This window comes from Plantibacter sp., assembly GCF_059073635.1.
Genome location: NZ_JCACOF010000008.1, coordinates 509384 through 559166 on the forward strand (window position 1 = coordinate 509384; position 49783 = coordinate 559166).

The 49783-nt window shown below is 71.0% G+C and carries 43 protein-coding genes and 8 pseudogenes (1 of these 51 only partly in view); 24 read left to right on the top strand and 27 right to left on the bottom strand.

Annotated features, from left to right (window positions below; genetic code table 11):
- The 4 genes from AC5JOC_RS09720 to AC5JOC_RS09735 all read right to left on the bottom strand — a co-directional run.
- On the bottom strand, nt 1-206 hold the 5' portion of the coding sequence (locus tag AC5JOC_RS09720; RefSeq protein ID WP_494246320.1) for a hypothetical protein. The gene continues 19 nt to the left of window position 1, outside the view; the window shows 206 of its 225 coding nt (coding positions 1-206); it begins with the start codon at nt 204-206; its stop codon lies off the left edge, out of view.
- A gap of 46 nt (nt 207-252) precedes the next feature.
- Nucleotides 253-1917: a hypothetical protein gene (locus AC5JOC_RS09725; RefSeq protein ID WP_494246321.1), complete on the bottom strand. Its 1665-nt coding sequence runs from the start codon at nt 1915-1917 to the stop codon at nt 253-255.
- A 29-nt stretch (nt 1918-1946) separates the two neighbouring features.
- Complete coding sequence (locus tag AC5JOC_RS09730) at nt 1947-2975, bottom strand: hydroxyacid dehydrogenase (RefSeq protein ID WP_494246322.1); 1029 nt, start codon at nt 2973-2975, stop codon at nt 1947-1949.
- Between the two features lie 103 nt (nt 2976-3078).
- Complete coding sequence (locus tag AC5JOC_RS09735) at nt 3079-4170, bottom strand: substrate-binding domain-containing protein (RefSeq protein WP_124768321.1); 1092 nt, start codon at nt 4168-4170, stop codon at nt 3079-3081.
- A 141-nt stretch (nt 4171-4311) separates the two neighbouring features.
- Between AC5JOC_RS09735 and AC5JOC_RS09740 the strand changes: the two genes are divergently transcribed.
- The 4 genes and pseudogenes from AC5JOC_RS09740 to AC5JOC_RS09755 all read left to right on the top strand — a co-directional run bounded on the left by AC5JOC_RS09740 (nt 4312) and on the right by AC5JOC_RS09755 (nt 7935).
- Nucleotides 4312-5307 carry an ABC transporter permease gene (locus tag AC5JOC_RS09740; RefSeq protein WP_338000138.1) on the top strand — a complete coding sequence of 332 codons (996 nt, stop codon included), beginning with the start codon at nt 4312-4314 and terminating at the stop codon, nt 5305-5307.
- A gap of 222 nt (nt 5308-5529) precedes the next feature.
- Nucleotides 5530-6192: a carbohydrate ABC transporter permease gene (locus AC5JOC_RS09745; RefSeq protein WP_494246323.1), complete on the top strand. Its 663-nt coding sequence runs from the start codon at nt 5530-5532 to the stop codon at nt 6190-6192.
- A gap of 83 nt (nt 6193-6275) precedes the next feature.
- Nucleotides 6276-7430 (top strand): annotated as a pseudogene (locus tag AC5JOC_RS09750) (extracellular solute-binding protein); the annotation flags it as partial.
- A 379-nt stretch (nt 7431-7809) separates the two neighbouring features.
- Nucleotides 7810-7935, top strand: coding sequence for a hypothetical protein (locus AC5JOC_RS09755; protein WP_494246324.1), 126 nt, complete (start codon nt 7810-7812; stop codon nt 7933-7935).
- A gap of 185 nt (nt 7936-8120) precedes the next feature.
- On the opposite strand, the gene AC5JOC_RS09760 is transcribed toward AC5JOC_RS09755, so the two are convergent.
- From AC5JOC_RS09760 to AC5JOC_RS09795, 8 genes are read right to left on the bottom strand one after another with little or no spacing between them, the layout of a single operon-like run.
- Nucleotides 8121-9137, bottom strand: a complete 1017-nt coding sequence (locus AC5JOC_RS09760) for a LacI family DNA-binding transcriptional regulator (protein WP_494246325.1) — start codon at nt 9135-9137, stop codon at nt 8121-8123.
- A gap of 35 nt (nt 9138-9172) precedes the next feature.
- Nucleotides 9173-10006 carry an aldose epimerase family protein gene (locus AC5JOC_RS09765; protein WP_494246326.1) on the bottom strand — a complete coding sequence of 278 codons (834 nt, stop codon included), beginning with the start codon at nt 10004-10006 and terminating at the stop codon, nt 9173-9175.
- Entirely contained in the window at nt 10003-11304 is a 1302-nt protein-coding gene (locus AC5JOC_RS09770; protein ID WP_064295930.1) for an apiosidase-like domain-containing protein, read from the bottom strand. Before AC5JOC_RS09770 ends, AC5JOC_RS09765 begins: the two co-directional genes overlap by 4 nt.
- 57 nt (nt 11305-11361) lie before the next feature.
- Nucleotides 11362-12624 carry an enolase C-terminal domain-like protein gene (locus tag AC5JOC_RS09775; RefSeq protein WP_494246327.1) on the bottom strand — a complete coding sequence of 421 codons (1263 nt, stop codon included), beginning with the start codon at nt 12622-12624 and terminating at the stop codon, nt 11362-11364.
- Entirely contained in the window at nt 12621-13511 is an 891-nt protein-coding gene (locus tag AC5JOC_RS09780) for an NAD-dependent epimerase/dehydratase family protein (protein WP_494246328.1), read from the bottom strand. Before AC5JOC_RS09780 ends, AC5JOC_RS09775 begins: the two co-directional genes overlap by 4 nt.
- Nucleotides 13508-14446, bottom strand: coding sequence for a carbohydrate ABC transporter permease (locus AC5JOC_RS09785; RefSeq protein WP_494246329.1), 939 nt, complete (start codon nt 14444-14446; stop codon nt 13508-13510). Before AC5JOC_RS09785 ends, AC5JOC_RS09780 begins: the two co-directional genes overlap by 4 nt.
- On the bottom strand, nt 14443-15387 hold the full coding sequence (locus tag AC5JOC_RS09790) for a carbohydrate ABC transporter permease (RefSeq protein ID WP_494246330.1): 945 nt from the start codon (nt 15385-15387) through the stop codon (nt 14443-14445). Before AC5JOC_RS09790 ends, AC5JOC_RS09785 begins: the two co-directional genes overlap by 4 nt.
- Nucleotides 15388-15436: 49 nt before the next feature.
- Complete coding sequence (locus tag AC5JOC_RS09795; protein ID WP_494246331.1) at nt 15437-16795, bottom strand: extracellular solute-binding protein; 1359 nt, start codon at nt 16793-16795, stop codon at nt 15437-15439.
- 217 nt (nt 16796-17012) lie between these two features.
- On the opposite strand from AC5JOC_RS09795, the gene AC5JOC_RS09800 reads away from it, so the two are divergent.
- Nucleotides 17013-20483 carry a sugar-binding protein gene (locus AC5JOC_RS09800; RefSeq protein WP_494246332.1) on the top strand — a complete coding sequence of 1157 codons (3471 nt, stop codon included), beginning with the start codon at nt 17013-17015 and terminating at the stop codon, nt 20481-20483.
- Nucleotides 20484-20729: 246 nt separating this feature from the next.
- Complete coding sequence (locus AC5JOC_RS09805) at nt 20730-23285, top strand: alpha-L-rhamnosidase (RefSeq protein WP_494246333.1); 2556 nt, start codon at nt 20730-20732, stop codon at nt 23283-23285.
- 268 nt (nt 23286-23553) lie between these two features.
- Here AC5JOC_RS09805 and AC5JOC_RS09810 read toward each other — a convergent pair whose 3' ends face one another.
- The 3 genes from AC5JOC_RS09810 to AC5JOC_RS09820 form a co-directional block, all read right to left on the bottom strand.
- A complete protein-coding gene (locus AC5JOC_RS09810; RefSeq protein ID WP_494246334.1) occupies nt 23554-23952 on the bottom strand; it encodes a hypothetical protein in 399 nt (132 codons plus the stop codon).
- A 574-nt stretch (nt 23953-24526) separates the two neighbouring features.
- Nucleotides 24527-25120: a hypothetical protein gene (locus AC5JOC_RS09815; protein ID WP_494246335.1), complete on the bottom strand. Its 594-nt coding sequence runs from the start codon at nt 25118-25120 to the stop codon at nt 24527-24529.
- Nucleotides 25113-25793 (bottom strand): hypothetical protein, encoded by a 681-nt coding sequence (locus AC5JOC_RS09820; RefSeq protein ID WP_494246336.1) that lies wholly within the window; start codon nt 25791-25793, stop codon nt 25113-25115. The genes AC5JOC_RS09815 and AC5JOC_RS09820 overlap by 8 nt, the downstream gene beginning before the upstream one ends.
- A gap of 1001 nt (nt 25794-26794) precedes the next feature.
- On the opposite strand from AC5JOC_RS09820, the pseudogene AC5JOC_RS09825 reads away from it, so the two are divergent.
- From AC5JOC_RS09825 to AC5JOC_RS09835, 3 genes and pseudogenes are all read left to right on the top strand, one after another.
- Nucleotides 26795-27112, top strand: a pseudogene (locus AC5JOC_RS09825) (histidinol dehydrogenase); the annotation flags it as partial.
- Between the two features lie 31 nt (nt 27113-27143).
- Nucleotides 27144-27992, top strand: coding sequence for a histidinol dehydrogenase (hisD, locus tag AC5JOC_RS09830; protein ID WP_494246337.1), 849 nt, complete (start codon nt 27144-27146; stop codon nt 27990-27992).
- Between the two features lie 798 nt (nt 27993-28790).
- Nucleotides 28791-29117, top strand: coding sequence for an NIPSNAP family protein (locus tag AC5JOC_RS09835; RefSeq protein ID WP_192004255.1), 327 nt, complete (start codon nt 28791-28793; stop codon nt 29115-29117).
- 3 nt (nt 29118-29120) lie between these two features.
- Here AC5JOC_RS09835 and AC5JOC_RS09840 read toward each other — a convergent pair whose 3' ends face one another.
- From AC5JOC_RS09840 to AC5JOC_RS09850, 3 genes and pseudogenes are all read right to left on the bottom strand, one after another.
- Entirely contained in the window at nt 29121-30050 is a 930-nt protein-coding gene (locus AC5JOC_RS09840) for a sensor histidine kinase (RefSeq protein ID WP_494246338.1), read from the bottom strand.
- Nucleotides 30051-30330: 280 nt separating this feature from the next.
- Nucleotides 30331-30414: pseudogene (locus AC5JOC_RS09845) on the bottom strand (LuxR C-terminal-related transcriptional regulator); the annotation flags it as partial.
- A 199-nt stretch (nt 30415-30613) separates the two neighbouring features.
- A pseudogene (locus tag AC5JOC_RS09850) lies at nt 30614-30886 on the bottom strand (response regulator); the annotation flags it as partial.
- 231 nt (nt 30887-31117) lie between these two features.
- Between AC5JOC_RS09850 and AC5JOC_RS09855 the strand changes: the two are divergent.
- Genes AC5JOC_RS09855 through AC5JOC_RS09865 form a run of 3 tightly spaced genes read left to right on the top strand, consistent with a single transcriptional unit; the run spans nt 31118 to nt 33716 of the window.
- Entirely contained in the window at nt 31118-31270 is a 153-nt protein-coding gene (locus tag AC5JOC_RS09855; protein ID WP_192004258.1) for a hypothetical protein, read from the top strand.
- Nucleotides 31270-32493 carry a dTDP-4-amino-4,6-dideoxygalactose transaminase gene (rffA, locus tag AC5JOC_RS09860; protein WP_494246339.1) on the top strand — a complete coding sequence of 408 codons (1224 nt, stop codon included), beginning with the start codon at nt 31270-31272 and terminating at the stop codon, nt 32491-32493. Before AC5JOC_RS09855 ends, rffA begins: the two co-directional genes overlap by 1 nt.
- Nucleotides 32490-33716: a rhamnosyltransferase WsaF family glycosyltransferase gene (locus AC5JOC_RS09865; protein ID WP_494246340.1), complete on the top strand. Its 1227-nt coding sequence runs from the start codon at nt 32490-32492 to the stop codon at nt 33714-33716. The genes rffA and AC5JOC_RS09865 overlap by 4 nt, the downstream gene beginning before the upstream one ends.
- A 33-nt stretch (nt 33717-33749) precedes the next feature.
- Here AC5JOC_RS09865 and AC5JOC_RS09870 read toward each other — a convergent pair whose 3' ends face one another.
- The 5 genes from AC5JOC_RS09870 to AC5JOC_RS09890 form a co-directional block, all read right to left on the bottom strand.
- Nucleotides 33750-34256 carry a hypothetical protein gene (locus AC5JOC_RS09870; protein ID WP_229939262.1) on the bottom strand — a complete coding sequence of 169 codons (507 nt, stop codon included), beginning with the start codon at nt 34254-34256 and terminating at the stop codon, nt 33750-33752.
- A gap of 127 nt (nt 34257-34383) precedes the next feature.
- The gene (locus AC5JOC_RS09875; RefSeq protein ID WP_494246341.1) at nt 34384-35358 is read right to left on the bottom strand and encodes an MFS transporter; all 975 of its coding nucleotides are present in this window, start codon (nt 35356-35358) and stop codon (nt 34384-34386) included.
- Nucleotides 35303-35713 (bottom strand): hypothetical protein, encoded by a 411-nt coding sequence (locus AC5JOC_RS09880; RefSeq protein ID WP_494246342.1) that lies wholly within the window; start codon nt 35711-35713, stop codon nt 35303-35305. The genes AC5JOC_RS09875 and AC5JOC_RS09880 overlap by 56 nt, the downstream gene beginning before the upstream one ends.
- Complete coding sequence (locus tag AC5JOC_RS09885) at nt 35713-36729, bottom strand: alpha/beta hydrolase (RefSeq protein ID WP_494246343.1); 1017 nt, start codon at nt 36727-36729, stop codon at nt 35713-35715. The genes AC5JOC_RS09880 and AC5JOC_RS09885 overlap by 1 nt, the downstream gene beginning before the upstream one ends.
- Complete coding sequence (locus AC5JOC_RS09890; protein ID WP_494246344.1) at nt 36726-37772, bottom strand: alpha/beta hydrolase; 1047 nt, start codon at nt 37770-37772, stop codon at nt 36726-36728. Before AC5JOC_RS09890 ends, AC5JOC_RS09885 begins: the two co-directional genes overlap by 4 nt.
- Nucleotides 37773-37882: 110 nt before the next feature.
- Between AC5JOC_RS09890 and AC5JOC_RS09895 the strand changes: the two are divergent.
- Nucleotides 37883-37978 (top strand): annotated as a pseudogene (locus AC5JOC_RS09895) (LacI family DNA-binding transcriptional regulator); the annotation flags it as partial.
- Nucleotides 37979-38106: 128 nt separating this feature from the next.
- Here AC5JOC_RS09895 and AC5JOC_RS09900 read toward each other — a convergent pair.
- The gene (locus AC5JOC_RS09900; protein ID WP_494246345.1) at nt 38107-38397 is read right to left on the bottom strand and encodes a hypothetical protein; all 291 of its coding nucleotides are present in this window, start codon (nt 38395-38397) and stop codon (nt 38107-38109) included.
- Here AC5JOC_RS09900 and AC5JOC_RS09905 point away from each other — a divergent pair.
- The 10 genes and pseudogenes from AC5JOC_RS09905 (at nt 38388) to AC5JOC_RS09950 (ending at nt 47206) form a co-directional block, all read left to right on the top strand.
- On the top strand, nt 38388-38891 hold the full coding sequence (locus tag AC5JOC_RS09905) for a substrate-binding domain-containing protein (RefSeq protein WP_494246346.1): 504 nt from the start codon (nt 38388-38390) through the stop codon (nt 38889-38891). The two genes, AC5JOC_RS09900 and AC5JOC_RS09905, sit on opposite strands and share 10 nt — an antisense overlap.
- A 77-nt stretch (nt 38892-38968) precedes the next feature.
- Nucleotides 38969-41290, top strand: coding sequence for a carbon starvation CstA family protein (locus tag AC5JOC_RS09910; RefSeq protein ID WP_494246347.1), 2322 nt, complete (start codon nt 38969-38971; stop codon nt 41288-41290).
- 103 nt (nt 41291-41393) lie between these two features.
- Nucleotides 41394-41483: a CstA-like transporter-associated (seleno)protein gene (locus tag AC5JOC_RS09915; RefSeq protein ID WP_494246369.1), complete on the top strand. Its 90-nt coding sequence runs from the start codon at nt 41394-41396 to the stop codon at nt 41481-41483.
- Between the two features lie 145 nt (nt 41484-41628).
- Nucleotides 41629-42660, top strand: coding sequence for a LacI family DNA-binding transcriptional regulator (locus AC5JOC_RS09920; RefSeq protein ID WP_494246348.1), 1032 nt, complete (start codon nt 41629-41631; stop codon nt 42658-42660).
- Between the two features lie 156 nt (nt 42661-42816).
- Nucleotides 42817-44151: an ABC transporter substrate-binding protein gene (locus AC5JOC_RS09925; RefSeq protein ID WP_494246349.1), complete on the top strand. Its 1335-nt coding sequence runs from the start codon at nt 42817-42819 to the stop codon at nt 44149-44151.
- A gap of 209 nt (nt 44152-44360) precedes the next feature.
- On the top strand, nt 44361-45218 hold the full coding sequence (locus tag AC5JOC_RS09930) for a carbohydrate ABC transporter permease (protein WP_494246370.1): 858 nt from the start codon (nt 44361-44363) through the stop codon (nt 45216-45218).
- Nucleotides 45215-46073: pseudogene (locus tag AC5JOC_RS09935) on the top strand (carbohydrate ABC transporter permease). Before AC5JOC_RS09930 ends, AC5JOC_RS09935 begins: the two are co-directional and overlap by 4 nt.
- Before the next feature lie 23 nt (nt 46074-46096).
- Nucleotides 46097-46294 (top strand): hypothetical protein, encoded by a 198-nt coding sequence (locus AC5JOC_RS09940; RefSeq protein WP_494246350.1) that lies wholly within the window; start codon nt 46097-46099, stop codon nt 46292-46294.
- Nucleotides 46291-46536: pseudogene (locus AC5JOC_RS09945) on the top strand (hypothetical protein); the annotation flags it as partial. The gene AC5JOC_RS09940 and the pseudogene AC5JOC_RS09945, both read left to right, overlap by 4 nt.
- A gap of 64 nt (nt 46537-46600) precedes the next feature.
- Nucleotides 46601-47206 (top strand): annotated as a pseudogene (locus tag AC5JOC_RS09950) (glycoside hydrolase family 172 protein).
- Between the two features lie 17 nt (nt 47207-47223).
- Here the strand turns inward: AC5JOC_RS09950 and AC5JOC_RS09955 are convergent.
- Nucleotides 47224-48147, bottom strand: coding sequence for a PfkB family carbohydrate kinase (locus AC5JOC_RS09955; protein ID WP_494246351.1), 924 nt, complete (start codon nt 48145-48147; stop codon nt 47224-47226).
- A gap of 108 nt (nt 48148-48255) precedes the next feature.
- Between AC5JOC_RS09955 and AC5JOC_RS09960 the strand changes: the two genes are divergently transcribed.
- Nucleotides 48256-48882 carry a TetR/AcrR family transcriptional regulator gene (locus tag AC5JOC_RS09960; protein ID WP_494246352.1) on the top strand — a complete coding sequence of 209 codons (627 nt, stop codon included), beginning with the start codon at nt 48256-48258 and terminating at the stop codon, nt 48880-48882.
- Between the two features lie 70 nt (nt 48883-48952).
- Here the strand turns inward: AC5JOC_RS09960 and AC5JOC_RS09965 are convergent, their stop codons facing one another.
- Both AC5JOC_RS09965 and AC5JOC_RS09970 read right to left on the bottom strand, forming a co-directional pair.
- Nucleotides 48953-49393: a hypothetical protein gene (locus AC5JOC_RS09965; protein WP_494246353.1), complete on the bottom strand. Its 441-nt coding sequence runs from the start codon at nt 49391-49393 to the stop codon at nt 48953-48955.
- A 10-nt stretch (nt 49394-49403) separates the two neighbouring features.
- Complete coding sequence (locus AC5JOC_RS09970) at nt 49404-49700, bottom strand: hypothetical protein (protein ID WP_285041356.1); 297 nt, start codon at nt 49698-49700, stop codon at nt 49404-49406.
- Nucleotides 49701-49783: the final 83 nt, after the last annotated feature.

The following is a 49783-nucleotide window of genomic DNA, read 5'->3' on the forward strand; positions in this document are numbered from 1 at the left end:
GGTGCTCCCGGTTCCGGGTACTGTTCCGCGCGGCGCACCCGCAGCGTGTGTGACCCGCTCGTCGCGGCGGCGCGCTGCACGAGCCGGATGCGGAAGACGGCCGACCCCCAGACCTCGTGGAGCTTCGGGTCGTCGATGTCGATCCGGTCCACCGCCACCTCGAACGCGGGGTCGGTGTCCAGGCGGGCGTCGCCGACCAGGATCACCGTCGCCCGTCGACGATCGGCTCGGCGGCGGTCAGGAAGGTCAGCGTCATCCGCAACGGTTCGGCGAACGCCCAGTGGTCTTCGATCGAGGACGGTGCCGGCGGCAGCGGTCGAGCGTCACCGTGCGGTCCAGCGCCGTGAGCCGGGCCTCGGGCGGATACGCACCCAGGAGGGACGTGGCGAGGACGGAGCGGTCGCCCTCGTCGGAGAACCGTGTCCCGCTCGCCGTGAAGGCCCGACCATACGGTTGCTCGACCCCGGCAGGGAGCGGGACGTTGTGGAAGGCGCTCCGCATGGTCCAGATGCCGTAGCGGGTGTCCGGCATGAAGGTGTCGCGGTGGTACACGCCGACACCCACGTCGATGAGGACGGGCTCACCGTCGAGCGAGACGATGACCCCGCCGACGTCGTTGTGGTTGTGGCTGACGTCGTTGTGACCGCCCTTCGCGGCGACCGCCCAGCCGTCCACGCGACCGGCGTGCTCGCGGAACACCGCCACCTCCGTTCCCGGTGCGTACCAGGAGGAGGGCATCCCCGGCGTGGCGTCGCCGGCCGTGGTCCACGCCGGGTCGAGCAGCTCCGCGAGCGTCCGGCGGAACAACGGAGCCAACTGCCCCGAGAAGCCGAGCGGATGCGAGCGCCCCATCCAGCGGGCGTGGGCAGCCACCTCGTCGTCGCCCACGCGCTCGCCGAAGCGGGCGAGCAGGTTCCACGTCGCGTTCGCCGGCAGGCTCGCGGACCCGTCCGAGAAGTTGACCTGTGACGTGGCCGACAGCTGCATGACCATCGGGAACCGGGCCATCGCCGCGACCGGCGGGACCGCGAAGCCGTCGAAGGCGCCGCCCGTCAGGTCGCCGAGCAGGTCGAGGGCCTCGAACAGGGTCGCGCCCGCCCACCACCAGTACGTCGCACCCTCGTCGCAGCTCCCGTCCTCGGCGTACCCGGCACGGAAACGGTCGAGGACGGCGACCGCGCGGTCCACCGACGCCGCCAGCTCGGACCGATCGGTCTCGACCACGGCGGAGCACACGAGCACGTTCGAGACGATCCACGGGGCCCAGTTGTTCGGCGGTCCGTCGAGCCCGTGCCAGAAGTCCACCTCGTCGCGCCACGGGTCCAGGACCCGACGACGGATCTCGGCGTGCACCCGTGCGCGCAGTCCCGGGAAGGTCCGCTCCAGGCGGTCCCCGGCGATCGTGTCGATCGCGGCGAGCATCCCGCCGATGTAGGCGTCCGAGAGGTCGAGCACGTCACGACCGGGGATCGGGAGGAAGGGGCGCTCGCCGGACTCGGGCAGCGCGTAGTGGGAGGGCAGACACCAGGCGGTCAGTTCGCAGAGCCGCCAGACGCGGTCACCGAGCTCGCCGACCCAGGCGTCGTCCCCGGTGGCGCCGAGCGCGAGTGCCGAGGCGGCGACCGAACCGAGGAGGGCCTGCTGCGCCGTCTCGTACGGGGTCCGGTCGCCCTCCGCGCTGTACCGGGCCCAGAGCGACAGCGTCGGCGGGTTGCGGTCCGCCTCCGCGCACCAGCGGTGGGCCGCGTCGACGAGGGCCACCCGGTCGCGCTCGGCGACGCGGCCCCAGGCCTCGCGGTCGTCGACCGACGGTGCGGCGCTCCAGTCCCCGACCCGCAGTGAGCGGCGGGCCCGGTCGTCGAACCGTCCGGCGAAGCTCGTGGTCGTCGGCGCGGTGCGGTCTGTCTCGAGGGTCATGGTCTGGCCTCTGGTGTTCGGTGGTCGGTTCACGCCTGCAGCGCGAGGGCGGCGAGGGTGATCGGTCGATGGAAGGTGCCGAACCGGACGAAGTGCAGGGCCTCGTCGACCGTGTTGGCTGCGAGACGTGCGAGCTCGTTCCCGGCCGAGCCGGCGATGTGCGGCGTGATGACCGTGTTGGGGGTCGACCACAGCCGGGAGGAGGGCGGCAGGATCTCCGGCGAGGTGACGTCGAGGATCGCGACCAGGTCGCCGCGGTCGAGTCGGTCGGCGAGCGCGTCGTGGTCGATGAGGTCGCCTCGGGCGGTGTTGATGACCGTGGTCCCGGGCCGCATCAGCTGGAGGAGGGACCGGTCGACGAGGTGCCTGGTGGAGGGGAGCGCCGGGGCGTGGAGCGTGACGATGTCGCTGTGCGCGGCCAGCTCGTCGAGCGTGACGCAGGGTACCCCGAGGGCCGCCTGCTCCTCGTGGTCGAGGGTCGGATCGGCGACGACGACCCGCACGTCCAGGGAGGCGAGGCGCTCGACGACGAGGCGGCCGATCCGGGAGGCGCCGACGACGCCCACCGTGATCCCGTGGCTGCCGACCGTCGGCCACGCCCGCTCCGCATCGACGGGGGCTCGAGAGGCCCGCAGCGTCTCGGCGGCCCAGAACGTGCGCTTCGCGGCGAGGATCACCATCGCCATCGTGAACTCGGCGACCGGGACCGCGTTGGCCGTCGCACTGGAGGTGAGGGCGACCCGGCGTTCGAGGAGGGCGTCGGTGACGATGCCGCGCACGCTGCCGGCCGAGTGCGCCACGGCCCGGAGTGACGGCAGGGATCGCAGGAGCGTCTCGTCGAGCACGGGGGAGCCCCAGCCCGTCACGAGCACCTCGACCGCGGCCAGCCGGGCGCGGTCCTCCGCGCGCTCGAGCCGGAGCGGGCGGTCCGACGGCAGTCTGGCGTACGGCTCCGACCGCAGGCGGGCGAGGTCCGGCTCGGAGAACACCCGGTCGAAGGTGCCGTCCGGCATGAGGAAGCCGATCGTGCCCGTCCGGGCGCTCTCGCTCTGCGGCATCGTCGCCTCCTGGTCGTCTCGGCAGCAGGCTCAATCCCAATCGGAGCCGCCCGATCGTGTCAAGCACGCCCGTTCAAACGAACAGGAATCGAACAGCGTGGGGCTATCGCGGTGGTGCGGTCGACTCGCGGAGGCTCAGACTCGGCCGCAGGCTCATGTGGCGGGCGGAGAAGCCCTGCTGGGCCGCGGCCGAGATGCGCTCGAAGCACATCGTCGCCGCGAACCGGCCGATGTCGCGTTTGGGCGGCGCGACCGCCGTGAGCGGCACCCGGGCGAGCCCGGCCACCTCGTCGTCGTACGCCACGATCGACAGGTCGTCGGGGATCGAGAGCCCGAAGTCGAGCGCCGCGTCCGCGAACTCGACGGCGTAGTGGTCCGAGTGCATGAACACCGCGGTCGTGCCGGACGCCACGCACGCCTCGAGGTACCGCCTCGTCTGCTCGCCGACGCCGTGCCGGTCGTCGATGATCGCCGTGCTGGCGTCCTCGCGCAGGCCGAGCTGGCGTCGGGCGCGCTCGTAGCCGAGCCGCAACGACGGCGTCGTCGGGGTGTCGAAGGCCGCCATCCCGACCCGCTCGTGACCGAGGGCGGCGAGGTGCCGGAGCGCGATGGCGGCGCCGGCGGCATGGTCGGTGCGCACGAACTCGAGTCCGTCGCCCACCGGGGACTCCGCGACCGAGCGCTCCACGAGGACGACGGGGACCGGTGCGCGCTCGAGGAGCTCGAGCGTCGCGAAGGCGTCGAGGACCGAGGTGGTCACGAGGAGGCCGTCCACCCCGCCGGCCAGCAGTCGCTCGATCTGGTCGCGCTCGCGGGCGGGGTCGTAGCGCGAGACACCGAGGACGATCCGACCGCCGAGCGACTGCGCCCGCTCCACGGCGCCGGCCACGATCGTCGGGAAGTAGTAGCTCGGATCGGGCACGACGAACCCGAAGGTGAACAGGGTGTCGGCCGCACCGGGGGCCGGCGTGGGGCGGGCACCCGGCCGGTGCGGGATGCCCGTGGTCGGCTGCGTGTCGATCGAGACGGCACCGCCGTGCACCCGACGGAGGCGGCCCTGCTCCCCGAGCTCGCGCAGGTCCCGCCGGACGGTCATCGCGGAGATGCCCATGCGCTCGGCGAAGTCGGCCGCGGAGAGACTGCCGTGGATCCGCAGTTCGGCGAGGATGCGGTCGTGTCGTTGCGAGAGCTCCATGATCGACTCCGATGTTCGATATCTGTTCGGATGATTAGATGATCTTGACTTTACTCAACGGCCCCGCGAAAGATTGCCAACGTTCGAGAGAACGACGCGGAAGCACCCGACGGGGCCTCCGCTGCGAGCAAAGGAGCTGCTGTGAGCGCGACGACGACCGATCGGCCGGAGACCATCCGACCACCGATCGCACCCGCAGGGTCCGGCGGCCGGCCGACGAAGCGCAAGGTGCCGTTCGGGATGCAGTTCCGTCGCGACTCGCCACTGCTCATCATGGTGACGCCGGCGGTCGTGCTGCTGCTGCTGTTCGTCTACATCCCGCTGCTCGGGAACGTCATCGCGTTCATGGACTACCAGCCGTACATCCCGATCCCGGACAGCCCGTGGGTGGGCTTCGCCAACTTCTCGGCGCTCTTCGGCGATCCGGCGTTCTGGAACGCGGTCTCCAACACCCTCCAGATCACGTTCATCCAGCTGGTCCTCTTCTTCCCGGTCCCCATCGCGCTGGCCATCTTCATCCACTCGCTGACCTGGCCCTGGCTCCGCTCCATCGTGCAGTCGGTGCTCTACCTGCCGCACTTCCTGTCCTGGGTCATCGTCGTCGGCTTCTTCCAGCAGAGCCTCGGATCGGGAGGGGTGCTCAACACCTGGCTGCGGCAGCTCGACCTCGGGACCGTCTCCGTCATGTCCGACCCGGCCACCTTCAAGCTCCTGCTGTCCTCGCAGGTGATCTGGAAGGACGCGGGCTGGGGCACCATCATCTTCCTCGCGGCGCTCGCGGCCATCGACGACTCGCTCTACGAGGCCGCCGCCATCGACGGAGCGGGCGCCTGGAGCCGGTTCTGGCACATCACCCTGCCCGGGATCCGGCCCATCATCGTGCTGCTGCTCATCCTGCGGCTCGGCGAGGCGCTGTCCGTCGGCTTCGAGCAGATCATCCTGCAACGCAACGCCGTCGGCCCCGGAGCCGCCGAAGTGCTCGACACCTACGTCTACTACCACGGCGTCATCGACGGGAACTGGAGTACCGGCATCGCCGCCGGCCTCATCAAGGGTCTCGTCGGTCTCGTCCTCATCCTCGTCGCCAACAAGGCGGCGCACATGCTCGGCGAGCAGGGAGTGTATTCCAAATCATGAGCACCATCGTCCGACCGGTCTGGGCGGGGAAACCGAAGCCCGTCGTCCTCGCGCTCAAGGCGCTCGCGATCGTCATGATCCTCGCCGTCATCCTGTTCCCGTTCCTCATCGTGGTCTCCACGAGTGTGTCGACCGCCGAGGACGTCACGGCCGCCGGTGGCTACGTCGTGTGGCCCAAGTCCTTCACGCTCGACGCGTACCAGCAGATCCTCGCCGGCGGGCGTGGTCACCCGCGCGATCCTGGTGACGCTGTTCGTGACCGTCGTCGGCACGCTCATCAGCCTCGTCTGCACCGTGTCGGCCGCGTGGGCCCTCAGCCGGCGCTCGTTCTTCCAGCGCCCCGTGCTGATGATCGTGCTCGCCACGTTCCTCTTCACCCCGGGACTCATCCCGCTGTACCTGATGGTGAAGCAGCTCGGCCTGCTCGACAACGTCTGGGCGCTCATCCTGCCCGGTGCGTTCAGCGTGTTCAACATGGTGGTCGTCCGCGGCTTCATGATGGGCATCCCGCAGGAGCTCATCGACAGCGCGAAGATCGACGGCGCCGGGGAGTTCCGCATCCTCGGCACGATCGTCCTGCCGCTGTCCCGCGCGGTGATCGCCGTCGTCGCCCTCTTCTACGCGGTCGGGTACTGGAACGCGTTCTTCAACGCGCTGCTGTACATCAACGACACCTCCAAGTGGACGCTCCAGCTCGTCCTGCGCACCTACGTGCTGCAAGGGTCCTCGCTCGTCGGTGGAGCTTCGGACGCCTCGGTGCTGCCACCGGCCGAGTCCCTGCAGATGGCCGTCGTGCTCATCGCCATCGTCCCGATCCTCATCGCCTACCCACTCGTGCAACGCCACCTCACGAAGGGTGTGCTGACCGGCGCCGTCAAGGGCTGACCGGTCCGCACACCTCCACCCGGCACCGTCGCCGGGACCTCACCCGCGCCCCTGGCGCCAGCCCCACCTCGAAGGAGACCACGATGAACGACACCACCTCCGGCCTGTCACGCCGCACCTTCCTCACCGCGGCCGGCGTCGGCCTCGCCGTCCTCGGCCTCGGTTCCGCGCTCGCCGGCTGCACGCCAGGCGGCGCGACGTCCGGTGCCGCGGGTTCCGGAGCCCTCGTCCCGCTGCCCACGTACGTGCCGATCACGAAGGGACCGACCCCGGACCTCGCCGGCTCGGCCACGGTCCAGCCCGTCTACCTCTCGGCACCGAAGGAGGCCGAGCTCTTCACCTCGGTGTCCGGGAAGGCCGCCGTGAGCGGCACGGTGTCCGGCTTCGTCATCTCGTACAGCCCGCCGGCACCCGCGTCGAACAGCTACCTCCAGGCGGCCGAGCAGGAACTCGGCTGCAAGCTCGACCTGCAGGTGGTCCCGGCCGACTCGTTCGCGCCCAAGTTCGCGACGGTCATGGCCGGCGGCAGTGTGCCGGACCTCGTCGAGTTCCTCGCGTTCCAGCTGCCGCCGTCCTACCCGCAGCTGCTGAAGGCCCAGTTCGCGGACCTGTCCGACCACCTCTCGGGCGACAAGGTGAAGGCGTACCCCAACCTCGCGAACCTGCCCACCCCGTCCTGGGAGGGCTGCCGGATCAACGGCCGGATCTACGGCGTCCCGGTGAACCGCCCGCCGTTCGGCAACATGCTCATCTCCCGACCGGACGTCATCAAGGACCTCACGGGAGCGGAACCCGCTCCGAAGACGAAGGACGAGTTCACCGAGCTCTGCAAGGCGGTCACCGACGCCAAGCGCAACCGGTACGCGATCAGCGGGCAGAGCAACGGCGACAGCGTCGACTGGGGGTACGACTTCATGGGCGCGATGTTCGGGGTGCCGAACGGTTGGGAGCTGCAGGGCTCGAAGCTCGTCCACAAGTGGGAGTCGGACCGCTGGCTCGAGACGCTGTCGTACATCAAGGAGTTGAAGGACGCCGGGTACTACCACCCGGACACCCCGAGCATCTCCGGCTCCCAGGCGAAGACCTACATGGCCAACGGCACGGTGCTCATGCACCAGGACGGCATCTCGGCGATCATCGACCCCAGTGCCCCCGAGGGCGTGGTCTACGACGCGATCCTCCCGTTCGCGGCGGACGGCGGCGACGGCATCGTCTACCAGGGCTCGTCGATGTTCTCCTTCACCGCCATCAAGCAGGCGGACGACGCTCGGGTGAAGGAACTGCTGACGCTGCTCAACCACCTCGCGGCGCCCTACGGCAGCACCGAGGGGTTCTTCCTCCAGTACGGCCGGGCCGGCGAGCACCACACGCGTGAAGCGGACGGTCGCGTCGTCCTGACCGAGGCGGGTTCGGCACAGATCGGCCCCACCTCGCTGAACCGACTCGCCGCTGCACCGCAGATCCTCGCGAGCGCGGTGCCGATGGAGGAGCGGCTGCGGCGCTCGCACGAGTGGCAGCAGAAGGCCTCACCGATGCTCCAGAAGAGCCCGATCACCGGGCTGTACTCGGAGACCGCCGGGCAAGACGTCGTCGGCGACGAACGCCCTGTCGTCGACGATGAACGAGTACATCCTCGGCCGGACCGGTTTCGACGCCGTGAAGTCGGGCATCGCCTCGTGGAAGAAGTCGACGAACGACAAGGTCCGTGCGGAGTACCAGGAGCAGCTCGAGAAGCTGTCCTGAGGGGTTGCGTCAGCGCGGTGCGCTGGCGTGAGCGCGGGTTTGTGGGCGTGAGCGCGGGTCGCGCGCGTGAGCGCGGGTCTCTGGAGGGGCGCGCTCGCGGGTGTGGGGTGCGGTGGAGCCGGTTGGGGCGATGTCGCGTCAGCGCACCGCGCTGGCCTCAACGAGGAGACGGGTCGGGGTGCACCTCAGGCGGGGAACCCGGTGGACTCGCCCTCGATGAGCTCGCCGTCCACGAAGTGCACCCCCGGGACGTAGGTGCCGCCGGCGATCGCGTCGGCGAGGTACGTGGCCGCGGCACGACCGACGTCGTGGAGGAGCGGGTCGATCGTCGTGAGGGTCCGGTCCCGTTGGCCCATGAGGCCCGCGAGGTTGTCCATTCCGACGACGGCGATGTCCTCGGGCACCCGGCGACCGGCCTCCCGGAAGACCTCGATGGCCGCGAGCGCGATGGTGTCGTTCGCGCAGAACACCGCATCGACGTCGTGTCCGGCCTCGAGCAGCCGCTGTGCCGCCCGACGCCCCCAGCCCCGGGACCAGTCGCCGTGCAGCCCCGTGCCGCCGACCAGCTCGACGCCAGCCTCGTCGAGCGCGCGATGCAGACCCTCCGCCCGGTCGTGGGCGGAGCGGTCGTCGAGCGATGCGCCGATGTGCGCGATGCGACGGCGACCGAGGCCCAGCAGATGCCGTCCAGCGAGCTCGCCGGCCAGCCGGCCGTTGTGCAGGAAGGAGGCGTCTTCGGGATCGTCCGAGGCACCGTAGGCGTAGACGACGGGCACCGCGAACCCGTCGGTGACCGAGCGCATCTCGGTCCCGCTCCCGTCGCCGATGACGAGGAGGCCGTCGACGTTGCGGGCGCGCAGTTTCCGGACGGTCGCGGCCATGAGCGAACGGTCGAGACGGGAGTCGGACACGAGGACCGACAGGTCGCGGGCACCGAGGGTCGTCGTCGCGGCGGTGAGGACCGGCATCGTGAACGCGCCGGGGGCGTTGAGCGTCAGCACACCGATCGTCGCGCTACGTCCCTGCGCGAGGAACTGGCCGAGGGCGTTCGGCTGGTAGTCCAGTCGCGCCGCGGCCTCGAGGATGCGTTCGCGCGTGGCGTCCGAGGCCTTGCCCTGACCACGCAAGACCTTCGATGCGGTCGAGACGGAGACCCCGGCGATGGCGGCCACATCCTGCAGGGAAATCGCTTTTCTAGACATCGCGGATCGATTGTACCGGGCGGCGATCCCGACGCTCATCCGAGGTGGTGGACGTCGAGGTCGAACCGGGTCGAGCGCTCCTCGCCGACCGCGAGGCGCACCGAACCGACGCCGTCGGCCGGATCGCCGTACGGGTCGGATGCCGGCTCCAGGCCGACGGCGTCACCGGCACCCCACCAGGGGAACCCGCGCTCGCCCCGGCGCTCCTGCCAGACGAACACCCGGGGATGGACGCTGACGTCGAAGCCGAGTCGCAGCCCGACGCCGCCGGAGCGGGATCGGAGTTCGACCGCCCCGGTCGTAACCGGCAGGTCCAGGAACGCGGAGCCCGGTGCCGACACGAGACCGACCTCGCCGCCGTCGACGAGGAGCTCCGCGTCGTCGAACAGCTCGCCCGCGAAGGCGGGGTGTTCGACCCACATCAGGCGGGTCGCGTTCATCCCGACGTTGCGCAGCACGGTCTCGACCGTGACCCGGCCCGCGGTCACGGACACCGTCCTGACGACCCGGACGGGCACGGTGCGCAGCAGCACGTCGGCGACCACCGTGTCACCGTCCTGCCGCAGCGACCAGGTCCGCCAGGCGGCCTCGCCGTGGAAGGGCTGCTCGACGGGCGCCCGCGGATCGGGATCGCCCGCCGACGGCAGCAGCACGTGCCAGCCACCCGCGTAGTCACGGTGCCAGAGGGCGCTCGAGGAGGACATGCTCCACTCGGATCGGCCGGCGTCGGCCCACGGCGTCCGGTACAGCAGCTCCAGACCGGTCGCCTCGAGGAGGATCGAGTCGATCCGTGCGCCGAGGGCGGCGACCCGGATCCGGAGGCCGTGGGCTCGGATCGTCACGGACGCGGACTCGGTGGCCGAGGTCACGCTGCGGACGTCCCGTCCTGGAGGCGGATCACGAACAACGCGTCGCCCGGGAACTCGGGCTGCTCGAGGCGGATGCCGCCCGTGCCGTCCTCGCTCACGACCGCGCTCCACGTCGCGGCGTCCTGCCGGCGCGCGTCGAGGTCGTAGACGGCGACCGACGCCACCGAAGCAGGATCGAGTCGACACGTCAGCGCGAATGCCGACGGCGCGTACACGGCGACGAGGTCTTCGTCCACCCGGCCCGCCACGGCGCCCGAGGGTTCGGGGTCGAGGAGTGAGCCGTCCTCACGCAGTTCGGACAGCCCCTCGGCCTCGACGACCCGTCGGAGGAACCCGACGTCGTCCGCTCCGGGGAAGTCGAGTGCGACGGCGGCCGGGAACGGGACGCCGTGGACCGCCTCGGCCGTGAACGCGCTGCCGCGACGGTGCCACGACCACACGCCGTGCGCGCCGTAGCCGAGTCCGGCCGCAGCGCCTGCCACGACACCCGTCCAGCTCGCCCGCCGGACGTCCGCCCGCGAGTGCCTCGCGCGGCCGGCGAACCGACCGAGGCCTTCGTAGCAGGGTTCCAGATCGATGATCGGCCTCGTGACCGCGAGCCCGTCCACGTATCGGGTGAGGGTCTGCGGCAGGGTGTCCCAGTCCTCGTTGTGTCCGGACTGCAGGCCGTGCAGGTCGAGCAGCGGACCGTTCGCGAGGTCTTCCGGCATGCGGGCGGTCGGCGTGCTGTGCCAGGTGACGAGCGCCTCCGGTACCAGGCGGCGGACCTCGGACGCGGCGAGGCTGTAGCGGGCGATGGCCTCATCGGCGTCGAGGTCGTCGTCGCCAGACACGATCCAGATCGGTTCGAACCGTGCGAACCGCTCGACCGAGTCGCGCACGTGGTCGAGCGTCTGCTGCTCATCGAGCACCAGCTGAGGCGTGAGGCCCGCTCCCCAGGTCGCCGGGACGAAGTTGTTCCACAACAGGACCAGCATCGGCGTGAACCCGTGCTCGACCGCCTGCTCGAGGAGCCGGATCGCGCGCGGCCAGTAGTCGGGATCGCCCCCGGCCAGGTCCAGACGCCCGTCGACGACGGCGTAGGGCGAACGGCCACCCTCCGACCGGTCGTGCTCGATCGGCAGCACGCTGATGAGCAGGGCGGTGAAGCCCTGACGGCGCCGACGGACGAGGTAGTCGGACCACTCCTCGTCCGTCGGACCACTGAACGCGGCCCAGACGGTGTCGGCGAGGAGGAACGACGGCAGGCCGTCGCGCAGCAGGGCGCGACGGGAGGGGGAGACGGACCAACGGGGCATGGGTGGGTGCGCTTTCGGAGGGTGACGGGCAGACGGAGGAGAACGGGGTGTGAGTGTTCAGGGGGCGATGAGGCCACCGTCGGGGGCGCGCACACCGGCCGCCCAGGCGTCGTGGCCGGAGACACCCGCGGGATACCTGGCGGCCTCGCGCTCGTCCAGGTCCATGCCCCATCCCGGGGCGTCGCTCGGCGTCAGCCAACCGTCGACGATGTCGAGCATGCCCGGGAACACCTCGTGGCAGGCCTCGGAGTACCGGTGGCCCTCCTGGACGCCGAACGCGGGGCTCGAGACGTCGAGGGCGACCGCGGCCGCGACGGCGAACGGCGACGCATCGCCGGGGGAGTGCCAGGCGGTCCGGACGCCCTCGATGTCCGCGAACGTGGCGAGTCGCCGACCGGCGCTCAGGCCTCCGATGTCGGAGAGGTGGCAGCGGATGAAGTCGACGGCGTGGGTGCGGATGAGGCGGGCCGCCTCGGTGAACGACGTCGCCAGCTCGCCGACCGCGAGGGGGACGGGCGACGCGGCGGCCACCTCGGGCAGCCGATCCCAGTGCTCCGGAGCCAGGACGTCCTCCACGAAGAACGGGCGGTACGGCTCGAGCGCCCGGGTGAGGGCGATCGCCTGGCGCGGCGTGAGCCGGGAGTGCACGTCGTGGAGGAGTTCGACCTCGTCGCCCAAGAGCTCGCGCATGCGTTCGAAGAGACGCGGGGTCCGCCGGAGGTACTCCTCCACGCGCCACCCCTGCGGGTGCTTGGCCCAGGTGTACGGGTCGGCGGCCGGCGGTGCTCCGTAGTGGCCGATCCCGGCCTGTCCCGTCTGCACCCGGATGTGCCGGAGGCCCTCCTCCTGCAGCTGCTCGGCATGGGCCGCCGTGGCCTCGGGGTCGGCACCCTCGGCGTGCAGGTACACGTCGGCCGCGGCCCGGACCCGGCCACCGAGGAGCTCGTACACGGGCATCCCGGCCCGCTTGCCGGCGATGTCCCACAGGGCCATGTCGATCCCTGACAGCGCGTTGTTGCCGACGGGCCCCTCGCGCCAGTACGCGGAGAAGCGGATCAACCGGCCGAGGTCCTCGATGTCACCGGGGTACCGTCCGACGAGGAGTGGCCGGAGGTGGTCGAGGTAGGCGACGACGGCACGCCAGCGCTGGGTGAAGGTCGCACAGCCGAGACCGTAGAGCCCGTCGTCGCTCGTGAGCACCTTCACCACGACGAGCGGGATGCCCTCGGGAGCGGTGACCACCGCGCGGACGTCGGTGATGCGCACATCGTCCCGCGGGATCCACGGCTGGGCGAAGGTGGTCGGGGTGGCGTCGGTCATCGGAGGTTCCTCAGCGGGGTCTCGGGGTCGGACTGCGCGACGGCGGTCCCGTCGTGCAGGGATTCGAGCGGATGGAAGCCGAGGGCCCGCTCCGCGGTCGTCGTGTCGATCAGGGCTCCCGTGTCGGCCACCGGCCGGGTGATCGGGACACCGGGTGTGTAGCGATCGGCCAGCTCCTGCGTCGTGCCGCCGAGCAGCGTGTCCGCGGCACTCAGGCCGGCGACGAGTACGCCGTCGGTCGGCGCCTCGAGCCCGCGCAGGACCGCGCGGACGGCGTCGCCCATTGTGAGGTAGGCCCAGCCCTCGCGCGCCATGGCCGCGGGGTCGCGGGCGATCTCCTGGGCGACGTCGCGCAAGACGGACGGCCACTTCACGAGCGGGAAGCGCAGGGCGACCACGTCGATGCCGTGGCGGCGGTGGGCGTAGGCGGCGGTCTGCTCGTCGACCGACTTGGAGAGTGAGTACGCGTCGGCGATGTCCGCGGGGGTGTGCTCGTCCAACGGGAAGGACGGCGGCCACGTCCCATGCGGGTTGTTGGGGTACCCGAGCGCGTTGATGCTGCTCGCGATGACCGCTCGCCGCACGCCGCGCTGTCCGGCCTGCTCGAGCACGTTGAACGTGGAGTCGGTGTTCACCCGGAACACCTCGTACGGCGTTCCGAGCGAGGGGTGCGGGATGGCGGCGAAGTGCGCGACCGCGTCGACGTCGTCCAGCGCGGCGGCGACGTCGGCCACCGAGGTCGTGTCGCCGACGAACAGCCGGTCGGCGGGGTGCTGGGATCCGAAGCCGAGCGACAGGGCGGAGACCTCGTAACCCGCGCGGACCAGGGCGTGGCTCACGGCGCGGCCGATCTCGCCGTCGGCACCGGTGACCAGGACGCGGGTCATCCCTTCACCCCGCCGGCCATGCTCGCACCACGGAGGAACTGCCGCTGGAACACCAGGAACAGCACCACCGGGATGATGAGCGACAGGAACAGGGCCGCCATCTGCACGCTGAGTTCCGTCTGGGCCGCGAGTCGTGGCAGCGCCACCGACACCGGTTGGCGGTCGGGGTCCGGCAGCACGAGGAGCGGCCACAGGTAGTCCTTCCACGAGGCGACCACGGCCAGCAGTCCGACGACGCCCAGGATCGGGCGCGACAGCGGCAGCACGATGCTCCAGAGGATCCGTAGGGCGCCGGCGCCGTCGATCCGCGCCGCGTCGTAGAGGTCGGCGGGGATCGACTCGAGGAAGCGGGCGATGATGAGGACGTTGAACGCCGTCGCCGCGGCCGGCAGCCAGACCGCCCACGGCGTGTTCAGGAGGGAGACGCCGAGGACCGGCAGCTCGCGGACCGTGAGGTACAGCGGAACGAGCGCGACGATGCCCGGGACGAAGAGCGTGGCGAGGATGGCCGCCGAGAAGAAGCGGCCCCACCGGGGCCGGAGCACCGTGATGACGAAGGCGGCGCTGGTGGAGACCACGAGGGTCGCGACGGTCGCTCCGAGGGCGAGCACCGCGGTGTTCCACAGGTAGTGGCCGATCCGCCCGCGTTCCCAGGCGATGCCGATGTTCTCCCACTGCACGACACCGCTGCTGAAGAACGCGAACGGCTCTCGGATGAGGTCCTGGGTCGGTGACACGGCCGCCAGGGCGAGCCACACGAGCGGACCGAGACCCGCGACGACGAGGCCGAGGAGGACGACGACCTGCCCGATGAGCAGCGAGACGCGGACGACGGGACGACGGCGGTCGGTGTCGGAGATGTTGGACCGGCCGACGGCGTCGCGCTCGGTTCGGGCGGCGCGCTTGGCGCTGCGGGCGGGTGCGGGCGCACTCATGAGGCACTCCAACGGCGGGTGAGACGGGCGTAGACGAGGGCGAAGACCGCGAGGACGGCTGCGAGCAGGACGCTCAGGGCGGTCGCGGCGCCGTAGTCCACGCGCACGAAGGCGTAGTCGTAGATGGTCATCAGCAGGGTCCTGGTGGCACCGAGTGGTCCGCCGCCGGTGAAGAGGAAGGGTTCGGTGAAGATCTGCATCGTGCCGATCACCTGGAGGAGCAGCATTGTGCCGATGATGCCGCGCATCTGCGGCAGGGCGACGTGCCAGACGCGGCGCCAGATGCCCGCGCCGTCGAGTTCGGCCGCCTCGTAGAGTTCGGCCGGGATGCTCGAGAGCGCGGCGATGTAGATGATGACCGCGGTCCCGGCGCCGGCCCAGGTGGTCTCGAGGACGATCGACGGCATCGCGAGGGTCGGCGAGGTGAGCCACGGTACCGGTCCGATGCCGAAGACGCCGAGGACCGCGTTGAAGACCCCGTCCTCACTCGGCTCGTAGAAGAACTTCCAGAGCAGGATGGCGACGACCGGTGGCACCATGACGGGGAGGTAGGCGAGGGCGCTGAAGTACCAGCGGTGGCCGCGGAGCTCGGAGATGAACACGGCCAGGGCCAGCGGGACCGGGAAGCCGAAGAGGATCGCGAGACCGGTGTAGAGGAGCGTGTTGAGGGTCGCCTGCGGCAGGTTCGGATCGCTCAGCACGTAGCTGAAGTTCTCCACCCCGACCCAGGTGGACGTCTGTCCTGGGGTGATGTCCTGGACGCTCATCACGAGCGAGGAGAGGATCGGACCCCACGAGAAGTAGAGGTAGACGAGGATCGCCGGCAGGGCGATGCCGAGGGCGACGAGACCCGGGCGGGCGCGTCGCCACCGGCGTGTGGCCGCGGGCGTGCGCGCGGCCGATGACGGACCCGGCTGCGGTCGCTTGATGGTCTGGAACATGGGGTCCTCCTGGGACCGGGGCGGGCGCGTGGCCCGCCCCGGCGGGTCGTCAGCGCGTCAGTCGGCCCTGGACGTCGGTGCTCGCCTGCGAGAGCAGGCTGTCGATGTCGGCGTTCCGGTCGGTCAGCACGGTCTGGATGACGGTGTCGAGCGCGCCGTAGACCTCCTGCGCGTTGTTGACCGGCTCGGCGACGACCGGGATCTCCGCCGAGGCGTCGAGGTAGGGCGTGAAGTTCGCCGACGGCACGTTGATGTAGTCGGCGATCCAGTCGAAGTAGGTGTCGTACGCCTCCTCGTTCACCACCGCGAGGCCGGGGAGGCCTGTGACGGATCCGGCCTCGTTCGAGGCCTTGGCGTCGGCGACGGCGGTGTCCTGGTCGAAGTAGCGCTGCAGGTAGAGGAAGCTGATCCACTTCACCGCGGCGGTGCGCTCGGCGTCGGTCGCGTTCGGGCCTACGATCTGGACACTGCCACCGGAGAGGGTGCCGTTCGATCCGCCGTCCTGCGGCATCCCACCGATGCCGAAGTCCTCGGCGGGGAGCTTGAGGTTCTGCACGACGCCGTAGTAGCGGTCGCTGGCTCCGATCATCATGCCGATCTTGCCCGCGGCGAAGTCCTGGCCCTGCGAGTCGGCGTCGTAGAGGGTGTTCGCGGGCAGGGTGCCGTCCTCGAACTGCATGGCCTGCAGGAGGGCGAGCGCGTCGGCGGAGGGCGTGTCGTCGAAGGTGGCCTTCGTGCCGTCCGCGTTCTCGACGGTCCCGCCGAAGGAGTAGGTCATGCCGGTGAACTGCCACCCGCCCGTGTTGGCGGTCGTGAGGACCGAGAAGCCGGCGGCGCCGGTCTTCGCGGTGATCTGCTGCGCGGCCGTGCGGACCTCGTCCCACGTGGTCGGCGGTGCGTCGGGGTCGAGCCCGGCCGCGGTGAACAGGGCGCGGTTGTACACGAGGCCGAACGAGTAGGCGTTCGTGGGGACGCCGTAGGCCTTGCCGTCCGCATCGGAGGCGAGCTTCAGGATCGCCGGGTTCAGCGAGTCGAGCAGGCCCTCGGACTCCAGGGTGTCGGTGAGGTCGGCGGCCTGGCCGCGCTTGATGAGCCCCTGCGGTTCGGTGAGGGGGACGCTCAGGACGTCCGGAAGGCTGCCGCCGGCCGCGAGGGCCTGGAAGGTCGTCGGGTCGTAGGCGGTCTCGACCGCCTGCACGTCGATGTCGGGGTTGGCCTCTTCGAACGCTGAGACGCGTTCGTCGAAGTACTTGCGGTCCTCGGGGCGGTCCGCCGACGGGCGGTCGCCGACCTCGATGGTGGTCTTGCCGTCGGTCGATTCCGACGATTGCGGCGAACAGCCCGCCGCTGCGACGGCGATACCGCCGATCACCAGCACAGCCGCTGCTGTGCGGATGCGTCCAGTCATGTGAACTCCTTCGTTCGATGCTCGGGTGAGAGGAAAAGCGATTGCTCTATCGATGTCTAGCAGGTCCGACGACGGTTCGTCAAAGCGGGATGTCTTCGAGCTCTCGTTCAGTCGCAGTGGCGAGGAGGTGCTTGACAGGCGGGCTGGTGGTTCGGCAGGCTTCGTCAGGAAAACCGCTTTCCCCACCGAACGGGGCACGCTCAACGAGGAGACAGTGATGACCGAACGAACACGACGCCCGTCGCACCTGCGGCGGCTCACGGCAGCGGCCTTGGGGGTCCTCCTCGCGGTCGGCGCCCTGGCGCAACCGACCGCGGCGGTGGCGCAGGAGACGACGATCCCCGTCGAGGACCTCGTGGGCTGGTCGGGTGTCGCGTTCGACGGCACGTCGGTCGCGCCGAGCGCGCCGCGCACCGCCACGGAGGGTCACACGGGTGCGAGTTCCGTCGAGGTCCTCCTCGACACCGGAGCGCGCACGGTGGACGGTTGGGAGATGGCGGTCCGGTCCCTGGACGACGCCCCGCTGGACTCGGTGTCGTTCTGGGTCCGCGCGGAGAACGTGACCACCGTCGGCGTCCAGCTCGTGGACACGACCGGGCAGACGCACCAGACCTTCCTCCCGGTCCCCGCGTCCGACGGGTGGCAGGAGCTGACCCTGCAATCGCCCGTCGCCGATCCGAGCCACAGCGCCTGGGGTGGCGCGGGTGACGGGATCTGGCACGGCCCGGCGCGGCAGGTCGGCTTCGTCGTCAACGGGTGGGCTCGGGCGGACACGGCGCAGCCGACCGCCCGTCTGCTCGTCGACGACCTCACCGTCCGGGCCGCGGACACCCCCGCCGGATTCACCCTGACTCCGGGGACGCTCGGCAACCTGTTCACCGAGGGCGATCCCCTCGCCTTCCCCTACACGTCCAGCGCCGACACGGTGCGCTGGACCGTCACGGACGGGGACGGACGTCTGGTCGACGAGGGCGAGGCGGACGCCGACGGCGCGCTGGAACTCACCGCCCTCGGACGCGGATGGTTCTCGCTGACCGTCGAAGGCCTCGTCGCCGGCGAGTCGGTCGGTTCCGCCTCCACGACGTTCGCCGTCCTCGCCGAGACCGACGTCGCCGCCACCGCGACCGGGCGGTACGGTGCAGCCACCCACTACGGCCAGGGCTGGGACCCGGCCTCGATGGGCGCCCTCGCGGTCGGCGGTGTGGCGCAGTTCCGCGACGAGGTGTACTGGAGCGAGGTCGAGACGACCCCCGGCGTCTACGACTGGTCGCGTCCGCGAGCCGAGTTCCTCGACGCTGCACGCGATTCCGGCGTCAAGCCGCTCCTCCTCGCCGGCTACGGCAACCCGCTGTACGACGGTGGCAACGGACCGGTGAGCGATGAGGCCGTGTCCGCCTACGCCGCGTACGCGGCCGCGATGGCCGACGAGTTCGGCGACATGTCGACGGGCCTCGAGATCTGGAACGAGTGGGACCTCGGCCTCGGCGGGAACACCAACGTCGCCCCGGAGCACTACGTCGACCTCCTCGCCGCGGCGTCCCCCGCCGTGAAGGCCGTCGCCCCCGACCTGCCGGTCATCGGTCCCGCGGTCGCGATCCTCAACACCGACTGGCTCGAACAGACCTTCCGGCTCGGAGCGCTGCAGTACCTGGACGGCATCGTCCTCCACCCGTACAGCTACCCGGTCGGGGCCGAGGCGCTCGACGAGACCCTCAGCCGGGTCGACGCGCTGGTCCGGCAGTACAACGGCGGCGAGTCCATCCCCCTGTGGGTGACCGAGCTCGGCTGGCCGACCGGCACCAACGCCCGAGCCGTGTCCGAGTCGTCGCAGGCGGCCGACATCGCCAAGTCGGCGGTCATCACGGCGATGCACGACGTGGAACGGACCTTCATCTACGACCTCGTCAACGACGGCGTCGACGCGCAGGAGACCGAGGAGAACTTCGGCCTGCTGCACCACCCGCAGGACCCGCTGGGCGCCTTCACCCCGAAGCCGGCGTTCGTCTCCTACTCCACGGCGGCCGAGCTGTTGGCGGACGCGACGGCCACCGGGCGGGACACCTCCGTCGCCGACCTCTGGAACGTCTCCTTCGACACCCCCGACGGACCGCTGCGTGCGCTCTGGTCGACCTGGGACCGGGCGGTCACCCTCGAGTTGCGCGGGGAGGTCGTGATCACGGACCTGTACGGCGCGTCCCGCACGGTCTCCGCCGGCGACGGCATGAGCATCCTGCTCGAGCTGGGTGAGGGCCCGGTGTACGTCCAGGGCGAGGTGGTCGGCGTGACCGCTTCGGAGACCGCGCTGACGCTCGACCCCGCCTACCTCGGGCAGACGGTCACCGCGCGGTGGACCATGGACAACCGGGCGGGTACCACGGAGCGCACCGTCGCGCTCCGCTTCGACGACGGCCAGGAGGCGTCGCAGACGGTCCCCGCCGGGACGACCGGAACCGTCGTCGTCGAGCTGCCACCGGCGAGCGCGCTCGGAGAACTGCTCGTCCAGGCCACCCTCCTCGAAGACGACGTCGAGCTCGGACGTCTCTCGGCACGCACCACCGTCGGTGAGCCCGTCACGCTCGTCGGCGATCAGGTCGCCCTGGCCGACGGCGGCAGCGCGCTCCGCCTGACCGTGGACAACGCCTCGGGCGAGCCGGTGACGATCGACCGCCTGACCGTCGACCTCGGCGGTTCCACGCAGACGTTCCTCGACGGGGTGACGGTCGCGGCGCACGAGGCGGCGACCGCCGACCTCCCGCTCGCCGGTCTCGCAGGGCGGACGGACTGGAGTGCCGTGGCGCTCGTGGGCGGGCGCGAACTGACGGCGTCGGGTGTCGTCGTGCCCCTCGACCTCGGCGCTGCGGTCGACGCCGCGCACCGCACGATCGAGGTGGACGGCGTGCTCGACGACCTCGACGACCTCACACCGATCGTGCCGGTGGCCACCGGACGCGCCGCTGACGACCAGTCCGCGAGGGCCTGGTACACCTGGGACGAGGACGACCTCTTCCTGTCGGTCGAGGTGACCGACGACGTCCACGACCAGCCGGCGGTCGGCGCGAACATCTGGCAGGGCGACTCGGTGCAGTTCACCGTCGCGGCGGGTGCACCGGGATCGGCGACCGGATGGCACGAGCTCGGGATGGCGCTCACCCCGGCCGGGCCCCAGCTGTACCGGTGGCTCGCGGTGGGGGAGGGGCCCGGGACGGTCGCCGGTGCTCGGGTCGCCGTCGAACGGGACGACGCCGCCGCGACGACGGTGTACGAGGTGGCGGTGCCCTGGGTCCGGCTCGCCGGTGTCCGTCCCGACGCGGCGCTCCTGAGCAGCGCCTTCATCGTGAACGAGGCCGACGGACAGGGCCGGGACGGGTACCTCGCCTGGGGTGGCGGCATCGCGGCCGAGAAGGACTCGGCGCAGTTCCTGCCCGTCCGACTCCTGCCGGCAGCCGGGACCGGTGGCGGCACGGATCCGGGCGCCGAGCCCGGGACGGGCGCCGGGACGGGCCCGGGGCCCGGCACCTCGGGTGGTTCCGACGGAGGCGCAGCGTCGACGGACCGATCCGGGACGCGCGGGCTCGCCGGCACCGGAGTCGACGGCACGGCGACGCTCGTGCTGCTCGGACTCGGGGCGCTCGCCGCCGGGGCGCTCGTCGTCGCACGTGGCCGACGCGCGACCGGCCGCCGACCGTGACCGACGGCACACCTCGCCGTCCCGTCGTCACCGGCCTGCGGGTCGGTCGACGGCGGGACGTCGCCGTCGCCGCGGTCCCCGAACCGCCGCTCTCGTGGCTCGTCGAGGCGGCGCCCGGCTGGACGGGTTCCCGTGCCGTCGTGCGCTTCGACGGTGTCGAGGAACGCGAGCTCGGTCCCCATGGGGTGCTCGAGCCCTGGCCGTTCGCGCCGCTGACGCCCGATTCGGAGCATCAGCTCGAGGTCCGTGTGGACGGCGTCGACGGCACCGACTCGGCAGTGGAGCCCGCCGCTCCGCTTCGTCGCCCGTTTCCTCGACGAGCCCTGGTCCGAGCCGCTGCTCGCGCACCCCGCCCCGGTGCGGGAGGCCCAGCCGTTCGTCCTGCGGCGGGTCGTGACCGTCCCGGCCGACGTCGAGTCGGCGACCCTGTGGAGCACCTCGCACGGCGTCCACCAGGTCTCCGTCAACGGGGTCGACGTCGACGACCACGTCCTGAAGCCCGGTTGGACGAGCTACCGGGATCGGCTCACGGTCACCGGAACCGAGGTCGGCGCGTTGCTCACCCCGGGGGCGGAGGACGTCGTGACCGTCCGGGTCGCCGGCGGCTGGTTCACCGAGCGCTACGGCTTCGGCGAGAACGCCCGCCGACACTACGGGGAGCAGCCTGCGGTCTCCCTCCGACTCGACGTGCGGTGCGCGGACGGTCGGACGGTCCGCGTGGGAGGCGACGGGGCGTGGCTCGTCGACCCTGCGCCCGCCCTCGTCGACAGCGGCCTCTACGCCGGCGAGACCTGGGACCTCCGCCGCGAGCTCGACGGTGGGCATGACGGGTCCGAGCCGTGGCCCGCGGCGGCGATGCGTCCGTTCCCCGCCGACGTCCAGGTGCAGACCGACGACGCCGAGCCGGTCCGCGTCGTCGACGAACGAGCCCCGGTGGCCCTGTGGCCGAACCCGGACGGCACCGGGACGATCATCGACTTCGGCCAGAACCTGGTCGGTCGGCTCCGGCTCCGGCTGGACGCACCGGCGGGCACCGAGGTGGTCCTCCGGCACGCCGAACTCCTCCAGGACGGTGAGCTGTACACGCGATCGTTGCGTGCCGCTTCGGCGACCGACCGCTTCGTCGCCGACGGCCGGGGCCCGCGCTGGGTCGAGCCGGAGTTCACCTTCCACGGCTTCCGCTACGCCGAGGTGCGAGGCGTGCCGGAGTCGGTCGGAACCGACGACGTCCGCGCCGTCGTCCTCCAAACCGCGCTGCGCCGCACCGGCTGGTTCTCGTCCTCCGACCCGATGCTCGACCGCCTCCACGAGAACGTGGTGTGGAGCGTCCGGGGCAACACGCTCGCGCTCCCGACCGATTGCCCGCAGCGGGACGAACGGCTCGGCTGGACGGGTGACGCGCAGGTCTTCTCGGCCGCAGCGGCGTCGCTGTTCGACGTCGACGCCTGCTTCGCGTCCTGGCTCGACGACCTCGCGCTGGAGCAGCGTGCGGCCGGCGGGGTCGTCCCGACCGTCGTGCCGAACCCCCTCGGCTCGTTCAGCGAGGTCGCCGCAGCGGGCTGGGGTGACGCGGTGACGATGGTGCCGGACGTGCTCCGCGACCGCTACGGCGACCTGGCGGTGGAGCGTCGCCTCGCCGCCTCCATGCTCGCCTGGGTCGAGGCGTGCGCCGACCGCTCCGACCCCTCCGGGCTGTGGGAACAGGGCTTCCAGTACGGCGACTGGCTGGACCCGACGGTGAGCCGACCGGACAAGGCCCGCACCGATCCCGGACTCGTGGCCACCGCGTTCCGCGTCCATTCGGCGCGCCTGGCGGGAGCCGCGCTCGAGGCGGCCGGGGACCACGTCGGCGCGGAACGGGCACGGGCACTCGCCGAGCAGGTGGGCCGGGCCTTCCGCGCCGCCTATCTCACCCCCGCCGGCCGCGTGATGTCGGACACTCCGACCGCGTACGCCCTCGTCCTGGCGTTCGACCTGGCCCCGGCAGAGCGCCGAGGCGTCCTCGCCGAGCGGCTCGCCGCCCTGCTCCGCGCCGGCGGCCACCACCTCGCGACCGGGTTCCTCGGGACGCCGTTCGTGCTCGACGCGCTCCTCGACCACGGTCAGGAACGGGCCGCTGAGCGCCTGCTGTTCCAGACCGCCTGCCCGTCGTGGCTGTACCCGGTGACCCAGGGCGCGACGACGGTGTGGGAACGGCCGGACGCCATCCGGCCGGACGGCTCGGTGCATCCTTCCGGGATGGTGTCCCTCAACCACTGTGCGTTCGGTGCCGTGGCCGACGTGCTGCACCGGCGCATCGGGGGCCTCGCGCCCGCCGCTCCCGGGTACCGGCGGATCCTCGTGCAGCCGTGGTTCCCCGAAGCCCTCCGGCACGCGTCCGTGGTGCACGAGACGCCGTTCGGTCGCGCGGAGGTCGCCTGGGAACGCGTGCCGGACGGCGTGTCGGTGTCCGCCACGGTCCCGACCGGGAGCAGCGCCGAGGTGCGCCTACCCGACCGGCCCGTGTTCGAGGTCGGCTCGGGGACGCACCGATGGACCGTCCAGCTCCCACCCGCCGAACGGCCCGTCGCCCTGGGGGTCGACGCCGACCTGGCGCGACTCATCGACCACCGCGGTGTGGGCGCGCTCGTCTCAGGAATCCTGCGCGAGGCCGAACCGGCGCTCGCCGAGGAGTTCGACGCCTACATCCGCTGGGTACCGGGGCGGACCCTGCGTGCCGAGCTCGCGGCGGTCGCGGCGCCCCCGGAGGTGGTCGCGCGGATCGACGAGGGGCTCTCCTCCCTCCTGCTGCCCGCGCGCTGAGTCCCCGGTGCCTTCGGCCAGCGCGGTGCGCTGGCGTGAACGCGGGTTGTGCGCGCGAGCGCGGGTCTCTGGAGGGGCGCGCTCACGGTTGTGGGGCGCGGTCGTGCCGGTTGGGGTGGGCTCACGTCAGCGCGGTGCGCTGGCGTGAACGCGGGTTGTGCGCGCGAGCGCGGGTCTCTGGAGAGGCGCGCTCGCGGGCGTGGGGCGCGGTGGTGCCGGTTGGGGTGGGCTCACGTCAGCGCGGTGCGCTGGCGTCAGGGGGACGGGGTCAGCGGTCGCTTCGGGATCGACGGGCGACGAACCACCAGACGAGCATCGACAGGACACCCGCGCCGAGCGCCGCGAGGAGGAGCCCACCGAACGGGTCGTCGGCGGGGACGCCGTTCAGCATCCATACGCCCATCACCAGGGCGGCGATCATCGCGGACGGGGCCAGCCAACGCACAGCGTCACGCGCCGCGCCAGGCTTGCCCACGATCCCTCGACTGCGGCGTCGCACCGCGCCTGCCACGCCCAGCACGGCACCGAGGACCGCGAGCGCCGACAGGGCGATCGCCGCGAGCCCCGGCCACAGCGCAGCCAGCCGAGCGGACATCGGTGCTCCAGCGTCGACGCCCGCCACCGTCCCGGCCGGGAGGTCGAGGACGACACCGAGGTCGTCGCTCACGGACGTCGAGCGGCCATCCGACCGTCGTCGTCAGGCGCGAGCTCGACGGTCGCCGTCTCGCGGCCGGAACCGCCCTCGGTCCGCCGCCGGTCGCCACGCCCCGGCCTCGGTGGGGGTCCACCCGGCCGTCGACGGCGTCGTCGAGGAGCTCGTCGGTCGGCGGTGAAGCTGACAGCCGGAACGGGCCCTGCTGCGACGTCCTCGTCCCAGGCGACGCCGCTCGTCCAGCCGTCGAGGAGCGCGACCCAGCTGATCCGGTCGACGTCCCGGCCATCGACGGTCGCGGCGACGGCCGGCCTCGTGGACGGTCGTCTGGATCACGACGTCGTGCAGGCCGGTGCGCACGTCGTCGAAGGTCGTGCGGAGCAGCAGTCGACCGCTCCTCGCGTTCCGTCGTGAAGGGCGCGTCCTCGCCGTCGATCGTCACACCGGTCGACCGTGAGGCCCAGGTCCTGGCCGTCGACGACGGCCGGCCATTCGCGCACCACCTGTCCGGGCACCGCGCCCTCGTCGGAGAAGTCGACGCCGAGGCGTTCGGTCACGCGCAGTCGCGCACCGTCGCCGTCGGTCCGCGTCAGCTCCGCGTCGAAGTCGGCTGTGGCGATCGTCGTGAGGGTCGATCCGGGGATGTCGCCCGTGTAGCGAACGGGGTGTCTCGGACTCCAGCGACGGCGCCGGGAGGACGTTCACCGCGACGATCGCGCCGACGACGAGGAGCACGGCGAGCACCCGGACGGCGATGCGCGGTCCGGTCAGGAAGCCCGCTCTCGATCCCGTCGGCGCGCGAGGCGCGATCGGCCGCGGCCGCCGGCATGGTGATCTCCGGGGCGATCAGCGCGGCCACCCGTCGGCCGGTCGCCCGGGGCGGAGCGCCGAGCACGGCGTAGGGCAGGAGGCGGTCGCGCAGGCTGGCGCGATCGAGCAGCTGCGTCCGCTCGGCGAACACCCGGATGCCGAGGAGGTGCTGCTTCACGAGCGCACCCTTGCGGGTCAGCGGCCGGGCGGTCAGGGCGATCGCGAGGACGATGACGGCGAAGACGGTCGAGAGGGCGACGAAGGCGAGCGGCCACCACACCACCGCGAGCACGGTCTGATGGGAGAGCTGCCGGACGATGCCCCACTGGAGGAGGGTCAGCGCGATCGGTGCGGCGATGAACCAGTCACGCACGAAGCCCTTCGGCACCCGGCGGAGGCCCGCGCTGGATCTGCCCGGCGCGTTCCGGCCCGGTGAGGTACCGACGCAGGGCACGGGGTCGGTCGCCCAGACGGCCGGCCCGCTTGGCGGCACCGGCCGCCGCGATGAGGCGCGCCTGTCGTTTGGCCTGCTGCTTCGTGCCGCTCACCGCGGCGTCCTTGAGTCGTTCGGCGAGCTCCATCGTCGCGGGCGACCGGAGGAGGTGCGCGGCGATGCGCGGCGAGATGCCCTCCGGCGGTTCCGACTGGGCGAGGTACCACGGACGTCCACGCGCGTCACCCCACGCGACCGCACGGGCCGCGAACGACAGCAGGAGCGTCGCAGCGAGGACGAGCATCGGCAGGACGGGTCCGAAGGTCTGCACCCAGAAGATCCAGGACTGCGGGGGCATCGTGATCGAGCCGGCCTCGAACGGCATGGTGAACCGCGCCTGCGCGTGCGGTGGGGCCGCGTCGTCGCTCGTGAACGCGTAGGCCACCTCGCCGGGTGGGGCGTCCGGCTCCGGGGTCAGCCACTGCCCGGCACCCACGAGGGTCCATGCGAGGGAGCCGCGCGGTTGCCGGACGAGACGGTCGTCGAGCTCCTGTGGGATGGTCACCCGCACGTCGAGTTTCGCCACGGCCTGCTGCAGGTCGGGGCCGAACACGTCCCACCGGAGCAGGTCGACGGGCTGCCCGGTGGCGGGGTCCGGAGTCGACGTAGGCGAGATCGGAGAGCTGGTACCGGATGACGAGCTCGTGGTCGCCCGTGAGCTGCTCACCGGGGTCGACGACGAGCCGGAGGAAGACCGCTGCCCGCTCCCGGGTCACGTCCTGCTTCACGCCGTCCAACGTCACCGTGATCGCTGACGGGTCGAGGGCGTGCCCCTGGTACTCGGTCGCGAGCACCCGTTCGATGGTGTGGTCGTCGAGGTCCTTCGGGAAGAACGCGTCGATGCGCTCCTCGACATCGGTGACGAGCCGGCCGTCCTCGTCTGTCGTCACGCGGTAGTCGGCGGCTGAAGGAGCGGGCGATCCAGGTGTCGGTGACGTCGGATGCCTCGTCGGTGAGGTCGTCGAGAGTGAGCGGCGGATTGATGACCGGGCCGACGAGGAGGATGATCCCGCCGATGGCGACGAGCCCCCAGAGCTGGCGCAGCCCGCTGCGGAGGCGGGAGCCGCCACGCGACTGCAACCATCGCTCGACCCGCAGGAGCCAGGCGGAGAGGACGGTCCACAGTGGCGTGTGCCGTGGCGCGGGATCCGGGATGCGGGTGTCGGGTTCGCCCACGCCGTCCGGTTCCGTCACGTCGTCGAGTGTAATCCCGTGGCGTCGCGCGACAATCCGTGGACCGCTGTCGCCGGCCACCGCGCGGATCGCCGAGCTCGCCGAGCACACGCTGCTCGCGGCGGCGGAGCCCGACCAGGTGATCGCGACCACCCCGAGGCGCTGAGCGTCGCTCCGCGAACCGGCGTATCGGATGACCCGATGGCTCGCGCAGGCACGTCCCCCGTTGTCGCCCTCGCGCCGCGTTCGTACGCTCGCAGCATGCGTTTCAGTCCTCCCGTGCTCCAGTCCCTCGACGGCTCCTTCCGTCACCTCAAGACCCCGCTCGTCGACGCTCCACCGGCGCAGCGCGACCCGGCCGTCATCGAGACCGTCTCCGCGATGCTCCTCGACATCGAGCGGCGCGGCATGGACGCCGTGCTCGACGCCGCGCGACGGCTCGACCGGTACGAGGGCGGCGACGTCGAGCTGACGCCCGAGCAGATCGCGACCAGCGGCGACCGCCTCCCCGCGGACCTCCGCGCCGCCATCGACCTCGGCGGCGAGCGCACCCGGGCCTTCGCCCAGGAGCAGCGCTCCCACCTGCAGGACTTCGAGACCGAGCTCGTCCCCGGACTCGTCACGGGCGTGAAGTACGTGCCCGTCTCCCGCGTGGGCGCCTACCTCCCGGCCGGCCGCTTCCCGCTCACCGCCAGCGCGTTCATGACGGTCGGCGTCGCCAAGCAGGCCGGTGTGCCGACGGTCATCGCCTGCACCCCGCCGCAGCCCGAACGGCGGCGCGAACGACGCCGTCGTCTACGCCGCGCACGTGTCCGGTGTCGACCGCGTCTTCGTCCTCGGCGGTGTCCAGGCGCTCGCCGCGATGGCCTACGGTCTGCTCGGCGAGCTGCCGATCGACATGCTCGTCGGTGCGGGCAACGCCTTCGTCGCCGAGGCCAAGCGGCAGCTGTTCGGCACGGTCGCGATCGACCTCCTCGCCGGTCCGTCCGAGGTGGCCGTCCTCGCGGACGAGACCGCGGACCCGATCCTGGTGGCCGCCGACCTGCTCGGGCAGGCCGAGCACGGACCGAACTCGCCGGCCGCGCTCGTGACGACGTCGGAGGAGCTCGGCCGCGCGGTCATCGCCGAGGTCGAACGCCAGCTCCCGACGCTCTCGACCGAGTCGATCTGCGGGCCCGCCTGGCGCGACTACGGCTCGGTGACCGTGGCCGACGACCGCGAGACCGCCGCGGCGCTCATGGACGACCTCGCCCCGGAGCACCTCGAGGTCATCACGGCCGACGACGCCTGGTACCACGAGCGGTTGCTCAACTACGGGTCGATCTTCCTCGGCGCGTGGAGCACCGTGGCGTACTCGGACAAGGGCATGGCGGGGACGAACCACGTGCTCCCGACCGCCGGCGGCGCCAAGCACAGTGCCGGGCTCTCGGTGTCGCGGTTCCTGAAGCCGCTCACCTACCAGCGGATCGCCGAGGCGGCGACGCCCGAGCTCGCCGACGCGGTGCAGGTCATCTCCGATTCGGAGGGGATGGCGGCGCACAGCGCGACGGCGACGCTCCGCACGGCCCGGCTCAGCTGAGGCGGTCGGCGCCGGCCCCCTCCGCTGCGCAGTCGCAGTCCCTGGCGGAGCGCGTGCTGGGCCTCCTGCATCGCCTCGTCGAAGTCCAGTTCGGGGTCGTGGAGGATCCGGGCGGTCGCGCGAGCGTGCGCGCGGGCCTCGCGCTCGACCGCCTCGGATGCGGCTGTCTGCTCGACGGGTTCGATCGAGGGCTCGCCGATCGTGGCGAACGCACGCGTGAGGCTGAGCTGCACCTCGCGGTCGCCCCGGCCGAACTGCCTCGCCAGCAGCTCGGCGAGCGCCGACGCCTCCCGCTCCGGGACGACCCCTGCGGCGGTGCGCCAGGCGGCTCGGGCGACCTGATCCTCCTCGTCCTCCAGCAGTGCGAGGGTGATGGCCGACCAGGTGCGGGGGTCTCCGGTCTTCGAGAGGGTGTGGAGCGCCTGGCTGCGTGCCTGTGGGAAGACCGACCCGAGTTCCTCCATCAGGCGAGGAACGGTCACCTCGGGGTCGTGCCGCACGAGTGCCCAGGTGAGCATGTCGCGCACGAAGAAGTCGGGCTCGACGGCGCAGCGGTCGACGAGGACCTCGATGTAGGCGGTCTTCGGGGTGGTGCCCGCGGCGAGCGCAGCCTGGAGCCGGTCTGAAGAGGCCGGCACGCGGAGGGCGCGGGCGAGCCCGTTCGCGGCGGCGTCGTCGTATTCCGAGGACATCTCGACCACCTTCCGGGGTGTGGGGACGGGTTTCCAGCGTAGGTGTCCGGTGACGCCGACGGCCCCCTATGACGGCGCTCGTCGTGCGGACGGCCAGACTGGACCCATGATCACCATCCACCTCCGCTACCAGATCGACCCCGAGCAGCTCGACACCTTCACCGAGTACGGGCGGCGCTGGATCCGCCTCGTGAACCGGCTCGGTGGCGACCACCACGGCTACTTCCTCCCAGCGGAGGGCGACAACGACGAGGCGTTCGCGCTGTTCAGCTTCCCCTCGCTCGCCGCGTACGAGCAGTACCGCATCGCCGCGGCGACGGACCCGGAGTGCATCGAGGCCTACGAGCTCGTGCGGGGCACCGGCTGCATCGTGCGCTTCGAGCGTCGCTTCCAGACGCCGCTCTTCGGCGACGAGGCGGACCGCCGACCCTGAGCCTCAGTGACCCTGAGCCACGGTGAGCGTCAGTAGGGCGCGCGGAACGTCAGGGTGAACCGGGTCGGCGCGTCCTCGGTGAGGAGGGACCCGTTCAGGAGTTCGGCGCGTTCGCTCAAGCCGACGAGCCCGTGGCCCGCGGACGACCACGAGCTGTCCGACGACGCGCGCGGGGCGGGCGTTCCGGATGACCACGGTGACCTCGTCTGCGGAGGCTTCGGCGCGCACGTCGACCGCGGCGCCCGGCGCATGCTTGCGCGCGTTCGTCAGTCCCTCCTGCACCGTCCGGTAGATCGCCCGCTGCACGGGTGCGGGGAGGCCGTCCGGCAACTCGATGGCGGAGGTGACGGCGATGCCGCTGTCCGCGATCAACCGGTCGAGGTCGTCGACCGTCGGTTGCGGGGCCAGCGGCGCATGACCGGTCTCCGCGCGCAGCAGCGTCACCATGTCCCGCAGCTCGTCGAGCGTGCGCGACGCGAGCGAACGGATCGTCACCGCCATCCGCTTCGTCCCGGGTTCCTCGGTCTGCACCTGGATCGCGCCGGCCTGGACGGCGATCAGACTGACCTGGTGGGAGACGACGTCGTGCATCTCCCGGGCGATGCGCGTGCGCTCCTCGACGAGGACGTCGGAGGCGATGCGCGCCCGCTCGCTGCGTCGGATCTGTTCGAGGTCGTGTATGCGGTCGAACAGTTCGCGGCGGGTGCGGACGAGCAGACCGAAGGCGATCGGTGCCGCGGCGTAGAGTGCGGCGTACACGATGGACAGGATCGTGTAGTTGGGCGACGTCCACCCCCACCACGGCACCGCGGCGAGGACGAAGACCACGGCGCCCGTCGTGACGAGCCGCCAGCGTCGACGTTCCCGCACCGCGACGGAGAAGAGCGACGCCAACCCGGCCAGGGTGGCGAGGTTGAGGGTGAAGGCCGGCACGGCGAGGAGGAGCGACAGCCACGGCCAGCGTCGCCGGAAGATCGAGGCCGACGGCGGCGGCGATCGCCAGGCCGGACTCCCAGGGCGTCGCCCACTCGAGCGTCGTCAGGCTCTCGACGGCCGCCGCCGCGATGAGGGCGAGTTCGAGGAGGACCGACCAGAGCCGGGAGCGCCGCTTCACCGCGGGGTCCGCCTCGTCGCCGCGGACCCCGGCACGCTCGGCGATGATGGCGGCTTCGAGTCGGGTCGTCACCTCGAGTTTGCCGAGGATGGCACTCACGTGGTCCTTCACGGTCGCGCGGCTGAGGTGCAGTGCCTCGCCGATCTCGGTGTTGGACGCGCCGGTCCGGAGCGCCGCGAGCACGTCCTGTTCGCGGCCCGTCAGCCCGGACAGTCGCCGTCGCCGCCTCGCGGTCGGCGGTGCGGGCGAATCCGCCGACGAGCGTCCGGGACACCTGCGGGGAGAGCACGATGCCGCCCGCGGAGAGGGATCGGAGCAGCATGGGGAGCTGCTCCGGGTCCGTGTCCTTCACGAGGAACCCCGCGGCGCCGCTGCGGAGGGCGCGGGCGATGTAGTCGTCGGAGTCGAAGGTGGTGAGGATCGCGACGACGGGCGGGTCGTCCCAGGTCTGCAGTTCGTCGAGGATGTCGAGCCCGTTGCGCCCGGGCATGCGGACGTCGAGGAGGACGACGTCGGGACGGCTCGAGCGGATCGCCTCCACGGCGCCGATCCCGTCGACCGAGGCGACGACCTCGATGTCCTCGACGGCACCCAGGATGAGTTCGAATCCGGACCGCACCAACGCCTCGTCGTCGACGATGGCCACTCCGATCACGGTGTCCTCCTCAGCTCGACTCTCACCCTACGAGTCCCGGGAACCGGCGCGGCGACGGCCGGGAGGCGGAACCCGCCAGGTGGCGGGGGTGGAATAGCCCGCAGCAGGATGCGGGTCGCGCCGCGCCGAGGCGGAGACTGAATCGCTCTGGTCCCGTGGAGCGGAACCTGGCGCGTCCGGGATCGACGATCGTCGGACGGACGATGGGGGAGCACGCATGGGGGACATCACGTGAGGTCACGACAGGGGAGTGGCGCGCGCCGCCGGACCGGCGTCGACGACGCGCCGACGGTCGGTATCGGGATCCTCGCGACCGTCGGCGTCATCCTGTTGCTGGTCCTGGCCGGCGCGTTCGTCACGACCCTGGCCCTCGGTGGTCGTTGATGGTCGAGGTCTCCCTCGCGCAGCGGATCCCGCTGTCGAAGCCCTTCCACGCCGCCGGTGAACTCGAACAGCTCGAACGCGTCCTCGCCGGAGACCACGTCCACGGCGACGGTGCCTTCACCGCGTCGGCATCCGAGCGCCTCAGGGACCTCACGGGCGCGCCGCACGTGCTCCTGACCACCTCGGGGACCCACGCGCTCGAGATGATGACCCGCCTGATCGGCGTCGGTCCCGGCGACGAGGTCATCCTGCCGACCTTCACCTTCCCGTCGGCGGCGAACGCGGTCGTCCTCGCCGGAGCGACGCCGGTCTTCGTCGACAGCGACCCGGTGACGGGCAACCTGGACCCGCAGCACGTCGCCGACGCCATCGGACCACGCACGCGGGCGATCTCGGTCATGCACTACGGCGGTGTCCCGGTGGACGTGCCGGCGTTCCAGCAGCTCACGGCCGAGCACGGGCTGCACCTGCTCGAGGACAACGCGCACGGCCTCGGGGTCGCCGGCGACGGTGTCCGCCTCGGCACGGTCGGAGCGATGGCGGCCCAGAGCTTCCACGACACGAAGAACGTGCACTGCGGCGAGGGCGGCGCCCTGCTCATCTCCGACGAGACCGTCCTGCTCCGCGCCGAGATCATGCGCGAGAAGGGGACCGATCGGGCCCAGTTCCTCCGCGGGCAGGTCGACAAGTACAGCTGGGCGGACCTCGGGTCGAGCTACCTGCCGAGCGAGCTCAACGCCGCCGTCCTCGACGCCCAGCTCCGCGACTTCGACGTCATCCAGGGGCATCGGCATCGCATCTGGGACCGCTATGCGGCCGAACTCGCCGAGTGGGCTCACGATCGCGGCGCGACGCTCATGGACCCGCCCGGTGGCGTGCATGCCGCGCACCTGTTCTTCCTCCTGCTGCCGGATGCGGGGGTGCAGCAGGAGTTCCTGCGCCACCTCCAGGCGCACGGTGTCGGAGCGGCCTTCCACTACGTGCCGCTGCACTCGAGCGCGGCGGGCCGGCGCTACGGCAGAGTGGTCACCGAGCCGCAGCACGCGGTCCGGTTCGCCGAGCGTCTCGTCCGGCTCCCGTTGTGGCCGGCCATGACGGACGACGAGGTGGACCGGGTCATCACGGCGGTCCGCGCGTTCGGACCCGTGACACCAGCGGCACCAGCAGCACCTGCGGCACTCGCAGCGACGGCATCGACGGGACAGGACTCCATATGGGCATGATCGGGCAGGGGCTCCGAGCCATCCGCGGCGAGGGCGTCCGATCGACGCTCTGGCGCGCCGCGCACTTCGCCGACGGACGGTTCAACCCGATGCGGCGCAAGCCGACGGACCTGTACCCGAGCGACGCCATCGCCGCGGACTGGACGGTGCCGCGGAACTTCAACGCCGCCGAGTTCCCGGAGCGCCCCTACGACGTGGCGTGGTTGATCTCGCCGCCGAGCCGGACCTCGGGCGGGCACCAGAACGCCTTCCGGTTCATGGAGTTCCTCGAGCGCGCCGGGCACCGGCTCACGATCTACCTGTACCAGGCGTCGGCCCAGCCCGCGGTCGACATCCCCGGGATCCGGGCGATGATGGCCGCGAGCAGCGCGTACCCGGAGCTGCAGGCCGACCTCGTCCGGTACGACCCGACGACCGGCATCGCGCCGGGCGCGGACGTCGTCGTGTCCTCCGACTGGCAGACGGCCTACCCCGCGTTCCGCTACGAGGGGCCGGCCAAACGGTTCTCCTTCGTGCAGGACTTCGAACCGTGGTTCTACCCGGCCAGCAGTGAGTACGTGCTCGCGGAGAACACCTACCGGTTCGGGTTCCACGGCTTCTCCGCTGGGCCGTGGCTCGCGCAGAAGGTCGCGGACGAGTACGGGATGAGCTGCGACCACTTCGACTACTCGGTCGACAAGCAGCACTACTCGCACGTGAACGACGCGCCCCGCACCGAGATCCTGTTCTACGCCCGCCCGCCGACACCTCGACGCGGCTGGGAGATCGGCGAGCTCGCCCTGACCGAGTTCCACCGGCTGCGCCCCGACATCACGATCAACCTCGTCGGCTGGGACATGTCGGGATACGAGACCGGGTTCCCGTTCGTCAACCGGTCGGCGATGGACATCTCGGAGCTCAACGCGGTCTACAACCGGTGTGCCGCGGGTCTCGTCCTCTCGCTGACCGACATGTCGTTGCTGCCGCTCGAGATCATGTCCTCCGGCGTCGTGCCCGTCGTCAACGACAGCCCGAACACGACCGGGGTCCTCGACAGCGAGCACATCGAGTACGTCCCGTTGTCGCCCGCGGCCATCGCCCGTCGCCTCGTCGACATCGTCGAGCGGCCCGACGCGGTCGAGCACGCCAAGCGGATCTCGGCGTCGATCACCGCCGCGGACTGGTCCGACCCGGGCACGCAGTTCGTGGCGCAGTTCGAGCGCGCGATGCGCACGTCGATCTGACGAGCCTCCGCCGCGTCAGCCCGCCTGCACCGGTCAGCCCGCCCGCACCTGTCGGCCACGCGAGTCGATGTCGGGCACCGTGGCGGTGGTGGCCGCTTCGCGCGAGCCGAGGGCGGTGAGTGCAAGCTCGACCGCCTCCCGCACGCTCAAGCCGGTCGCCGTGAGGGTGTTCAGCTGCGCGAGGGCCTCGGGATCCACGATGACGACCGAGACGGGCGACTCGGGCCCCGCCTCGCCCACGGCGGACCCGGCGCGAGCCCGACGGGTGGCGAGCCCGCGAGCGATCCACGCCCGGTTCCGCTCGACATCGATCTTCAACAACCGTTTGTTGTTCCGGACCCGTTCGGCGACGAGTCTGCCCTCGTGGATGTCGGAGTACACCTGCCAGCGCGGGTAGAGGAGCCGGGTCGCGAGGTCGGTCGGTCGCAGGGGGACCGGGAGGTCGTCGATGAAGTCCTGCAGCACGGCGTCGGCGAGCGCCTCGCGGAGCGGTCGCCGCTGCAGGGTGTCGTCGGGCGAAGCTGGGAACGGCAGGGTCATGGGGATCCGGTGGTCAGAGGTCGGGTATGGTCCAGTGTCACTCCGGGTCCTGCGCCCCGGGTGGACTTCACCTGGAAACCACCCCGGAACCAACCCCTGCAATCCGTTGACCGTGCAAGTGCCGGTCTCATCGCACGGACCTGATCGGCAGCACGGCGAGTCCGCCCAGGACGGCGAACACGATCGCCGCGACATACAGCGCGTGATAGTTCTCCCCGCCACCGAGCGCGAGCAGGGGGACGGCGACGATCGGTACGAGCAGCTGTGGGAGCTGATACGAGAGGGAGACGATGCCGAGGTCCTTGCCGGCCTCGTCGAACGACGGCAAGACCTCCGTCATGAGGGCGATGTCGACGGACACGTAGGCCCCCTGAGCCGCTCCGACGATGAAGATGCCGACGAGGAACACGGTGACGTCGGGGGAGATGATCGCGACCCCGAGTCCGACCGCGCTCAGGAGGCTGGAGACGAGCACGATCGGCTTGCGTCGCCCGGTCCGGTCGGAGATCCAACCGAACAGGACCGTCATGACGATGTTCCCGACCGTGAAGATGATGAGCGCGTTCGCCTGGACACCCGACGCCTGCTCCTTCGGGATGCCCAACTGGTCGATGATGAAGAACAACAGGTAGATCGACACCGAGACGATCGACATCGTCACGAGCAGGCGGCAGGCCCACGCCCAGAAGAAGTCGCGATAGCGCACGGGGTTCAGCCAGTACGTGGACAGGATGTCGGCCACGCGCAACGGCGGAGCAGGTACCGTCCGCACGATGTCCCGGAGCCCGAACACGAGCGCGGTGCTCAGGACGCCGCCGATCAGGCCCGGCACGACGAACCAGGTCCACCGCGCGTCATTGGGGAGGGCGGCGACGATCTGCGCACCGACGATCAGGGCGAGCCCGCCCGAGACGCTGGCGGCGGCTGCGACACGCGCCCGGATCCGCGCCGGGATCTGATCGGCGAGCAGCGCGTGCACCGCCATGTTCGTCGCACCGAAGCCGAGCTGCACGATGCTCCACCCCAGGATCGTCACCGCGAGGCTGTCACCCGTCGCCAGGATCGCGACCCCGCCGAGCGCCACGACCGCTCCGCCGAGCATCCACGGCCGCCGCATCCCGAAGCGCGAGACGCGAACGGTCGGACAGCCGGCCGAACAGCGGCGTGATGATCATGATGACGACGCCGCCGACCGCCGCGACGATCGAGAGGTTCGTCCCCTTCGTCGCGTCGTCGAGGAACGCGAGGGCCTTCGGGATCGACGCCCCGCTGATGGTGCCGAGCGCCAGCGTGACCCCGAACCAGGCCAGGACGAACAGCGGCAGGAAGCCGCGCGCCTGCGGTGACCCGGGGACGGCGTCCGGATCGACCGCCGCGACGGGGACGGCGTCACCGATGCGCGGCTCCGGCTCGGCGGGCCCCGTGGACGGACCGGTGGGTGGGGTGAGAGCTGACATCATCGTCTCCTCGGCTGGATCGGTTCGGGCACGAGCGGGTTCGTCCCGTAGGCCTCACGGAGCGCGGTGGCCTGGACCGCCTGCCACTCCCTCGCGCCCGCCATGACGGCCGTGAGACCACCCGACGCATGGACGTGGCCGCGCCCGATCCACGTCACCGTCGGGACCCCCGCCTCCACGAGTCGGCGTCCGTACGCCAGACCCGCGTCGCGGAGCGGGTCGTGCTCGGCGACCTGGATCAGCGTGGGCGGCAGGTCCGAGAGGTCGTCGGCCTCGAGCGGGGAGGCGTAGGCGTCCGCCGCACGCGGACCGCCGAGGTAGAGCGGCACGAGTGCCTCCGCGTCGTCCAGCCCGAACCCGCGCGCGTACCGTGTGGCGGAGTCGCCCGACGGGGTCAGCGACACCGCGGGGACCTCGAGCGCCTGATGGACGAGGGGGAGGTCACCCGAGTCACGCAGGTGGAGGACGGCGCTCGCCGCGATCCCGCCACCCGCCGAGTTGCCGGCGATGCCCAGGCGGCCCGGGTCGACGTCGAAACGGCTCGGGCCTGCTTCGGAGGTCAGGACCCGCAGGGCGTGGATGGTGTCGTCGACGGCGGCCGGATAGGGGTGCTCGGGTGCGAGCCGGTATCCGAGCGCGACGACCTGGATCCCGGCGGCGAAGGCCCGGGCGGCGAGCAGTCGGTCGTTCAGGAGCTCGTGGACGGTGCCGGACGTGAAGCCGCCGCCGTGCAGCGCGAGTTGGGTCGGCGCCGGAGACGGGAGTCCTTCCGGGCGGTACCGGCGGAGCTCGAGCGGGCCGGCCGGTCCGTCGATCCAGCTCGTGGTGATCTCGACCGACGGTGGCGCGGGTTCGGTGAACTCCTCCGCCAGGAGGTCGGAGAGCCGCCGCGCCGCCTGCCGACGGAGGGCGAGGTCCGAGGAGCGGAGTGCCGGCAGCTGCTCCGCGTGCTGCTCGATCCGCGCAGCCCAGGCGAGGATGCCCGGGTCCAGCCGCAGCTCCTCCACGGACGTCACCGCGAGGCCTCCGCCGGCTCGCGGAGCGGCGCGCCGTAGCTCACCGGCTCCTCGTGCAGCGTCCGCAGGGTCGTGATGACGTCGCGGTGCAGGTGGTCTGCGGCCGGGACGTGACCGGTCAGCCCGCCGGAGGTGTGCGTCTGCCCGATGTACCGGACGCAGCTCACCGGCACGCCGGCCTCGCTCAGCACGCGGGCGTAGGCCTCGCCGTCTCCGCGGAGCGGGTCCATCTCCGCCGTGTAGATGACGGCCGGTGGCAGATCCCGGTGGTCGGTCGCGAGGAGTGGCGACGCGTACGGTTCGTGCTGCGTCGCCCGGTCCGGCCCCAGGTACTGGAGCACGAGCTGGCGCGCGAGGCGACGCAGGATGGCACCCGGCACCTGCGTGATCCCGCGGGCGTCGAGGTGTCCGCGCGTCAGGTCGAGCGCCGGAGCCTCGAGCAGCTGCAGCCGGATCGGCCGCTTGGCGCGGTCCCGGTTCATGAGGGTCACGGCGGCGGCGAGGTTCCCGCCCGATGATGCACCGCCGATCGCGAGTCGGTCGGGGTCACCGCCGAGTGAACGCGCGTGCTCGGCCGCCCACTCGAACACGGACCAGCACTGCTCCGGCTGTGCGGGGTACCGGACCTCCGGGGCCAAGGAGTACTCGCCGGCGACGATGATGACACCGGCCTCCCTGGCGCGGCGACGGAACCCGGCGTCCCAACCGATCCAGTCGATCCCGGCGATCGTGAAGCCACCGCCGAAGAAGTACACGAGGACGGGCCGGCCACCGGACGCACCGTCGGCCAGGGCGGGGAGTCGCTGCTGGTCGGGCCAGTAGACGCGGAGCCGTGCGTCCGGGTGGCCGGGCACGTGGACGGTGTGGTCCTCGGTCGCTGCCACGAGGGTCTCGGTGCCGAGCGCCTCGGAGGACACCCGGTCGAAGGCGGCCGCGTGTGCTCGCCGCCCGACGGGATCCTTCGGCTCGGGCGTCTGCAGCGCTGCCAGACGCCCCGTGATCGCCGTGACGAACGCGTCGACGGTGGGCTTGCTCCGAGCCATGGTGTTCCTCCGATCCCGGCATCGATGCCGTGTCCGGTTCGAGTATCCGCTATCGAAGAACTTCGATCAAAGAACTTTTTACGAGCTAGGATCGTCGGAGGAGGTGCGCCATGGACGAGCGACCGCAGAAGGCGACGATCTACGCGGTGGCCAAGCGTGCCGGCGTGAGCATCTCGACCGTCTCCCTGGCCATCAACCACCCGCAGCGGGTGAACGAGGCGACGCGACGATCGGTCATCGCCGCAGCGACGGAGCTCGGTTACCGCGGTGGTGCCGCCGCGAGCGGTGCTCAGCGGATCGCCGTCGCTGCGCCGTTCTCGAGTTACGCCTCCTACTACCGGCGACTGTCGGGGATCATGGAGCGCGCCGCGATGGACTCGGTCGAGATCGTCGTGCACGACCTCCCCTCGGCGGCGGGGAGCGACAGTCCCGTCCTCGACGCGCTGCCCATGCGAGCGGGGATCGACGGCATCGTGGTGATGGGCGTGCCGCTGTCACCGGCCGCGTTGGAGTCGAAGGCGCTCCCCGGCCCGCCCGTCGTCCTCGTCGACGTCCCGGACGGCGCGCAGCGGCGGCTCGGGCTGCCCTCCGTCCTCATCGACGACGAACGGGGTGGTGAACTCATCGCCCGACATCTCGTCGGAGCTCGGTCACGAACGGGTGGTGTTCCTCCACGAACCGCAACGCTCCGAGGAGTACGTGTCGGCCGGCATGCTGCGGGCGCGCGGCCTCGGTCACCTGCTCTCCGTCTCCGAGGCCGTGGCCGACGTCGCCGCGACAGACCTCGTCGAAGCCGTCGGTGCCGCGCTCGAGCGGGCGTTCCGGGCCGACCCGGAAGCGACCGCCGTGGTCGCCAACCACGACGAGCTGGCCGCCGCCGCGCACCGGGCGTTCCGCGTCACCGGCGCGCACCTGCCCGTGGGACGCTCGCTCGTCGGCTACGACGACGGACCGCTGGCGTCGGCGCTCGACCTCACGACGGTCCGCCAGCCGTTCGAGGAGTCCGGGTACGCGGCGCTCGATCTCCTGCTCGGTCGGCTCTCGGGTGAGCACGCCCGCGTCTCATCGGTCCAGCTCGCACCCGACCTGGTCGTCCGAGGCACCACCTTCCGCGTCTGACCCGACCCCGCGAGCGCCCGCCGCCGCGACGCTGTTAGCCTCGACGCACGAACACCACCGTTGAGGGAGGAATCGTCATGGGCAACGACGCCGGACGACAGGACCGAGCACGCGCAGGATCGAAGCGGGACGGAGCGCTGCAGCCCGCGGGTGGCGGGGAGGCGGAACCCGTCCTGGTCCAGGATCCGGAGCTGCCGCCCACGGCGGTCGACGAGGCCGACCTCGCCCCGAGATGGACCCCGGCGAAGGTGATCCTGTGGGTCGCCATCGCCTTGCTCGGCGGTCTCGCCTGGACGATGCTCGCCCTCGTCCGCGGTGAGACGGTCAACGCGATCTGGTTCGTCTTCGCGGCGGTCTGCACCTACCTCATCGCCTACCGCTTCTACTCGAAGCTCATCGAACGCAAGCTGCTGCGCCCCGACGACCGGCGGGCCACCCCGGCCGAGTACCTCGCCAACGGCAAGGACTTCGTCCCCACCGACCGCCGGGTGCTGTACGGCCACCACTTCGCGGCGATCGCCGGAGCCGGTCCACTCGTCGGCCCGGTGCTCGCGGCACAGATGGGCTACCTGCCCGGCACCATCTGGATCATCATCGGCGTGATCCTGGCGGGTGCCGTGCAGGACTACCTCGTCCTCTTCTTCTCGATGCGCCGCGGCGGCCGCTCCCTCGGCCAGATGGCGCGCGACGAACTCGGCGTGATCGGCGGGACGGCGGCGATCATCGCGACGCTCGCGATCATGGTCATCATCGTCGCGATCCTCGCCCTCGTGGTCGTCAACGCGCTCGGCGAGAGCCCGTGGGGTGTCTTCAGCGTCTCCATGACGATCCCGATCGCACTCTTCATGGGCGTGTACCTGCGCTTCATCCGGCCGGGCAAGATCACCGAGATCTCGATCATCGGCTTCGTCCTCCTCATGTTCGCGATCGTCGCCGGCGGCTGGGTCGCCGAGACCGAGTGGGGCGCCGCGGCGTTCACCCTCGACCGCACGGTCATCGCCGTCGGGATCATCGTCTACGGCTTCGTCGCCGCGATCCTGCCGGTGTGGCTGCTCCTCGCACCACGCGACTACCTCTCCACGTTCATGAAGATCGGCACGATCGTCATGCTCGCGGGCGCGATCGTCCTCGTCCGCCCGGAGATCACGGTGCCGGCGTTCAGCGAGTTCGCCGGTGGCGACGCCGGCCCGGTCGTGAGCGGCTCGCTCTTCCCGTTCCTCTTCGTCACGATCGCGTGCGGCGCCCTCTCCGGCTTCCACGCGCTCATCGCCTCGGGCACCACGCCGAAGCTGATCGAGAAGGAGCGCCAGACCCGCTTCATCGGATACGGCGGCATGCTCATGGAGTCGTTCGTCGCGATCATGGCCCTCGTCGCGGCACTGTCGATCGACCGCGGCATCTACTTCGCGATGAACTCCTCCGCAGCGGCCACGGGCGGCACCGTCGAGGGCGCGGTCGCCTTCGTGAACTCGCTCGGCCTCGCCGGAGTGAACCTCACGCCCGACGTGCTCACGCAGACGGCGGCGAACGTGGGGGAGGAGTCGATCGTCTCCCGCACCGGCGGTGCGCCGACGCTCGCCCTCGGCCTCGCGCACATCATGCAGCAACTCATCGGCGGCACGTCGCTCATGTCGTTCTGGTACCACTTCGCGATCATGTTCGAGGCGCTGTTCATCCTCACCGCGGTCGACGCCGGGACGCGCGTGGCGCGCTTCATGCTGCAGGACACCTTCGGCAACATCATCCCGAAGTTCCGCGACCCGGACTGGCGGGTCGGAGCATGGATCTGCACCGCGGTCATGGTGGCGGCGTGGGGAGCGATCCTCATCATGGGCGTCACCGATCCGCTCGGCGGCATCAACACCCTCTTCCCGCTGTTCGGCATCGCGAACCAGCTGCTCGCCGCCATCGCGCTCGCCGTCTGCATGGCGATCGTGGCGAAACGCGGGAACTTCCGCTGGCTGTGGATCGTCGCCGTCCCGCTGGCCTTCACCGCCGTGGTGACGATCACCGCGTCGATGTTCAAGATCTTCTCGCCGGTTCCGGCCGTCGGCTACTGGGCGCAGAACGCGGCGTTCCGTGAGGCGCTCGCGGCGGGCGAGGACAGCTTCGGCAATGCACCGACGCGGGCGGCGATGGAGGCGGTCGTGCGGAACACCACGGTGCAGGGGGTGCTCTCGATCCTGTTCGTGACCCTCGCGATCATCGTCATCTTCTTCGCGATCCTCCACACCGTGCGGTCGTTCCGCTCGGGTGGCGGGCCGAGTTCGGAGGATCCGGCGCTGCCGTCGCGACGGTACGCGCCGTCGGGGCTCATCGCCACGAAGGCGGAGAAGGCGCTCGAGCGCGAGTGGTCGACCGTGGACGCCGACAAGCGACCCGCGCGGTCGGGGCACTGATGGCCGGCTTGCGGCGGGGCTGGGCCGTCGCTGCGGTGGTTCGTCACCTCGCTGATGGGCGACACCGCCTACGCCACCTACGTGGAGCACCAGCGTCGCGTCCATCCCGACGCAGCCGGTCCCGGACGAGCGCACCTTCTGGCGGGAGCGCTTCGCGGAGCAGGACCGGACGCCCGGTTCGCGCTGCTGCTGAACCCCCGACGGGTGCCGCCGACAGCCGGTCCAGAGGCAGATGTCACGGTTGGATAACAGAGCGTTGCGTCAACGCGTTTGACGCTCATACCGTGACGTCAATCGTTTGCAGTCAAACGATTGACACTCGGACCGATGGAGGCGCGATGCTGACGATGAAGGATGTCGCGCTGCACGTCGGCGTCTCCGTCTCCGCCGTCTCCCTCGTCCTGAGCGGCCGCGGCCCGGGGCGGGTGAACGCTGAGACGGCGGCCCGGATCCAGGCGGTGGCCGACGAACTCGGCTACGTGCCCAACCATCTCGCGCGCTCGCTGAAGACGAAGCAGAGCCGGACCATCGGCGTCGTGTCGGACCAGGTCGCCACCGTGCCGTTCTCCGGCCAGATGCTCGCCGGAGCCCAGCAGGCCGCCTGGGACGCCGGCTTCATGCTCATGCTGATCGACACCTCCGGCAACGAGGCGGTGCAGACACCGGCCGTGCAGTCGTTGCTCCAACGGAACATCGAGGCGCTCATCGTCGCGACCAACTTCCACCAACTGGTGGACGTGCCGTTCGTGCCCGCCAAGCTGCCCGTCGTCATCCTCGACGGCCGACCGGAGCGGGAGGTCGACGCCACCGTCGATTTCGTGGTGCCCGACGAGGAGCGCGGTGCGTACACCTCGACGAAGCTCCTGATCGACGCGGGACACCGTCGGATCGGCTTCTGCAACGTGGCCGCGTACCCGATCGCCTCTCGGCTGCGGGAGCAGGGGTACGCCCGTGCGCTGGCGGAAGCCGGTATCGAGCGGGACCCGGCGCTCACCGTCGTGGCCGACGACGCGGCGACCCGTCACGCGATCGGGCCCGCCGAGACCTTGCTCGATCGGCCCGATCGGCCGACGGCGGTCTTCGCGTTCAGCGACCAGACGGCGATGGGCTTCTTCCACGTCGCCCGGCGGCTCGGCCTCGCCATCCCGCACGACCTGTCCATCACCGGCTTCGACAACCAGGAGTTCGTCGCCGATGCCCTCGATCCCGGATTGACCACCGTGCAACTTCCCCATCGCGAGATGGGCGAGTGGGCGGTGAACCGGGTGATCGAACGACTCGACGGGACGTTGGACGGTGTCGGAGGGGAAGGGTGCCTGATGCCCTGCGCACCCGTCGTCCGACACTCGATCGGACCCCCTCCCACCTGACCCGGCGGCAGCCGACCTCGCGCAGGGTGGCGCATCCGTCCAGGACGGAGGCACCCCGCGCTGGCGGGAGCCTGCCCTGATCCTGCCTGGATCCTCCGTGGATCCTCCCCACACCCATCCATCCCACCCCAACACCCGATGCAAAGGAGCAACGCCATGTCCCCATCCCCGACCCCCGCACGACCCCGATCCTGGATCCGTCTCGCCGCGACGACCGCCGTGATCGCGATCACCGCGACCAGTCTCGCCGCCTGCAGCGCCGACGGCGGCGACGCCGGCAAGACCTTCACGATCCTGCAGTACGAGGACCCGACCACCGCTCAGGGCAAAGGTTGGGCACGAGCCGTCGAGCTGTTCCAGGAGCGCCACCCCGACGTGAAGGTCGACTTCCAGACGACCAGCTTCGACGCCGTCCGCAAGAACGCCAAGCTCGTCCTCGGCGGTAACTCCGTTCCCGACGTCGTGGAGTTCAACAAGGGCAACGCGGACGGCGGGCAACTCGCGAGCCAAGGGCTGTTGCAGCCGCTGACCGAACAGGTCGAGCAGTACGGCTGGGACGACAAGATCACCGGAGGCATGCAGTCCTTCGCCAAGTACGACGAGTCCGGCAAGGCCGGATCGGGCGACTGGTACGGCATCCCCAACATCGGTGAGTACGTCACGCTCTACTACAACAAGGACCTGTTCGCGCAGGCCGGCATCACGGCCGAGCCGACGACGATGGACGAGTTCGTCGCCGACATGGCGAAGCTGCAGGCAGCCGGCATCACCCCGGTGTCCTCCTCGGCCTCGACCAACCAGGGGTTCAACCAGATGTGGGTCTGGTACTCGCTCGTCTCGGCCTACGCCGACCGTCAGCAGATCGACGACTTCATGTTCCTGCAGGGCGACGTCGACTTCTCGACGGGGCCCTGGAAGCAGGGTGTCGACCAGTTCGAGGACTGGATCCAGCAGGGGTACCTCGGTGAGGACCTCGCCGGGCTGACCTACGAACAGGCCATCGTCAACTTCCTGAGCGGCTCCACCGGCATGCTCATCTGGAACGGTGGTGCGTTCTCCCGCGTGAAGGACCAGTCGTCGTTCGACTGGGGGTACTTCACGCTGCCGGGCGCCGACATGGCGATGGGCTCGTCGGGTCACCTGTGGGGTGTGCCGGCGAAGGCGGCGAACAAGGAGCTCGCCTACGACTGGATCGACATCACCCTGAGCCCCGAGGTCCAGAACCTCATCGGTGAGAACGGTGGCCTGCCGCTGGCCGGTGACTCCTCCACGATCACCGATCCGGTCACCCGTGCCTACACGGAGCGATTCGACCAACTCGTCGCCGACGACGCCCTGACCTTCTACCCCGACTACCCGGTGCCGGGCTTCCTGGACTTCATCCAGACGAACATGGCCGCGATGTCGAACGGCAACGAGACCGCCGCCGAGTACACGAAGAAGCTCCAGGAGTTCTACGACGACGGCAAGCGTGCCGTCGACGAGGGCTGACCGACGATCCGTCGCCGTGCCGGGGTCGCGTCCGTCGCGACCCCGGCACGGCGAGCCCCACTCCCACGACATCCGCTGCTTGGACCCCAGGAGATCACCCCATGACCATCACCACCCCAGCGCCGGTCCGCCCACCCGACCGGCTCCATGCGAACCGCACCACCCGACGACGTCCGAGCAACCGGGGCTACTGGTGGTACCTGGCGCCGATGATCGTCGGCACCGTCGCCATCGTCCTCGTGCCCTTCGCCGTCAACGTCGTCGTCAGTCTCTTCCGATGGAAGGGCGGGCTCTCGCCGATGCGCTGGAACGGGCTCGGGAACTACGCCGAGCTGCTCGGCGACGCGCAGTTCTGGCTCGCCTTCAAGAACACCGTGTTCATGATCGTCGGCATCGTCGTCATCCCGACGCTGCTCGGTCTCCTCCTCGCCGCGATGCTGTTCGACTACATCGGCCGCGAGTTCGGTTCCCGGGCCGCTGCGTTCCTCCGAGCCACCTATTACCTCCCGCAGATCCTGCCCATCGCCGTGGCCGGGTTCATCTGGAGCTGGGTGCTCGCCACGCAGAACGGGCTGCTCAACAGCGTGATCGAGGCGATCGGCGTCACGGATCCTCCGGACTGGCTGGGGAACGCGGACATCGCCATCTACGCGGTGATGCTCATGCTGATCTGGCTGCAGATCGGGTACCCCGTGGTCATCTTCATGGCCGCACTCCAACGCGTCGACCCGGAACTCTACGAGGCGGCCGCGCTCGACGGGGCCGGCTGGTGGCGGCGGTTCTCCGCCATCACGATCCCGCAGATCCGGCCGGAACTCTTCGTCGTCGTGATCACCGCGACCGTCGGCGCCCTCAAGGTGTTCGCGCCGGTGCTCATCCTCACGGGTGGTGGCCCGGAGGGGTCGACGATCGTGCCCTCCTACTACTCGTACCGCAACTTCTTCGAGCTCTCGAAGGTCGGCTACGGCTCGGCCATCGCGACGGCCATGTCGATCGTGATCTTCGTGGTGGCGGGCGTCATGCTCTGGCTGCAGCGTCGGGACGCGTCGGACGGAGCAGGCTCATGACCGCGCCGACGTCCACCGTGCCGCGTCTGCGCCGGCCGAGACCGCTCCGATGGGTGATCCTCGCGCTCGCGATCGTCGTCGCGGCGGTGATGCTCGCGCCGCTCCTCCTTCTCGTCCTCAACGCGTTCAAGACCGGAGCCGACTATTCGGCTCACGGTCCGCTCGCCTGGCCGACGGCCTTCACCCTCGATTCCTTCACCTCCTACCTGCAGCGTGTCGACTACCCGCGGGCGCTCGTGAACTCCATCGTGATCTCCGGTTCCGTCGCGGTGCTCGCCGCGGGGATCTCCCTGCTGAGCGCCTACGCGATCGGGATCGGCAAGGTCAGGGGCAGCACGGCGCTGCTCGCGGTCTTCCTGCTCGCGACCATGCTGCCGCAGGAGGCGCTCATCTACCCGCTCTTCTATGGAGCGCAGGCGACCGGGACGTTCAACACCGTGTGGAGCGTCATCATCGTGTTCACCGTCCTGCAGGCCGCGTTCGGCACGTACCTGCTCGCGAGTGTGATCTCCACCCTGCCGCCCGGGTTGCTGGAAGCGGCCGCGCTCGACGGTGCCGGTCGGTGGCGGATCCTCTGGTCGGTGGTGTTCCCGCTCATGCGGCCGACGCTCTCCGTCCTGATGGTCTTCTTCTTCGTCTGGACCTGGAACGAGTTCTACATCCCGCTGATCCTGCTCTCGGACCAGTCGGTGCAGACCGTGCCCATCGCGCTCGCCGACCCTGCAGGGGCAGAACTCCATCGACATCACGGCGCTGAACGCCGGGTCGCTGCTGTCGCTGCTGCCCACCCTCGTCTTCTTCATCATCTTCCAACGCACGCTGAGCCGCGGTGTCACCGTCGGCTCGATCAAGTGACCCACCCCAACCCGAGGAGAACCATGCTTCCCACCATCACCGAACTGCAGGCTCCGGCCGGTGTCCAGTCCCGGTCCATCAACGCCGAGAATCCGACCGGAGCGCCGGGCGCCGGCGCCGCGACCGCATCGGATCTCGGACCCGGCCGCAAGGGGAGCGCCTGCGCCCCGTACCGGCCGGCGGCCGGCTGGAGCTGGCGGACATCGCCGGCCCCGGCGTGATCCGCCACATCTGGATCACCGTCCCCGACCGCACCGAGGGCGGCCCGTTCGTCCTCCGCGACCTCGTGTTGCGCATGTACTGGGACGACGAGACCGAACCGTCGGTCGAGGCGCCGCTCGGTGACTTCTTCTGCAACGGGTTCGCCGCGCGGGCGCTCGTCACCTCGGAGCCGATCGTCGTCGCACCGACGGGCGGGATGAACAGCTACATCCCCATGCCGTTCCGGAGCAGGGCGCGCATCGTGATCGACAGCGACCACGCGGTCGACATCGAGCACGTCTTCTTCCAGGTGGACTACACCGTGGGTGACGAGGTCCCGGAGGACACCCCGCTACTTCCATGCGCAGTGGCGACGGTCCAACGCGTCGACCGCGCTCGGCGAGGACCACACGATCGTGGACGGGATCACCGGACGCGGCCGGTATCTCGGCACGTACATCGGTGTCGCGGCGCTGTCACGGTTCTGGTGGGGCGAGGGGGAGGTGAAGTTCTTCCTCGACGGCGACACGGACCTCCCGACCCTGTGCAGCACGGGCCTCGAGGACTACGCAGGCGGCGCATGGGCGTTCCAGGACGCCCTCCGACCGTGACCCGGAGCCCCGCCCGATCACCGTTCAGCGCCCCGTACTGCGGGTACCCGTTCTGCGGCACGACCGAGTGATGCGACCGCGGCGTCCCCGGAGTTCGATCACACGCGACGGCGCCGACGTCACGGCGTGTACCGGTGGCACCTGCCCGACCCGATCTTCTTCGAGCGCGAGCTCAAGGTCACCGTGCAGCAGATCGGCACGTGGGACCGGGGATTGTTCGAGCGGTCAGACGACATCTGCTCAGTCGCCTACTGGTATCAGAGCGAACCGCACACCCCGTTCCCGACCCTGCCGGACGTGGCTGCTCGCGTCCCGCGGTGACGGCGCCGTCGGGCCACCTATCGTGCGGCTGCCAGACCTCCGAGGTCGGGTCTCCCACCGAGATGGCCGATCGTGCGGGCAGCAGCCTGCGAGCCGAGGTCGGCGGCGGCCGCGGGGCCGATGCCGTCGCGCAGCCCGGTGACCAGGCCGGCGATGAAGGCGTCGCCGGCGCCCGTGCGGTCGACGACCGGAGCGTCGCGGAAGGGGATGAGCTCGGCGCCCGACGGCCACACGACCATCTCGCCCTGGCCGGCGACGGTGAGGACGACGAGGTCGGGCCCGGCGGAGAGGAGCTCCTCCGCGGCGGCCCGCGCGGCGTCGACCGAGGCGAGTGACCGGCCGGTGAGCAACTCAGCCTCCGGTGCATCCGCGCGGACGACGTTCGCGAGGTGCAGGAGGGCTCGCACATGCTGCGTGGCGGCACCGTCCAACACGACCCGAAGGGACCGTTCGCGGGCGAGCTCTGCGGCGGCGAGCGTCGCCGAGACCGGCTGCTGCAGCTGGATGCACATCGTGTCCGCGTGGTCGAGCAGGCCGGCGGCGGCCCCTCGCCGGACATCGTCGGCGGTGAGGAGCGAGGCCTCCGGGACGTGTTCATAGAGCCGGCGGATGCCACCGCCGTCGACGATGTCCACGAGGAGCGCCGAGCAGCCCCGTCGGATCACAGCGGAGGCGGCCACTCCGTCGGTCTCGAGCTGCCGGATCAGTGCTTCGCCGTCATCCGCACCGGCGACCGCGACGAGTCCGGCACGGACACCGAGTTGACGCAGGCCGATCGCCTGATTGGCGCCCTTCCCACCGAGGACCTCCATCCGTTCCTGGACCGGGGCGCTGCCGTCCGCCTCAGGCTGTCGATCGATACGAAGGACGACGTCCCGCCCGATCTGTCCGACGACGACGACCTCCACCGACGACACCGCGCCGAACTCCGACTCATCCATGGGCCAACACCGTACTCCGCAGCGCGGTGCCGCAGCACTCCTCGGGAGCCGTCGCGCCTGGGAGAATGGGGCCGGAACTCCACCACGCCCCATGCCGAAGGAACCCCCATGAGCATCGACGACCGCACGATCGGCCGACGCGAACGCAACAAGCTCGACAAGCTCGCGCGCATCACCGCCGCGGCGGGCGAGCTGTTCGCCGAGCGCGGCGTCGACGATGTGACGACGCAGGAGATCGCCGACCGCGCGGACATCGGCACCGGGACGCTCTTCCTCTACGCGAAGACCAAGGGCGAGCTGCTGCTGATGGTGCAGAACTCGACCTACGCCGACGCGCTCGCCGAGGGACGAGAGGCCGCAGCAGCTGCCGGCACGATGACGGACGGGGTCCTCGCCGTGATCCGGCCCGTCGTCGAGTGCAACCGCAAGCAGATCGAGAACGGCCGCACTTACCTCCGGGAGATCGTGTTCGGCGACCCCGAGGAACCGCACCACCGCGTGGCGCTCGACCTCACCCAGCAGACCGAGGCGCTCATCGCCGAGTCCTGGTGGACCGCGGCGGCTCGCCGAGGTCGCCGGTACGCTCGCCCACGTCGTCTCCGCGATCATGTTCGTGAGCATGGCGGCGACGGTGAACGCGGCGCGGACGGTCGACGAGATCGTGGAGGAGATCGCCGCGCAGGTCCGTGCGATCCTGCCTGTCCAGGCGTGATCTGGTCTGATCCAGCGGGCTAGGAGCGCGCCCGCCGTTTCCAGCCGGTGAGCCGTTCGAACCGCTTGCCGTCGATCGGGACCGACCGGTCGATCATCGAGACGGACGCGTTGCGGGTCCCGCCCACCAGCTGGGCAGCCCGCTCGGCGGCGGCCGCGACCCGTTGTGCGACGAGGCCGACCGTACCGCCGTCGCCCGGAACCCCCAGACCGTCGTCGTGTGGAGGACGGAACCGTGCTCCGTCGCCCGGACGGCGACGGGCGCGGCGCAGCGTGCATAGGGCCGACGCACCCCGACGAGCGACAGGAGCGGGACGAGTTCCAGGGCGTAGGAGCTCAGGGTCGATGCGCGGTCGTCGCCGATGACGGCGTACCGGATGCTCCAGGCGTCGGCCGCGAACGACTCGGGTGACACGGTGAAGCCGTCCGCCTGCAGCGCCGACAGCATGGCTGCCAGGGTGTCGGCCGGCGGGAGCGGCGAGACGATCTCCTGGAACCGCACCATCGACCCGATGGCGAACGCGTGGCCACTCATGCCGTCGTTCTCACTGGTCGACGGCGTGGACGAAGAGCACGACCTGCTCCTCGGGGACGAGCGCCTCGATGGCCTTCCGTGCGCTCGGGTAGTCACGACCCTCGGCCTCGATCGTCCGTGTCGCGACGGGCCGGTAGACGGCGGTGCCGACGAGGTCGCCGTTCACGCGTCCGCCGCCATGCAGCGCGGCGAGTGTGTGCCCGGGCGGGGTGGCGGCGAGGACGGCGGCGCGCAGACCCGCGACATCGGGTGCGGCGGCTTCCGTGGTGATGGTCGCGCGGTCGCGGAGGGTGGCGATGAGCTTCACCCCTCAAGCCTACGGAACACCGCTGTCACCAGACCAGCGACGAGGCTCGTGTAGCGTCGATGCCGAGGCTGAAACCTCAAGAC

What these genes read in the sequence shown, in the direction of transcription:
- AC5JOC_RS09725 (WP_494246321.1), bottom strand. Translation starts at nt 1,917, where the DNA reads ATGACCCTCGAGACAGACCGCACCGCGCCGACGACCACGAGCTTCGCC.
- AC5JOC_RS09730 (WP_494246322.1), bottom strand. Translation starts at nt 2,975, where the DNA reads ATGCCGCAGAGCGAGAGCGCCCGGACGGGCACGATCGGCTTCCTCATG.
- AC5JOC_RS09735 (WP_124768321.1), bottom strand. Translation starts at nt 4,170, where the DNA reads ATGGAGCTCTCGCAACGACACGACCGCATCCTCGCCGAACTGCGGATC.
- AC5JOC_RS09755 (WP_494246324.1), top strand. Translation starts at nt 7,810, where the DNA reads ATGAACGAGTACATCCTCGGCCGGACCGGTTTCGACGCCGTGAAGTCG.
- AC5JOC_RS09760 (WP_494246325.1), bottom strand. Translation starts at nt 9,137, where the DNA reads ATGTCTAGAAAAGCGATTTCCCTGCAGGATGTGGCCGCCATCGCCGGG.
- AC5JOC_RS09770 (WP_064295930.1), bottom strand. Translation starts at nt 11,304, where the DNA reads ATGCCCCGTTGGTCCGTCTCCCCCTCCCGTCGCGCCCTGCTGCGCGAC.
- AC5JOC_RS09775 (WP_494246327.1), bottom strand. Translation starts at nt 12,624, where the DNA reads ATGACCGACGCCACCCCGACCACCTTCGCCCAGCCGTGGATCCCGCGG.
- AC5JOC_RS09780 (WP_494246328.1), bottom strand. Translation starts at nt 13,511, where the DNA reads ATGACCCGCGTCCTGGTCACCGGTGCCGACGGCGAGATCGGCCGCGCC.
- AC5JOC_RS09785 (WP_494246329.1), bottom strand. Translation starts at nt 14,446, where the DNA reads ATGAGTGCGCCCGCACCCGCCCGCAGCGCCAAGCGCGCCGCCCGAACC.
- AC5JOC_RS09790 (WP_494246330.1), bottom strand. Translation starts at nt 15,387, where the DNA reads ATGTTCCAGACCATCAAGCGACCGCAGCCGGGTCCGTCATCGGCCGCG.
- AC5JOC_RS09795 (WP_494246331.1), bottom strand. Translation starts at nt 16,795, where the DNA reads ATGACTGGACGCATCCGCACAGCAGCGGCTGTGCTGGTGATCGGCGGT.
- AC5JOC_RS09800 (WP_494246332.1), top strand. Translation starts at nt 17,013, where the DNA reads ATGACCGAACGAACACGACGCCCGTCGCACCTGCGGCGGCTCACGGCA.
- AC5JOC_RS09835 (WP_192004255.1), top strand. Translation starts at nt 28,791, where the DNA reads ATGATCACCATCCACCTCCGCTACCAGATCGACCCCGAGCAGCTCGAC.
- rffA (WP_494246339.1), top strand. Translation starts at nt 31,270, where the DNA reads ATGGTCGAGGTCTCCCTCGCGCAGCGGATCCCGCTGTCGAAGCCCTTC.
- AC5JOC_RS09865 (WP_494246340.1), top strand. Translation starts at nt 32,490, where the DNA reads ATGATCGGGCAGGGGCTCCGAGCCATCCGCGGCGAGGGCGTCCGATCG.
- AC5JOC_RS09870 (WP_229939262.1), bottom strand. Translation starts at nt 34,256, where the DNA reads ATGACCCTGCCGTTCCCAGCTTCGCCCGACGACACCCTGCAGCGGCGA.
- AC5JOC_RS09875 (WP_494246341.1), bottom strand. Translation starts at nt 35,358, where the DNA reads ATGCTCGGCGGAGCGGTCGTGGCGCTCGGCGGGGTCGCGATCCTGGCG.
- AC5JOC_RS09880 (WP_494246342.1), bottom strand. Translation starts at nt 35,713, where the DNA reads ATGTCAGCTCTCACCCCACCCACCGGTCCGTCCACGGGGCCCGCCGAG.
- AC5JOC_RS09890 (WP_494246344.1), bottom strand. Translation starts at nt 37,772, where the DNA reads ATGGCTCGGAGCAAGCCCACCGTCGACGCGTTCGTCACGGCGATCACG.
- AC5JOC_RS09900 (WP_494246345.1), bottom strand. Translation starts at nt 38,397, where the DNA reads ATGAGTTCACCACCCCGTTCGTCGTCGATGAGGACGGAGGGCAGCCCG.
- AC5JOC_RS09910 (WP_494246347.1), top strand. Translation starts at nt 38,969, where the DNA reads ATGGGCAACGACGCCGGACGACAGGACCGAGCACGCGCAGGATCGAAG.
- AC5JOC_RS09920 (WP_494246348.1), top strand. Translation starts at nt 41,629, where the DNA reads ATGCTGACGATGAAGGATGTCGCGCTGCACGTCGGCGTCTCCGTCTCC.
- AC5JOC_RS09925 (WP_494246349.1), top strand. Translation starts at nt 42,817, where the DNA reads ATGTCCCCATCCCCGACCCCCGCACGACCCCGATCCTGGATCCGTCTC.
- AC5JOC_RS09930 (WP_494246370.1), top strand. Translation starts at nt 44,361, where the DNA reads ATGATCGTCGGCACCGTCGCCATCGTCCTCGTGCCCTTCGCCGTCAAC.
- AC5JOC_RS09940 (WP_494246350.1), top strand. Translation starts at nt 46,097, where the DNA reads ATGCTTCCCACCATCACCGAACTGCAGGCTCCGGCCGGTGTCCAGTCC.
- AC5JOC_RS09955 (WP_494246351.1), bottom strand. Translation starts at nt 48,147, where the DNA reads ATGGATGAGTCGGAGTTCGGCGCGGTGTCGTCGGTGGAGGTCGTCGTC.
- AC5JOC_RS09960 (WP_494246352.1), top strand. Translation starts at nt 48,256, where the DNA reads ATGAGCATCGACGACCGCACGATCGGCCGACGCGAACGCAACAAGCTC.
- AC5JOC_RS09965 (WP_494246353.1), bottom strand. Translation starts at nt 49,393, where the DNA reads ATGAGTGGCCACGCGTTCGCCATCGGGTCGATGGTGCGGTTCCAGGAG.